50 protein-coding genes, 1 tRNA gene and 1 other RNA gene (2 of these 52 running past the window's edge) are annotated in these 57,671 nt (G+C 68.9%); 31 read left to right on the top strand and 21 right to left on the bottom strand.

The genetic code is table 11. The features are described 5' to 3' along the window. Positions 1-280 carry the 5' end (the start) of a FadR/GntR family transcriptional regulator gene (locus D9V41_RS09030; RefSeq protein ID WP_121794218.1) on the bottom strand. It extends 422 nt beyond the left edge of the window, so the window shows 280 of its 702 coding nt (coding positions 1-280); it begins with the start codon at positions 278-280; the stop codon falls past the left edge of the window. Positions 281-390: 110 nt separating this feature from the next. Here D9V41_RS09030 and D9V41_RS09025 point away from each other — a divergent pair, with 110 nt between their 5' ends. Genes D9V41_RS09025 through D9V41_RS09015 form a run of 3 tightly spaced genes read left to right on the top strand, consistent with a single transcriptional unit; the run spans position 391 to position 3,554 of the window. Then, positions 391-1,602 (top strand): CaiB/BaiF CoA transferase family protein, encoded by a 1,212-nt coding sequence (locus D9V41_RS09025; protein ID WP_208006800.1) that lies wholly within the window; start codon positions 391-393, stop codon positions 1,600-1,602. Further along, entirely contained in the window at positions 1,599-3,044 is a 1,446-nt protein-coding gene (locus D9V41_RS09020; RefSeq protein ID WP_341770317.1) for a carboxyl transferase domain-containing protein, read from the top strand. Before D9V41_RS09025 ends, D9V41_RS09020 begins: the two co-directional genes overlap by 4 nt. A 54-nt stretch (positions 3,045-3,098) precedes the next feature. Further along, on the top strand, positions 3,099-3,554 hold the full coding sequence (locus tag D9V41_RS09015; protein ID WP_121794216.1) for a phosphatase domain-containing protein: 456 nt from the start codon (positions 3,099-3,101) through the stop codon (positions 3,552-3,554). Here the strand turns inward: D9V41_RS09015 and D9V41_RS09010 are convergent. Next, positions 3,542-3,847: a GNAT family N-acetyltransferase gene (locus D9V41_RS09010; RefSeq protein WP_208006799.1), complete on the bottom strand. Its 306-nt coding sequence runs from the start codon at positions 3,845-3,847 to the stop codon at positions 3,542-3,544. The two genes, D9V41_RS09015 and D9V41_RS09010, sit on opposite strands and share 13 nt — an antisense overlap. A 97-nt stretch (positions 3,848-3,944) precedes the next feature. Between D9V41_RS09010 and D9V41_RS09005 the strand changes: the two genes are divergently transcribed. Beyond that, positions 3,945-4,463 carry a DUF3145 domain-containing protein gene (locus D9V41_RS09005; RefSeq protein ID WP_121794214.1) on the top strand — a complete coding sequence of 173 codons (519 nt, stop codon included), beginning with the start codon at positions 3,945-3,947 and terminating at the stop codon, positions 4,461-4,463. A 6-nt stretch (positions 4,464-4,469) separates the two neighbouring features. On the opposite strand, the gene D9V41_RS09000 is transcribed toward D9V41_RS09005, so the two are convergent. Beyond that, positions 4,470-4,991: a hypothetical protein gene (locus D9V41_RS09000; RefSeq protein ID WP_133434150.1), complete on the bottom strand. Its 522-nt coding sequence runs from the start codon at positions 4,989-4,991 to the stop codon at positions 4,470-4,472. Between the two features lie 84 nt (positions 4,992-5,075). Here D9V41_RS09000 and D9V41_RS08995 point away from each other — a divergent pair, with 84 nt between their 5' ends. After that, the gene (locus tag D9V41_RS08995; protein WP_121794212.1) at positions 5,076-6,047 is read left to right on the top strand and encodes an alpha/beta fold hydrolase; all 972 of its coding nucleotides are present in this window, start codon (positions 5,076-5,078) and stop codon (positions 6,045-6,047) included. Here the strand turns inward: D9V41_RS08995 and D9V41_RS08990 are convergent. Then, positions 6,032-7,072, bottom strand: a complete 1,041-nt coding sequence (locus D9V41_RS08990; RefSeq protein WP_243697216.1) for a phosphatase PAP2 family protein — start codon at positions 7,070-7,072, stop codon at positions 6,032-6,034. The genes D9V41_RS08995 and D9V41_RS08990 overlap by 16 nt on opposite strands. Before the next feature lie 119 nt (positions 7,073-7,191). Further along, positions 7,192-9,939 carry a pyruvate dehydrogenase (acetyl-transferring), homodimeric type gene (gene aceE / locus D9V41_RS08985; protein WP_121794210.1) on the bottom strand — a complete coding sequence of 916 codons (2,748 nt, stop codon included), beginning with the start codon at positions 9,937-9,939 and terminating at the stop codon, positions 7,192-7,194. A gap of 133 nt (positions 9,940-10,072) precedes the next feature. Between aceE and D9V41_RS08980 the strand changes: the two genes are divergently transcribed. The 4 genes from D9V41_RS08980 to D9V41_RS08965 all read left to right on the top strand — a co-directional run bounded on the left by D9V41_RS08980 (position 10,073) and on the right by D9V41_RS08965 (position 11,912). After that, complete coding sequence (locus D9V41_RS08980; RefSeq protein WP_243697215.1) at positions 10,073-10,459, top strand: DUF3052 domain-containing protein; 387 nt, start codon at positions 10,073-10,075, stop codon at positions 10,457-10,459. A gap of 95 nt (positions 10,460-10,554) precedes the next feature. Continuing rightward, positions 10,555-11,013, top strand: coding sequence for a peroxiredoxin (locus D9V41_RS08975; protein ID WP_121794209.1), 459 nt, complete (start codon positions 10,555-10,557; stop codon positions 11,011-11,013). 140 nt (positions 11,014-11,153) lie between these two features. Continuing rightward, a tRNA-Val gene (locus tag D9V41_RS08970) sits at positions 11,154-11,227 on the top strand. Between the two features lie 160 nt (positions 11,228-11,387). After that, positions 11,388-11,912, top strand: coding sequence for a hypothetical protein (locus D9V41_RS08965; protein ID WP_121794208.1), 525 nt, complete (start codon positions 11,388-11,390; stop codon positions 11,910-11,912). 20 nt (positions 11,913-11,932) lie between these two features. Here the strand turns inward: D9V41_RS08965 and D9V41_RS08960 are convergent, their stop codons facing one another. Continuing rightward, positions 11,933-12,763, bottom strand: coding sequence for an ABC transporter permease (locus tag D9V41_RS08960; protein ID WP_208006798.1), 831 nt, complete (start codon positions 12,761-12,763; stop codon positions 11,933-11,935). Then, positions 12,760-13,743, bottom strand: a complete 984-nt coding sequence (locus D9V41_RS08955) for an ATP-binding cassette domain-containing protein (RefSeq protein ID WP_121794207.1) — start codon at positions 13,741-13,743, stop codon at positions 12,760-12,762. The genes D9V41_RS08960 and D9V41_RS08955 overlap by 4 nt, the downstream gene beginning before the upstream one ends. Positions 13,744-13,843: 100 nt before the next feature. Here D9V41_RS08955 and D9V41_RS08950 point away from each other — a divergent pair, with 100 nt between their 5' ends. From D9V41_RS08950 to lplB, 4 genes are all read left to right on the top strand, one after another. After that, positions 13,844-14,656, top strand: coding sequence for a TetR/AcrR family transcriptional regulator (locus tag D9V41_RS08950; protein ID WP_121794206.1), 813 nt, complete (start codon positions 13,844-13,846; stop codon positions 14,654-14,656). 42 nt (positions 14,657-14,698) lie between these two features. Next, on the top strand, positions 14,699-15,400 hold the full coding sequence (locus tag D9V41_RS08945; RefSeq protein ID WP_121794205.1) for a hypothetical protein: 702 nt from the start codon (positions 14,699-14,701) through the stop codon (positions 15,398-15,400). A 55-nt stretch (positions 15,401-15,455) separates the two neighbouring features. Then, complete coding sequence (locus D9V41_RS08940; RefSeq protein ID WP_133434149.1) at positions 15,456-16,202, top strand: SurA N-terminal domain-containing protein; 747 nt, start codon at positions 15,456-15,458, stop codon at positions 16,200-16,202. A gap of 86 nt (positions 16,203-16,288) precedes the next feature. Beyond that, positions 16,289-17,335, top strand: a complete 1,047-nt coding sequence (lplB, locus tag D9V41_RS08935) for a lipoate-protein ligase small subunit (protein WP_121794203.1) — start codon at positions 16,289-16,291, stop codon at positions 17,333-17,335. A gap of 15 nt (positions 17,336-17,350) precedes the next feature. On the opposite strand, the gene D9V41_RS08930 is transcribed toward lplB, so the two are convergent. Then, positions 17,351-19,411 carry a YhgE/Pip domain-containing protein gene (locus D9V41_RS08930; RefSeq protein ID WP_166375965.1) on the bottom strand — a complete coding sequence of 687 codons (2,061 nt, stop codon included), beginning with the start codon at positions 19,409-19,411 and terminating at the stop codon, positions 17,351-17,353. After that, complete coding sequence (locus tag D9V41_RS17565; protein WP_166375964.1) at positions 19,408-22,182, bottom strand: MMPL family transporter; 2,775 nt, start codon at positions 22,180-22,182, stop codon at positions 19,408-19,410. The genes D9V41_RS08930 and D9V41_RS17565 overlap by 4 nt, the downstream gene beginning before the upstream one ends. A 90-nt stretch (positions 22,183-22,272) precedes the next feature. Between D9V41_RS17565 and D9V41_RS08915 the strand changes: the two genes are divergently transcribed. The 4 genes from D9V41_RS08915 to D9V41_RS08900 are packed head-to-tail and all read left to right on the top strand — an operon-like array spanning position 22,273 to position 25,884. Next, entirely contained in the window at positions 22,273-22,896 is a 624-nt protein-coding gene (locus tag D9V41_RS08915; RefSeq protein ID WP_208006805.1) for a TetR/AcrR family transcriptional regulator, read from the top strand. A gap of 34 nt (positions 22,897-22,930) precedes the next feature. After that, the gene (locus D9V41_RS08910) at positions 22,931-24,055 is read left to right on the top strand and encodes a Nif3-like dinuclear metal center hexameric protein (RefSeq protein ID WP_121794199.1); all 1,125 of its coding nucleotides are present in this window, start codon (positions 22,931-22,933) and stop codon (positions 24,053-24,055) included. A 9-nt stretch (positions 24,056-24,064) separates the two neighbouring features. Next, positions 24,065-24,808, top strand: coding sequence for a zinc ribbon domain-containing protein (locus tag D9V41_RS08905; protein ID WP_121794198.1), 744 nt, complete (start codon positions 24,065-24,067; stop codon positions 24,806-24,808). After that, positions 24,805-25,884 carry a bifunctional RNase H/acid phosphatase gene (locus D9V41_RS08900; RefSeq protein WP_121794197.1) on the top strand — a complete coding sequence of 360 codons (1,080 nt, stop codon included), beginning with the start codon at positions 24,805-24,807 and terminating at the stop codon, positions 25,882-25,884. The genes D9V41_RS08905 and D9V41_RS08900 overlap by 4 nt, the downstream gene beginning before the upstream one ends. Before the next feature lie 3 nt (positions 25,885-25,887). Here the strand turns inward: D9V41_RS08900 and D9V41_RS08895 are convergent, their stop codons facing one another. Both D9V41_RS08895 and D9V41_RS08890 read right to left on the bottom strand, forming a co-directional pair. Further along, positions 25,888-26,646, bottom strand: a complete 759-nt coding sequence (locus D9V41_RS08895; RefSeq protein ID WP_121794196.1) for a YaaA family protein — start codon at positions 26,644-26,646, stop codon at positions 25,888-25,890. Positions 26,647-26,736: 90 nt separating this feature from the next. Continuing rightward, positions 26,737-27,318 carry a TMEM165/GDT1 family protein gene (locus D9V41_RS08890; protein WP_121794195.1) on the bottom strand — a complete coding sequence of 194 codons (582 nt, stop codon included), beginning with the start codon at positions 27,316-27,318 and terminating at the stop codon, positions 26,737-26,739. Between the two features lie 251 nt (positions 27,319-27,569). Between D9V41_RS08890 and rnpB the strand changes: the two genes are divergently transcribed. Further along, positions 27,570-27,957, top strand: an RNA gene (gene rnpB, locus D9V41_RS08885) — RNase P RNA component class A. A gap of 57 nt (positions 27,958-28,014) precedes the next feature. Here the strand turns inward: rnpB and D9V41_RS08880 are convergent. Further along, the gene (locus D9V41_RS08880; RefSeq protein WP_121794194.1) at positions 28,015-29,370 is read right to left on the bottom strand and encodes an SLC13 family permease; all 1,356 of its coding nucleotides are present in this window, start codon (positions 29,368-29,370) and stop codon (positions 28,015-28,017) included. Between the two features lie 93 nt (positions 29,371-29,463). On the opposite strand from D9V41_RS08880, the gene D9V41_RS08875 reads away from it, so the two are divergent. Together D9V41_RS08875 and D9V41_RS08870 are read left to right on the top strand one after the other, a co-directional pair. Beyond that, positions 29,464-30,075 carry a FadR/GntR family transcriptional regulator gene (locus D9V41_RS08875; protein ID WP_121794193.1) on the top strand — a complete coding sequence of 204 codons (612 nt, stop codon included), beginning with the start codon at positions 29,464-29,466 and terminating at the stop codon, positions 30,073-30,075. 84 nt (positions 30,076-30,159) lie between these two features. Then, positions 30,160-30,999 carry an aldo/keto reductase gene (locus D9V41_RS08870; RefSeq protein ID WP_121794192.1) on the top strand — a complete coding sequence of 280 codons (840 nt, stop codon included), beginning with the start codon at positions 30,160-30,162 and terminating at the stop codon, positions 30,997-30,999. Between the two features lie 51 nt (positions 31,000-31,050). On the opposite strand, the gene map is transcribed toward D9V41_RS08870, so the two are convergent. Next, entirely contained in the window at positions 31,051-31,905 is an 855-nt protein-coding gene (gene map, locus D9V41_RS08865; RefSeq protein ID WP_121794191.1) for a type I methionyl aminopeptidase, read from the bottom strand. A gap of 72 nt (positions 31,906-31,977) precedes the next feature. Here map and D9V41_RS08860 point away from each other — a divergent pair, with 72 nt between their 5' ends. Further along, a complete protein-coding gene (locus D9V41_RS08860; RefSeq protein ID WP_121794190.1) occupies positions 31,978-32,178 on the top strand; it encodes a hypothetical protein in 201 nt (66 codons plus the stop codon). 47 nt (positions 32,179-32,225) lie between these two features. On the opposite strand, the gene panB is transcribed toward D9V41_RS08860, so the two are convergent. Then, positions 32,226-33,095, bottom strand: coding sequence for a 3-methyl-2-oxobutanoate hydroxymethyltransferase (panB, locus tag D9V41_RS08855; RefSeq protein ID WP_121794189.1), 870 nt, complete (start codon positions 33,093-33,095; stop codon positions 32,226-32,228). A gap of 51 nt (positions 33,096-33,146) precedes the next feature. Continuing rightward, the gene (locus tag D9V41_RS08850) at positions 33,147-34,913 is read right to left on the bottom strand and encodes an NAD+ synthase (protein WP_121794188.1); all 1,767 of its coding nucleotides are present in this window, start codon (positions 34,911-34,913) and stop codon (positions 33,147-33,149) included. Positions 34,914-35,064: 151 nt separating this feature from the next. Here D9V41_RS08850 and D9V41_RS08845 point away from each other — a divergent pair, with 151 nt between their 5' ends. Next, positions 35,065-36,402: a glutamine synthetase family protein gene (locus D9V41_RS08845; protein ID WP_121794187.1), complete on the top strand. Its 1,338-nt coding sequence runs from the start codon at positions 35,065-35,067 to the stop codon at positions 36,400-36,402. 4 nt (positions 36,403-36,406) lie between these two features. Continuing rightward, positions 36,407-39,310, top strand: a complete 2,904-nt coding sequence (locus D9V41_RS08840) for a bifunctional [glutamine synthetase] adenylyltransferase/[glutamine synthetase]-adenylyl-L-tyrosine phosphorylase (RefSeq protein ID WP_121794186.1) — start codon at positions 36,407-36,409, stop codon at positions 39,308-39,310. 194 nt (positions 39,311-39,504) lie between these two features. Here D9V41_RS08840 and D9V41_RS08835 read toward each other — a convergent pair whose 3' ends face one another. Together D9V41_RS08835 and D9V41_RS08830 are read right to left on the bottom strand one after the other, a co-directional pair. Beyond that, positions 39,505-40,836, bottom strand: coding sequence for a fatty acid desaturase family protein (locus D9V41_RS08835; RefSeq protein ID WP_121794185.1), 1,332 nt, complete (start codon positions 40,834-40,836; stop codon positions 39,505-39,507). 11 nt (positions 40,837-40,847) lie between these two features. After that, positions 40,848-41,939: a ferredoxin reductase gene (locus tag D9V41_RS08830; RefSeq protein ID WP_208006797.1), complete on the bottom strand. Its 1,092-nt coding sequence runs from the start codon at positions 41,937-41,939 to the stop codon at positions 40,848-40,850. Between the two features lie 163 nt (positions 41,940-42,102). Between D9V41_RS08830 and D9V41_RS08825 the strand changes: the two genes are divergently transcribed. The 8 genes from D9V41_RS08825 to D9V41_RS08790 all read left to right on the top strand — a co-directional run bounded on the left by D9V41_RS08825 (position 42,103) and on the right by D9V41_RS08790 (position 52,228). Beyond that, entirely contained in the window at positions 42,103-42,732 is a 630-nt protein-coding gene (locus D9V41_RS08825; protein ID WP_121794184.1) for a TetR family transcriptional regulator, read from the top strand. Between the two features lie 40 nt (positions 42,733-42,772). After that, on the top strand, positions 42,773-43,762 hold the full coding sequence (locus tag D9V41_RS08820; protein ID WP_121794183.1) for an alpha/beta fold hydrolase: 990 nt from the start codon (positions 42,773-42,775) through the stop codon (positions 43,760-43,762). Between the two features lie 44 nt (positions 43,763-43,806). After that, a complete protein-coding gene (locus tag D9V41_RS08815) occupies positions 43,807-44,205 on the top strand; it encodes a 4a-hydroxytetrahydrobiopterin dehydratase (protein WP_121794182.1) in 399 nt (132 codons plus the stop codon). A 170-nt stretch (positions 44,206-44,375) separates the two neighbouring features. Continuing rightward, positions 44,376-45,824, top strand: a complete 1,449-nt coding sequence (locus tag D9V41_RS08810) for a DUF7927 domain-containing protein (RefSeq protein ID WP_121794181.1) — start codon at positions 44,376-44,378, stop codon at positions 45,822-45,824. A gap of 295 nt (positions 45,825-46,119) precedes the next feature. Further along, entirely contained in the window at positions 46,120-50,325 is a 4,206-nt protein-coding gene (locus D9V41_RS18325; RefSeq protein WP_208006796.1) for a hypothetical protein, read from the top strand. Positions 50,326-50,404: 79 nt separating this feature from the next. Beyond that, positions 50,405-51,058: a TetR/AcrR family transcriptional regulator gene (locus D9V41_RS08800; RefSeq protein ID WP_121794180.1), complete on the top strand. Its 654-nt coding sequence runs from the start codon at positions 50,405-50,407 to the stop codon at positions 51,056-51,058. Between the two features lie 144 nt (positions 51,059-51,202). Continuing rightward, positions 51,203-51,580: a hypothetical protein gene (locus D9V41_RS08795; protein ID WP_121794179.1), complete on the top strand. Its 378-nt coding sequence runs from the start codon at positions 51,203-51,205 to the stop codon at positions 51,578-51,580. A gap of 93 nt (positions 51,581-51,673) precedes the next feature. Further along, positions 51,674-52,228 (top strand): DUF1990 family protein, encoded by a 555-nt coding sequence (locus D9V41_RS08790; RefSeq protein WP_121794178.1) that lies wholly within the window; start codon positions 51,674-51,676, stop codon positions 52,226-52,228. Here D9V41_RS08790 and D9V41_RS08785 read toward each other — a convergent pair. The 4 genes from D9V41_RS08785 to D9V41_RS08770 form a co-directional block, all read right to left on the bottom strand. Beyond that, positions 52,225-53,538, bottom strand: coding sequence for a PucR family transcriptional regulator (locus D9V41_RS08785; RefSeq protein ID WP_208006795.1), 1,314 nt, complete (start codon positions 53,536-53,538; stop codon positions 52,225-52,227). The genes D9V41_RS08790 and D9V41_RS08785 overlap by 4 nt on opposite strands. Beyond that, positions 53,535-54,950: a phytoene desaturase family protein gene (locus tag D9V41_RS08780; RefSeq protein ID WP_121794177.1), complete on the bottom strand. Its 1,416-nt coding sequence runs from the start codon at positions 54,948-54,950 to the stop codon at positions 53,535-53,537. The genes D9V41_RS08785 and D9V41_RS08780 overlap by 4 nt, the downstream gene beginning before the upstream one ends. After that, complete coding sequence (locus D9V41_RS08775) at positions 54,947-56,797, bottom strand: DUF3556 domain-containing protein (protein WP_121794176.1); 1,851 nt, start codon at positions 56,795-56,797, stop codon at positions 54,947-54,949. The genes D9V41_RS08780 and D9V41_RS08775 overlap by 4 nt, the downstream gene beginning before the upstream one ends. Before the next feature lie 91 nt (positions 56,798-56,888). Then, positions 56,889-57,671 carry the 3' portion of a class I adenylate-forming enzyme family protein gene (locus D9V41_RS08770; protein WP_121794175.1) on the bottom strand. 693 nt of this gene lie beyond the right edge of the window, so 783 of the gene's 1,476 nt are visible here — the last part of the coding sequence; the start codon falls outside the window, past its right edge; its stop codon occupies positions 56,889-56,891.

Here is a 57,671-nt window from a genome sequence, read left to right as displayed (position 1 = left end):
GGTCGCGGATCGCTTCGACGACCCGCGACGTGCCGGCCACGCCGCTCAGAATCGCGCCGTCGCCGTGGCGCACCACCACGACGCCCACCACCTCGAGGGCCACGAGGGCCTGACTGACGGTCGCGCGGCTCACCCCGAGCTGAGCGGCGAGCTCGCGCTCGGGCGGCAAGCGGTCGCCGGAGCCGAGGCCGTTCGCGTCGATCCACTCGGAGATCTGCTGGGCCACCTGCTCGTAGAGCCGGGGCCGTTGCACCGGACGCAGGGTATGTCGTGGGGCCATGCCTCGGAGTGTATTGACAACTCCTTCAGTTGCCTATTGGATAGGCCACTGAACCTTTGCGTGACGTCAGTCACGGGAGGGAAGGATCAACCGCGATGGGGAGTGTGACCATGACCAGCACCGGACCACTGTCGGACCTGCTCGTCGTCGACCTGTCTCGAGCCCTCGCCGGCCCGCACGCGACGATGATGCTCGGCGACCTCGGGGCCCGGATCGTCAAGGTCGAGGCACCCGGCCGCGGTGACGACACCCGCGGTTGGGGACCACCGTTCCGCTGGCCCAGCGAGGACGGCCACACCCACGAGCCGACCGACGGTGAGCGCGAGTCGACGTACTTCCTCTCCGCCAACCGCAACAAGCAGTCGATCGCCCTCGACCTCAAGGACGACGCCGACCGGGACGTCCTGCTCGAACTCGTCGACCGCGCGGACGTCCTCGTCGAGAACTTCCGCACGGGCGTTCTGGACCGTCTCGGCCTCGGGTTCGCCACCCTTCAGGAACGCAACCCGCGGCTCGTGATCCTGTCCATCACCGGTTTCGGTCACGACGGTCCCGAAGGCGGCCGGGCGGGCTACGACCAGATCGCGCAGGGCGAAGCCGGACTGATGTCGCTCACCGGCTCCGGTCCCGACGACCCGCAGAAGGTCGGCACGCCGATCTCGGACCTCTTGTCGGGCATGTACGGCGCCTACGGCGTCCTCGCTGCGCTGCACGAACGCGAGCGCACAGGCCAGGGCCAGGTCGTCCGCACCTCACTGCTCGCGGCGACGGTGGGCGTCCACGCCTTCCAGGGCACCCGCTGGACCGTCGCGGGCGAAGTGGGCCGGGCGCAGGGCAACCACCACGCCTCGATCGCCCCCTACGGCCTCTTCCGTTGCGCCGATGGTGCGGTGCAGATCGCCCTCGGCAGTGAGAGCCTCTGGCAACGGTTCTGCGCGGCGTTCGACCTCGACCCCGAGCTCCCGGGCTTCGCGACCAACCCCGAACGGGTCGCCCGCCGCGAGGAGACCATTGCGTTGGTCGAGGAGGCCTTCGCCTCATGGAACGCGGCCGATCTGCTGGCTCGGCTCGCCGAGGTCGGCATCCCGGCCGGCAAGGTCCGCACGCTGGACGAGGTGTACGCATGGGACCAGACCGCCAGCCAGGGCCTGCTGGTGGACGTCGACCACGCGACCCTCGGACGGCTCACGCTGCCGGGCCCGCCGCTGCGGTTCTTCGGGCCCGACGGCACCGAGGTCACCCGCCGTGAGCACGCCGCGCCCCCGACCCTCGACGAACACGGTGCGTCCATCCGCGCCTGGGTGAAGGAGGACGACCAGTGACCACGACCGCGCGAGAGCGGATGTCTGCCCGTCAGCTGATCGAGCTCGTGCTCGACGCCGGCTCGTTCGAGAGCTGGGACGAGCCGATCGACATCAGCGGCTACTCCGAGACGTACCAGCAGGAGCTGATGCGAGCCCGCGAACGTACCGGCGTCGACGAGTCGGTGCTGACCGGCCGAGGCACCGTGCACGGCCGTCCGGTGGCCTTCGTCGTCAACGAGTTCGGATTCCTCGCCGGGTCGATCGGCCGCGACGCGGCCGACCGCATCGTGACGGCGATCCGTCGAGCCACCGCGGAAGGGCTGCCGTTGCTCGCCTCCACCGCCTCCGGCGGCACGCGCATGCAGGAGGGTACGCCCGCCTTCGTGCGGATGGTCGACATCTCCCGCGCGATCATGGACCACCGTGCGGCAGGGCTTCCGTACCTCGTGCATCTGCGCCACCCGACGACGGGCGGCGTGTTCGCCTCGTGGGGTTCGCTCGGGCACGTGACCGTCGCCGAGCCGGGTGCGCTCGTCGGCTTCCTCGGCCCGAAGGTCTACCAGACGCTCTACGGCGACCCGTTCCCGTCCGGCGTCCAAGTGAGCGAGAACCTCGCCGAGCACGGCATCATCGACGCCGTCGTCGACTCGGCGGACCTCCCGGCGCTGGTCGAGCGCGCACTCGGCATCCTGCTCGACCCCGTCGAGTCCTCAAGCCGCGAGCGTCGGGTCCTGCCCGACGGCGTCAACGGCGCGGTGTGGGATTCGGTCACGCGCACCCGTCGCGCCGGGCGCGCCGGCGTCCGCGACGTCCTGCGTCGCGGAAGCGACGCCACGCTGCGGTTGAAGGGCACGGACGAGGGCGAGCGGGACTCGACGATGCTCGTGGCGCTCGCCCGACTCGACGGCGTTCCGTGCGTCGTCGTCGGCCAGGACCGGACGCAGCAGACTCCCGCCTCGCCGATGGGGCCGGGCGCTCTCCGCGAGGCCCGGCGCGGGATGCGGCTGGCCGAGGAGCTCGGCCTCCCGCTGGTCTCGATCATCGACACCCCCGGCGCCGAACTGTCGAAGGAGGCCGAGGAGGGTGCCATCGCCGGCGAGATCGCCCGGTGCATCGCGACGATGTCGACGCTGACCGTTCCGACGGTCTCGGTGCTCCTCGGCCAGGGGACGGGGGGCGGGGCGTTGGCACTGCTGCCCGCGGACGTCGTGGTGGCGGCCCAGCACAGTTGGCTCTCGCCGCTGCCTCCCGAAGGCGCGAGCGCGATCGTCTACGGCGACATCGACCACGCCGAGGAGCTGGCGCGCCGCCAGCAGATCGGCGCGGCGGACCTTCATGCGAACGGTGTCGTCCGTCAGCTCGTCGCCGAGCCCGATGACGACACGCCGGAGCAGCTCGCGGACGCGGTGGCCGCGGAGATCGGTCATTGGCTGCGTGAGCTCAGGGGCACGACGCCGTAGTCCGAGGCGCGCTGACTCGTCGAGGCTGGGGGAGCGGTCGGGTACCGTGCTCCCATGCCGCGACCCGCAGTGCTGATCGATCTCGACGGCACGCTGTGCGATACGCGTGCGATCGAGTACCTCATCGAGGGCGCCGAACCGGACTATCACGCCTTTCACGCTGCGTCGGCCGGCTGCCCGGCTCGACCTGCCATGGTCGAGGTCGTCCAGCGCGCGCATGCTGTCGGGCACGCCGTCCTGATCGTCACGTCGCGCGAGTTCATCTGGCGCGACCTCACCCTCGACTGGCTCGTCGCCCACGGCATCGAGCACGACGGTCTCTACATGCGCTACGCGAGCGACTTCCGGCCGGCAGTCGTCGTGAAGGCCGAGCTCCTGGAGCAGCTCCGCGACGACGGGTTCGAGCCCGTCGAGGCGTGGGAGGACAGCGACGACATCCTCCGGCTGTGGCGCGACTCGGGCATCCCGGTCGTGCACGACACCCGCCAGGAGCTGGTTCAGAAGCCGTAACGGGCGCGGCGATCCTCGGGCACCAGGTCGATGAACTCCGGGTGGTCGGCGATGACCCGCGGCACGAACGGGCACGTCGGAAGAACCTGACCCCCTTGCTCGGCGATGCTCGTGAGGGTGGCGACGACGAGTTCGTGACCGAGCCCGCGGCCACCGAAGTGGTCGAAGACGCGCGTGTAGGGGATCTCCCACACGTCACCGCGCCGCTCGTAGTCGGCGAAGCCCGCGAGCTCGTCGTCGACGTGGATCTCGAACCGCGAGGCGGCCTCGTTCTGCTGGATGTTGGTGCTCACCGGCATCCTCTCTTGTCGCTTACGGGCCGTTAGGTCACAATGAAGGTGGTACTGGTCCCGAGGACGCTGGGGAAGGCGACCCTAGGGAGGTACCGCGATGAGGACGATATCGAGTGACGCCCCGACGACCCGGGGTGTTCTTTTCGTGCATTCTGCGCCGTCGGCGCTGTGTCCGCACGTCGAGTGGGCAGCAGCCAACGTGCTCGGCGACGCCGTCGATCTCACCTGGTCCACGCAGCCGGCCGAGCCGGGCACCTATCGCGCCGAACTCTCCTGGCAGGCCGGCGTCGGCACCGGAGCCGCGCTCGCCTCCGCGCTGCGCGGCTGGGAGCGTCTGCGCTTCGAGGTGACCGAGGAGCCCACCGCCAGCAGTGAAGGCGCCCGCTACTCCTACACGCCCGAGCTGGGCATCTTCCACGCCGTCGTGGGAGTGCACGGCGACATCATGATCCCCGAGGACCGCATCAAGGCGTTCCGCCTCAAGGCGGCGTTGGGGGAGGTCGCCATCGACGACGCCCTCGACGGACTGCTCGGAGCGGCGTGGGACGCCGCGCTCGAGCCGTTCCGGCACGCCGGAGACGGCGCGCCGGTGCGCTGGCTGCACCAGGTGATCTGAGCGATCTCAGCCGATCGTGACCCGGACTTCGGGGGTCGCGTCGCCCGAGCCGGGGTCGATGATGCGGAACCCGCGCTCACCCGTCCGTGAGGTGTAGACGATCGTCTCGAACTTGCCCTCGGCGTCGGCCTGCGTCGTGACCGGGAAGTCGTCCCACGGGCCGTCGCCGTCGCGTACCTGCACCTGCAGCGTCGTGCCGTCCCCGGCCGACGGCAGGATGCCGCTCAACCGGAAGCGCTGGCCCGGCGGCACGCGGTCGCTCTCGGCGAACAGTTGCGGTTCGGGCTCTCCGGCCTCAGTCGTCTCGGTGGGCGTGGGGGTCGGGGTGGGGGTCGGGGTGGCCGAGGGACTGGGCGTCGCGTTCAGCGGCGGCAGATCGGCGCCGGTGATACCCGTCGCGGTGAACACCGTGGCGCCGAGGAGACCCGCGGCGATCCCCAGCGCAGCACCGACGATCGCCATCCACGAGACGGCGCGCAAAGCCGGCTGCTTGGCCTGTTCCAGATCGAGGTCGTCGTCGGAGTCCACGGACACGAGTGTACGGCGCCGATCGCGTGACCTGGCGCACGGCCGTTCCCCTCGCGGCGGCGCGCGAGGCCCTAGGATGGGTCAATGAGTTCGCGCCGTCGGTCCGTTTCGGGCCAGGACGATCTGGAGTACGTCGTCGTCCACGGGCACCGGCGCGCTTACCGCAAGCGCGGGTCCGGTCCGGCGCTGCTGCTCCTGCACGGCCTCGGCTGCGACTCGACCACGTGGCTGCCGGTTCTGGACCGCCTGGCCGAGCACTTCACCGTCATCGCTCCCGACCTCCTCGGCCATGGCGCCTCCGACAAGCCCGACGCGGACTACTCGCTCGGCGGCTACGCCAACGGGATGCGTGACCTGCTCACCATCCTCGACGTCGACACGGTGACCGTGGTCGGGCACAGCCTCGGCGGGGGAGTGGCGATGCAGTTCGCCTACCAGTTCCCCGAACGCACCGAGCGCGTCGTGCTGGTCGCCACCGGCGGACTCGGCCGCGACGTCACCCCGCTCATCCGCCTGCTGACGCTGCCCGGTGCCGGAACGGTCATGAGTGTCGCCACGATGCGTCCCTGGCGCCCGCTCGTCGCCGGCACCTTGCGCAGCCTCGCCAGGCTGCCGCACATCGCCGTTCGCGACCTGGGGGAGGTTGCCGACGCCTATCTCAAGCTGGCCGACCCGGCGCAACGCCGCGCCTTCCGCCGGGTGACGAGCACGGTGATGGACTGGCGCGGGCAGTTCGTCACCATGACCGATCGGGCCTATCTCGCCCGGCTCATGCCGGTCCTGCTCATCTGGGGCACCGAGGACATGGTGATCCCGGTCGATCACGCCCATCATGGTCCTGCCTTCGCCAACTCCGAAACGCACCTGTTCGAGCACACGGGGCACTTCCCGCACCGCGACCAGCCCGAGCGGTTCACCGAGCTCGTCGTGGAATTCTGCGGCACCAAGCCGGCCGCCGAGTACCATCGTGGGCGGTGGCGGTCGCTGCTGCGCCGTGGCGACCCGGGCGAGATGGAGCCGGTCGCCGCCGAGCTGCGGGACTACGCGGTCAGCTGAACCTTGTGGTGGCGTTGTCGCCAGAAGCCGTTACCGGTGACCCACCCGCCGAGCGCGACCGCGAACCAGCCGATGAAGACGCCGGCGACGTCGTCGGCGATGTAGTGCCAGCCGAAGTACATCGTGGCGATGACGGTGAGCACGAAGTAGATCCAGCCCGCGGCCTGGATGAAGCGGTTCTGGTCGGTGCGCTGGAAGAACAGCGCCGCGGTGAAGGTGACCGAGACGTGCAGCGAGGCGAAGCCCGCGATGCCGTAGATGTAGGCCCCGGTGGGGTCTTCCTTGAAGGCTGAGCCGTTGCGGAACAGCGACTGTTGCAGTCCGGTCACTCCGGTCTCCTCCAGGTCGGAGAAGAACTGCGGCTGGTAGAACGCCGGACCGAGCGACGGCCAGATGTAGTAGCTCACCGTGCCGAGGATCCAGTTGAGAGCGAGCGCCGTCGCGTACCAGGCTCCCAGCGAGACGTCGCGGTTGAGGACGAGGAACGCCGCGAGCGTGATGGGGATCAGCATCAGATACGACAGGTAGATCGTCGACAGGAGCTGCGCGTTGAATCCGGTGCCCAGCAGCTGATGGAGCAGCTCGCCCGGCTGATGGCCGAACAGCATCCAGTAGTCCCACTCCGAGAGCATCTTGTCGTAGAGCACGCCCTCGCGCAGGACCGGCAGATAGCTCTTGAGATTGCGGTAGCTGACGTAGCAGGCATAGAAGGTGAGCAACCCGATGAGGATGTGGACCACGCGGCCCCACGTCCAGTCGTCGCGGACGACGTCGCGGATTCCCGGGACGAGGTGACGGACACCCCGGCGCTTGATCGCCATGGGGATGACGCCGGCCGCGAAGAACGCCAGGCCCATGAGCGGGAGGCGGATGTAGGCGGGGCCGAGGAACCCCTCGGGATCGCGCAGCGGGACGCCGAGGTTCTGCGACATGATGATGGTGAAGATGCCGACCACGAGCGACAAGGCGACACCGAAGGTGTACGGCCATCGACGCAAGAAATCCCACCATGGTCGCGATTGCATGGAGACAGTCTAGGGGGACGTCCCCACCGCTCTTGAGGGCCTCTCGGCGGCCCCGACACGCACCGAAAACGACGACGGGGACGCGCACGTGCGCGTCCCCCTCGTCGGCTTCTCGACGCTCAGGCGTCGGCGCCCTCCTGCGGCACCCCGGCCATCGAGGTCGGGTCGTCGACCTGGAACTTCTCGAAGGCCTCGCGGGCGACGTTGCCGTCGATCCGGCCGAGGGCGGCGAGTTCGGCGAGGACGCCGACCACGATCGACTCGGCATCGATCTGGAAGTACCTGCGGGCGGCCGCACGCGTGTCGGCGAAACCGAAGCCGTCAGCACCCAGGGACTGCCACGGACCGGGCACCCACCGGGCGATCTGGTCCTGCACGGCACGCATGTAGTCGCTCACGCCGAGCGACGGGATCTGCGGATCGTCGTCGGTGAACGCCTGCGTGACGTACGGGACCTTACGATCCTCGCCGAGGTGGTTGTAGTTCCACTGCTCGGTCTCGGTGGCCTCGCGAGCCAGCTCGTTCCAGGAGGTGACGGACCAGACGTCGGCGGCGACGTCGTACTGGTCGGCCAGGATCTCCTGCGCCTTCAGAGCCCACGGCACGGCGACGCCGGATGCCAGGATGCGTGCTCGGTGCGAACCGGACGGTGCCTTGCGGTAGCGGTAGGCGCCCTTGAGCAGCCCCTCGGTGTCGAGGTCCTCCGGCTCGGCCGGCTGGTTGATCGGCTCGTTGTAGACCGTCAGGTAGTAGATCACGTTTTCCGCGTCGGGGCCGTACATGCGGCGCATGCCGTCCTCGACGATGTGGCTGATCTCGAAGGCGTACGCCGGGTCGTAGTGCACGACCGCGGGGTTGGTGCGGGCGAGCAGCGGTGAGTGGCCGTCGGCGTGTTGCAGGCCTTCGCCGGTCAGGGTTGTCCGGCCGGCGGTGGCGCCGACGAGGAACCCGCGCGACATCTGGTCGGCCATCGCCCAGATCGAGTCGCCCGTGCGCTGGAACCCGAACATCGAGTAGAAGAGGTAGACCGGGATCATCGGCTCGCCCTGCGTGGCGTACGAGCTTCCGGCGGCGATCGCCGACGCCATCGCGCCGGCCTCACTGATGCCCTCGTGCAGCAGCTGGCCCTTCTCGGACTCCTTGTAGGCCAGCAGCAGCTTGCGGTCGACCGACTCGTAGGTCTGCCCGTGGGGGCTGTAGATCTTGCTGGACGGGAACATCGAGTCCATGCCGAACGTGCGGTACTCGTCCGGGGCGATCGGCACGATGCGCGGACCGACGTTCTTGTCCTTCATCAGGTCACGCAGGAGGCGGACGAAAGCCATCGTCGTGGCGATCTGCTGCTTGCCCGACCCCTTCTTGAGCTCGCCGTAGAGGTCGGCCTTGGGCAGTTCGACCTCGACCGGCTGGACCACGCGCTTGGGCAGCGATCCGCCGAGCTCGCGTCGGCGCTCCAGCATGTACTGGATCTCGTCGCTGTCCTTGCCGGGATGGTAGAACGGCGCGATGTCGCTGGCGTCGATCTGCTCGTCGGTGACCGGGATGCGCAGCCGGTCGCGGAAGCCCTTCAGGTCCTCCTTCGTGAGCTTCTTCATCTGGTGCGTGGCGTTGCGGGCCTGGAAGGCCTCCAGCAGCCAGCCCTTGATGGTGTGCGCGAGGATCACGGTCGGCTGCCCGGTGTGCTTGCGGGCCGCGTCGAACGCCGCGTACACCTTGCGGTAGTCGTGACCGCCGCGCGGCAGCTTCTCGATGTCCTCGTCCGAGAGGTCTTCGACCATCTTGAGCAGACGCGGATCGGCTCCGAAGAAGTGCTCGCGGTTGTAGGCACCGGACTCGACCGAGAGGGTCTGGAACTCGCCGTCGGGTGTGCGGTTCATCTGGTTGACGAGGACGCCGTCGGTGTCCTTGGCGAGGAGGTCGTCCCACTGGCGGCCCCACACGACCTTGATGACGTTCCAGCCGGCACCGAGGAAGAACGACTCCAGTTCCTGGATGATCTTGCCGTTGCCGCGGACCGGTCCGTCGAGCTGCTGCAGGTTGCAGTTGATGACGAACGTGAGGTTGTCCAGCTGTTCGCGGGCGGCCAGGCCGATGGCACCGAGCGATTCGGGCTCGCCCATCTCGCCGTCGCCGAGGAAGGTCCACACGTGCTGCTGGCTGGTGTCCTTGATGCCGCGGTTCTGCAGGTAGCGGTTGAAGCGCGCCTGGTAGATCGAGTTGATCGCCGCGAGGCCCATCGACACGGTGGGGAATTCCCAGTAGTCCGGCATGAGGCGCGGGTGCGGGTACGACGAGAGGCCGTTGCCGAATCCGTGCGAGTGCTCCTGGCGGAAGCGATCGAGCTGTTCCTCGCTGAAACGGCCCTCGAGGAACGACCGTGCGTAGATGCCCGGCGCGGCGTGTCCCTGGTAGTAGATCTGGTCGCCGCCACCGGGATGGTCCTTGCCGCGGAAGAAGTGGTTGAAACCGACTTCGTAGAGGCTCGCGGCGGACTGGTACGTGGCGATGTGACCGCCGACGCCGAGGCCGGGTCGGTTGGCCCGCGACACCATGACGGCGGCGTTCCAGCGGATGTACGAACGGATGCGCCGCTCGATGTCCTCGTCGCCGGGGAAGTCAGGCTCGCGCTCGGGTGGAATGGTGTTGATGTAGTCGGTGCTGCGCAACGCCGGCACACCGACGTTCTTCTCGCGAGCGCGCTCCAACAGGCGCAGCATCACGTAGCGGGCACGCTCGCGTCCGCGCCCATCGACCATCGAGTCGAGGGAGTCGACCCACTCTCGGGTCTCCTCGGGATCGACGTCCGGCAGCTGGGTCGGCATGCCTTCATGGATGATGGGCGGACGTTCCTGGCCGGATTGCGGCATTGAAAGCTCCCTTGGGTGTCGGGTGGACTTCTCCATCATTCCACTTCAAGTTCGCTAGTGTGAGAGCGGCAGGTGCCCGGAGGGAACCTACTTTTCAGTAGGTTCGGGCCCATTCAACGACAAGGAGGAGCGGGTGGACGCCGGCAAGATGGGATTCGTCCCCGACACCATCATCCAGGAACTGGGCTGGGATGAGGACGTCGACGACGAACTGCGCACGGCGATCGAGGGTCATACCGGCCACGAGATGGTCGACGGCGACGTCGGCGAGGTCGTGGACGGCGTGATTCTCTGGTGGCGCGACGGCGATGGTGATCTTGCCGAGGGGCTGATGGATGCGCTGCAGGACGTCGCCGAGGGCGGCTTCGTGTGGTTGCTGACCCCGAAAGTAGGGCGCGACGGTTACGTCTCGGGTGCTGATATCGGCGAGGCGGCCCCGATCGCCGGCCTGTCGGTCACCACGACCTTCCCCGCAGGGGAGGACTGGTCGGCCACCAAGCTCTCCACCCACCGCCGCTGACCTTCTGACGTCATACGTTTCGAGGCCTGGAGGCCTGGAGGCCTCAGGACGTATGACGTCCGGACGTCGGGTACGGGCACGCTACGCTCGGGCGCATGACGATCGAGATCGGCACCGCCGCACCGGACTTCACCCTCAAGAACCAGCACGGCGAGGACGTCTCGCTGTCCACGCTGCGCGGGCGGCCCGTCGCCCTCGTCTTCTACCCGTTCGCGTTCAGCGGCATCTGCACGGGCGAACTGTGCGAGCTGCGCGACAACATCGAGGACTTCGCCGGCAGCGGTGTCGAGCTCCTCGCCATCTCATGCGACCCGATGTTCGCGTTGCGCGCCTTCGCCGACCAGGACGGTTACCAGTTCTCGCTGCTGAGCGACTTCTGGCCGCACGGCGAGGTGGCCCGCGCTTACGGCGTCTTCAACGATCAACTCGGCTGCGCGCTGCGCGGAACGTTCCTCCTCGACGCCGACGGCATCGTGCGGTGGAAGGTCGAGAACCAGATGGGTGAGGCACGCGACCTCGCGGCCTACCGCGCGGCGCTCGCCGACCTCGCCTGAGTCATCCCGGGAGACGAATTTCGCGAATCGGCCTCCGGCGCGCCGCTGTTCTGCTTTGATGGCAGCGTGCCGCCAGGGACCCGAGACCCTGGCGGCACGCCTGTCGTGCGCTATTGTTGCGAGCCGATCCATATCGTCGAGGGCGAATAGCTCAGCTGGTCAGAGCATCCGGTTTACACCCGGAAGGTCGGGGGTTCGAACCCCTCTTCGCCCACCGTCTGTCAACGGGGCGGCGGAGCCGTTCCGTTGACAGACGGTGAGTGCTGCGTGAGAACCCCCTTGGGTGGGGGTGCCCCCTGCACGAGCGGAGCGGAGTGCTTGGGGGAGTCGAACCCCTCTTCGCCCACCAGTGCAGCGCTTGAGGGAGCCGAATCGTGAATCAGCAGTCCTGGTCGGCGGTGCCACCGCGTGGGCCCGACGGAAACGGCGGGTCGTGGGCTCCCCTGCGGGAGTGGGACGCCGAGTTGCAACGTTCGGGCCGCGTCGTGATCCGGGCGGCGAGCCGATCGCGGCATATCGCGATCGGGTTGGCCGCGTTCAGCACCGCGCTCTGCCTCTGTGCCGCGCTGGGATTTCCCCTCGCTTTCGGTGTGAGCGCCCTCGTCTTCGTCACGCCGCCGTTCCTCGTCTGTGCAGCGCTCTCCGTCGTGGTGCTGGTTCAACAGATCGGCTACCTGCGGCGTCATCTCGTCGTCACGGTTCATGGCATCGAGGTCACCGGACTCGCGACGGTGCCATGGCAGAACGTCCTGGCAGCGAGGGTCGTCGTGGATGCGGTCCAGATCACCGTGGTGGGAAGACGCGGCCCCCGGGTCCTGCAGGTCGGCACCCTCCAGGCGCCGGCCGCGCAGGTCGTCGCGTGGCTCGAGACCGTTCAGCACCACATGCTCGACCGCTGACGCGGGTCTGAGCGCTTGCGTCACCGCCGCTGGCGAGCGAAGGCCCACGATGCGGCGACGAGCCCGAGGACGGTGAAGACGGCGCACCATCCCACGGCGATCGCTGCGGTGCCGCCGAGGTCCGTCACCGGTGCCGCGTCGGACCCCAGCCCGACGAGCAGTCCGCGAATCGTCTCGATGACGGGCGTGACGGGCTGTTGCTCGGCGAAGCCTCGCAGCCACGAGGGCATGGTCTCCGGGGGCACGAAGGCGCTCGACACGTACGGTGCGAACAGCATGAAGAAGCCGAATCCGCCCGCCGCCGCAGGACCGCGGACGATGACTCCGACGAAGGCCGCCAGGCAGGTGATGGCCAGGATGTAGCCGGCGATCATGGCGATCGCGCCGAGCCATTCGAGCGCGTTCGCGTCGGGCCGGAACCCGATGAGCGCCGCCACGCCGAGGACCATGGCGGTGGTGACGAGGTTCTTCACCACACTGGCCACGATGTGACCGACGAGCACCGCCGCGCTGGCGATCGGCATGGACCGGAAGCGGTCCATCGTCCCGGTGGTCATGTCCTGATTCACGGCGATCGCCGTGTTGGAGGCGCCGTAGCCCGCGCAGAGCAGGATCACGCCCGGTGTCGCGTAGGTGACGTAGTCGGTGCCGGACTGGATCGCGCCGCCGAACACGTACACGAAGAGCAGCATGATGGTGATCGGCAGCACCAGCGAGATCAGCAGTTCGTCCGGGTCGCGCCGCACCAGGCGGAGAGATCGTCCCGACATCGTCGTCAGCTCAGAAGCCGCATAGCGGATGCGGCGCCCGACCGTCTCAGCGTGAGTGTCGGGCGAGTGAATGGCGCTCATGCTGCGGCCTCCTGGTCGCTCGGGTCGGTGTCGCGCGCTCGGGCGGCGCGTCCGGTCAGGGTCAAGAAGACGTCGTCGAGCGTGGGTGCTCGCACCTCCCAGTGCTCCGGCGTGACCCCCGCCTTCTCGATCGCCGTCAGCAGGCTGCGCACGTGGGCGAGCGAACCGTCCGTGGGGAGCCGCACGACGTCGCCTTCATGAGTCGCGCCGTGCTCGGCGAGCGCGGCAGCGCTGGTCGCGGCCAGCGCCGCCGTGGCGAAGGTCAGCTCGACTCCGGCGTCCCCGACGCGCCGCTTGAGCTCCTCGGGCGTTCCTTCCGCGACGACGCGCCCACCGTCGATCAGCGCGATGCGATGGGCGAGTTGGTCGGCTTCCTCGAGGTACTGCGTGGTGAGGAACAGGCTGGTTCCCTCGGCGATGACGTCGCGGATGACCTCCCACATCGTCTGCCGGCTGCGCGGGTCCAGTCCCGTCGTGGGTTCGTCGAGGAACAGCACCTGCGGGCGGCGCAGCAGTCCGGCGGCAAGGTCCAAGCGGCGGCGCATGCCGCCGGAGTACGTGCTGATCCGTCGATCCGCCGCGTCGCCGAGGTCGAAGGCGTCGAGGAGCTCGTCGACGCGGCGGCGGGCGGTGCGCCGGGGAAGATGCGCGAGCCGACCCATCACCGCGAGGTTCTCACGGCCCGACAGCTTCTCGTCCACGGCGGCGTACTGGCCGGTGAGACTGATGACCTCGCGGACGCGAGCGGGTGCGGTGAGGAGGTCGTGTCCGGCCACCGTGGCGGTGCCGGCATCGGGTCGCAGCAGGGTGCTGAGGATGCGCACGGTGGTGGTCTTGCCGGCGCCGTTGGGGCCGAGCAGAGCGAGGACTTCGCCGCGATGCAGGGTCAGGTCGACGCCGTCGAGCACCGTGACGGGGCGACGCGCCGTCCCGTAGGACTTGCGAAGCCCGCGGGCGACGACGAGGGGATCGGGCGGCATGGCACTCCTGAGGTTTATGAAAGAAACTGTTTATGGCAGCAACAGTGTGCATTAGGCGCGCCCGCCGTGTCCAGCGCGGGTCGCACGAGACAATGGGCGCATGACGGACCAGGAATCCGACGATCGGCTGTCGCCCACGCTCCGGCGGCTGTGGGGGCGAGAATCGGAGGGCCGACGCGGTCCGAAGGCGGCGCTGTCGGTCGACCGGATCGTGCGGACAGCCGTCGAGATCGCCGACGCTGAGGGGTTGGCCGCGGTCTCCATGGCCCGCGTCGGTCAGGAACTCGGCTACTCGTCGATGGCCCTGTATCGCCACATCGCGAGCAAGGACGAGCTCCTGACGCTCATGGGGGACCGCTTCGCGGGCGAACCGCCGACGCTCGTGCCCGGCGAGGGGTGGCGCGCGGGGCTTTCTCGGTGGACGCGCGTGCAGGTCGAGCAGACCGTGGCCCGTCCCTGGGTGCTGGACCTGCCGCTCGCGGCGATGTACCCCGGCCCGACCCGGCTGAGGTGGATCGACGCCGGCATGGGGTGTCTCCGTGACGTGGCGCTTCCGGGGGAGGACAAGCTCGCCATCTTGGGTCTGCTCGCTCAGTACGTGCTCGGTGAGGTTCGCGTGCAGGTCGAATCCGGCCGCGCGGCGATCCAGAGCGTACGCGAGGCGACCGGCGTCGGCGCCGAGGTGCCCGATGGCGACCTCGATCCGGCGGCGATCGCCGCGGCGAACATCTACGCCGACTTCGAGTCGCAATTGCGCGAGCTCGCCGATCCCAAGGACTTCCCGCATCTGTTCGACGCCCTGGCCGACGTCGCCCCGGAGCCGTCGGCGGATGTTCAGGACTCGGTCGAATTCGGCCTGCGCATCGTGCTCGATGGCATCGCCAGGTACATCGAGGAGCACGCCAGCGGCTGACGTGCGGGTTTCGAGAGTGAGCGCGACGGGCACCGACGAGGCATGAGCCGCGTGATGAAAGTCGTCGAGTCCGCCTTCGATCTGCTCGCGCGTGCCCGGTCCGCCCGCGGCTTCCACCCCGTCGGCGACATCTTCGAAGCAAGCGCGCGATGGGATGACCCCGCCTCGCCGACCGTCCGAGCCCTCGGCGGACCCGGGTCGGCCGACGCGTTGATCCGCCTGTCCAAGGGCATCGGCACGCCCGGCGGCCTGCCGGATTTTCTCGGCATCGCGCTTCGCATTCGCCCGGATCGCGCCCCGATCGATCTTCTGCTGACGACCGTGGGTTGTCGGGGATGGAGGAGAAACGTCCTGAGCCCGACGCGGGGATGGAGCCGCACGTCGTACAGCACCTTGTTGCCGTACCACGCCTCCGGAGACCGTGTCATCCTCGCGCTCCGGCCCGACATCGGCGCGGCGACTCCGGCTTCCATGACGGCGATCAACGCCGCCCTCGCGACGGGCACCCTCGGGTTCGCGATCGAGGAGCGGCGGGATGGTTCCTGGAAGGTCATCGGCCGGGTCGAGGTCACCGGTCGCCGGCTCGTCGGCGACGTGTCGTTCGATCCTTACCTCGTGAACCTGCCAAACCTCGCCCCCGTCGGGTTCCTCGCCGAACTCCGTGAGCGGGCGTACGTCGGCTCGCGGCGCGGGCGTGGTGCGGAGCCCGTGGAGGCGGAAGCCAACGGCTCAGCGCGACGGTGATTCAGGCTCCCGTTGCTAGCGTCGGTCCCGCTCGACCGACGACGAGGGAGTTCACGTGTCAACTCGATCAAGGATGCTGGCGGCCGTCGTCGCCGCGGCGCTCGTGCTGGGGGTCCTGCTGATGGCCGTGGTGCCCGGCACGACGACGGTCGACGAGGAAGCCGACGATCAGACAGTCGCCGAGACCACCGAGGCGGATCTCTCCGGAATCCCCGACGTCATCGCGGTGGTGAACGGCGAGGAGATCGGGCGTGACGACTTCGTCGCGGTGTACGAGCCGCAGTTCCAGCAGTCCGTCGCTGCGGGACAGCCGGTGGATCAGGATGATCTGAAGAAGCAGACGCTCGATCTCATGGTCGACAACGCCTTGCTCCTCCAGGAGGCCGAGGCCCGCGGCTTCAGCGCGTCCGAGAAGGAGATCGAGGAGTCGCTCCACGCGTTCGCCATCGACAGTGGAATGGCGTCGGCGGACGAGTACCTCGCCGCCCTTCAGGAGCAGCAAGGTTTCACCAAGGACGAGGTGCGTGCCCAGGTAGCCGACGGGATCGTCATCGAAGCCCTCGTCGATGCCGAGGTGGGCGATGAGCCCATCGCGGAGTCCGAGCTTCGTACGCTCTACGACCAGGCGGTCGCTCAGCAGGAACAACTGGGTCAAGCGCACGGGGGTGCCGCGGAGGTGCCGTCGTTCGAGCAGGTGCGCCCCCAGCTTGAGGAGGCGGCTCAGTCGCAGCGTGAGCGGGAGACCCTGATGCGTGTCGTCGACGAGGCTCGCGAGGATGCCGAGGTCGAGATCCGTCTCTGAGCTCGGCCCCGAGGGGCCGGAACGGCGCGGACCGCGACCGTGCGGCGAGCTGGAAGCAAACGGCACCGCCCGGCGTTGATACCGACGTGCATGGTGAGTTCAAGGTCCCGAACGGCAAACTCGTCGTCGCCGATGTCGAGGTTCAGGACGGTCTCCTGACCGATCTGCGCCTCTCGGGCGACTTCTTCCTCGAACCCGAGGAGGCGCTGGGCGAGATGTCCGACGCCCTCGAAGGGCTTCGGGCCGACGCCCCCGCCACGGTGTACGAACAGGCGGTCGAGCGTGCCCGCGGCGACGCGGTGATGGTCGGCTTCGACCCTCGAGCGATCGCGATCGCCGTCTTGCGCGCGTTGGGCCGCTCGACGAGCTGGGCCGACCACAGCTTCGAGCTCGTCGACACCGGCGAGCAGCACCCGGCGATGCAGATGGCGCTGGACGAGGTCATCACGCGCCAGGTGGGCGACGGCGAACGGCCGCCGACGCTGCGCGTGTGGGAGTGGGCGTCCAATGCGGTGATCATCGGTTCGTTCCAGTCCTTGTCCAACGAGGTCGACCTCGAGGCCGCCGCCCGCCACGACACGACCGTCGTACGCCGAATCTCCGGCGGCGGTGCGATGTTCGTCGAGCCCGGAAACACCATCACGTACTCGCTCTACGTACCGGCGACGCTCGTCGAGGCGATGAGCTTCGTCGAGTCGTACGCCTTCCTCGACGCTTGGGTGGTGCGGGCGCTGCGCGAGCTGGGCGTGGAAGCCTCCTACGTGCCGATCAACGACATCGTGTCCCCGGCCGGCAAGATCGGTGGCGCGGCGCAGAAGCGGATGGCCAACGGAGCGGTGCTTCACCACGTGACGATGTCGTACGACATGGACGCGGCGAAGATGCTCGACATCTTGCGCATCGGACGGGAGAAGCTCTCCGACAAGGGGCACGTCAGCGCGGCGAAACGCGTCGACCCGATCCGCTCGCAGACGGGCCTCTCGCGCCGGGACGTCGTGGGCGCGATGCTGCAGTCCTTCGAGAACAGCTACGGGCTGCGGCGGGTCGATCTCGACGACGCCACGCTCAAGGAAGCCGAGCAGCTCGCCCGCGAGAAGTACGACGACCCCGCCTGGCTCGCCCGCGTCCCCTGATCGGTGCCCCCGCGCTCAGCGCGCGGCCAGCAGCCAGCGCAGGTCGGAGCGGGCGCGCTGCGCCGCCAGCATCGTGAGGCCGGCCCCCAATGCCGCCCAGAGCGCGAGCGCGACGAGTGGTGTGGCGGTGGACACCCCCGCCTGAGCCGCCTCCAGCCCATGCAGCACGGGGGAGAGCGGCGACACCGAGTGCAGGAGACCGATGAGCGGTGAGTGTGTCCCCGTCGCGGCGGCTCCGAGCGTCACCAGCGCCGCGACGACAGCCACCGCAGCAGCGGCCGGACGACCGAAGACGGCGATTACGCCTTGCCCGAGCACGGTGAGCGACACGACCGAGAGCACGGCGAGCAGCGCGAACTCGACCGGCCGCGCGATCGAGTCGACGTCGGTGAACAGGGCTGCTCCGGCCAGGAGCACCGCGACTTGGGCGGCCACGATGCCGAGGGTCTTCACGAGCGGTGCGAACAGCTGGTGGAGCAGCCCCTGTGAGGCGACGAGGCGCGACCGGGACAACGCTGGCCGCACGGCCCACGCGGCGGCGGCCGCCGTGAGGAGCGCGAGCGTTACAGCGGCGGGAATCGCCAGGGCGTCGACGGGCACGGCGTGGTGACGTTCCGCCGACGTCCGCAGCGGAGCGGCGGCGACCTCGCTGATCCGTTCGCGCTCGGCAGGTGAGTAGAGCGGGATCTGCTCGACTCCGTCGTTCAGCCCGTCGGCGAGCTCGCCGCTGCCGTCGACGAGATCCGCGCCGCCGTCCGCGAGTCGACCTGCACCGTCGGCGGCCTGCGCCGTGCCGTCGCGCAACTGGCGGCTGCCGCTGCGCAGTTCCTGCGCCCCGGACGCGAGTTGCGACGTGCCGTCGGCCACGGCGACAGCGCCCGCGCGTGCCTGAGCGGACCCATCGGCGAGCTGCGCGACGCCGCCGGTCAGCGCGGGTGCTTGCGAGGCGAGCTGGGCGGTCGCCTCACTGAGCTGCGCGAGTCCGGCGGCGAGGCGCCCGGTTCCGTCGGTCAACAGCGCCCCTTGGGCGCCGAGCGTCTGGACCTCGGCGTTGACGCGCTCCGCCTCCGCGGCGGCCTCGGCAACCCAGACGCACGCTCCGGGCGGGAGCACGTCCGCGCACTGCGCGGCCCACGCTCGCACCGTGTCGGTCAGCTGCTGGGCCATCTGAAGGAACGGCTCGACGGTGGCGATCAGTTCACGCGCCCCGCTGTCCAACTGCTGAGCGCCGTCGCGCAACTCGCGGGCGCCCTGATCGAGCTGCGCCGCGTCGTCGGGCAACGTCGCCGTCTGGCGCCGGAGTTCCTGCAAACCGTCGTCGAGTCGAGCGACGCCGCCGGACAGCTCGCCGGCGCCTCTCGCCACCTGCCCGGCGCCGTCCGCCAAGCGTGCCGATCCCGCGGACAGCTCGGCGGCGCCGTCGTCGAGGCGACTAGTCCCGTCGGCGAGTTCCGCCGCACCGCCGGCGAGGGTGACCGTGCCGTCGTGCAGCCGCTCGGCTCCGTCCGCGGCCTCGGCGAGGGCATCACGGATCGTGGTCGTCGAGACGAAGATGCTGTCGATGAAGGTCTGAGCGACTTGTGCGTTCAGGGCGGCGACGGCGGCCTCGGTCACGTTGCCCGCCAGCTGGCCGGCGAGCCGATCGGTCGCGTCGTCGGTGATGAGCCGGAGTCGCGCCGTCGTGACGGCTTCGGGATCGTCGCCGGCCGGGGACACCGCAGCGGCGGAGACGTCACGCGGAATGACGAGCACCGCGCCGTAGTCGCCTGCCCGCAAGCCCGCCATGGCGTCCTGGCGGTGCGTGATGACCCAGTCGAAGTTGTCGGCGTCGTCGTCGCCGGTCAGTTCGGCGGTCAGGAGCCGACCGACGGCTACCGGTTGCTTCTCACCTTCGGGAGTCGTGAGGGTCACGATCTCGTCCTCGTTGACCACGGCTGCCCGCACATCGGCCGCCCGAGGGCTGCGTGCGCCGTCGGCTGCGGCGTGGACCCCCATGACCGCGACCGGGACGACCAGGGCGAGCGCGAGCAGAAGGCGGCGAGGTCCGCGCGCCGTCGCCATCGAGGAGACGGTCATGCCGAGATCAGCTCCCATCGTGCGGTGAGGTCGAGGACGTGTGCGTCCAGCGGAGGTTGACCCGGGGCGACGCCCAGGACGACGATGCGGTCGCCCGTGAGCCAATGCAGAGCGGCGACCACCCGCTCGACGGCACCGTCGGAGAGTTCGGCGAGATCGATGGCGACCACCCGGGCGGGCGCCGCGGCGACCGTGAGCACCACCCGGGTCGCCGGGTCGATCAGCTCGAGGGACGTATCGGCGTCCACGACTCCGAGGGGGGAGCCCGAGGCTCCACAGGCCGCTCTCGCCGCACCGATCGCTGCTTCCGGATCGGCCGCCCCGAGCCGACGCAGCTCGCCGGCCACCGTGCCTGCGGTCGTCCGCCAGGGCGGGTCGACCAGCATCGCCACGCGCCGCAGGCGCGCCGCGTCGAACGGCAGCACGTACTCGCCGACCCGTACGGGCGACCGCGTGCCGGGGGACCGGCCGGTCAGGAGGGCGAGTACTTCGGCCCGGTCCTGGCTGCTGCCCTCCACCACCAGCAGCGGTTCGGGGACTCGGAGGCGTTCGACGCGCAGCCCGCTGCGCAGTGCGAGGTCGTCGGCCGCAAGGTGGACGGGCTCCTCGGGCCAGCGGTCCCGGGCGACGCGCTCGTGCAGGGCGTCGCCTTCCACGTCGAGCTCCGGCAGCAGGCGATCGAGCGAGGATGGTATCCACCAGGCCCGGCGGCGCAGTACCGCCATGACGGCGGGGACGAGCACCATGCGGACGACGAAGGCGTCGACGAACACGCCCACGGCGAGGGCGAAGGCGATCGGTTTGACCATCGCGTCGCTCTCGGGGACGAAGGCGACGAACACCGCGAGCATGACGACAGCCGCCGCGGTCACGACGCGGCCACTGGCGACGAAGCCTGCCCGGATCGCCCGGTCGGGGTCCCCGTCGCGGGTGAACTCCTCCTTCATGCGCGACACGAGGAACAGCTCGTAGTCCATCGCCAGTCCGAACAGCACGCCCATGAGCAGGATCGGTAGGAAGCTGATGACCGGACCAATGTGTTCCACCCCCAGGAGCTCGGCGGCCCATCCCCATTGGAAGACCATGACGACCGCGCCGAACGAGACGCCGACGCTCAGCAGGTAGCCGGCAGCCGCCTTGATCGGCACGACCACCGAGCGGAACACCGTGGTGAGGAAGAGGAGCGTCAGCACGACCACGAAGGCGCCGAAGGGCAGCATCGTGGCGGACAACTGGTCCGAGACGTCGATCTCCATCGCGGTCTGCCCGGTGACCGCCGTGCGCACGTCGTACTCGTCGGCGAGGCGCGGAGCCGCGTCGCGGAGCCGTTCGACCAGGGCTGCGGTGGCCGGGTCCTCCGCCGACGTGGTGGGGAAGAACTGCACGACGCCGGTGTCGGCGGTCGGGTTGGGAGTGGCGAGCGCGACCGTGTCGACGCCCTCGAAGCCGGCAACCTCCTTCCCGAGCGCGTCCATGAGCCCGACCGGATCGGTCGAGTGGACGATGTCGGCTTGGAGGAGGATCGGATTGTTGAATCCCGGACCGAAGTGGTCCTCGATGAGGTCGTAGGCGGCGCGCTCGGTGGTCCCGTGTTCGGCCGTGCCGTTGCCCGGGAGAGCGAGCTGGAGTTCGCGGCCCGGCAGCGCGAGCGCGCCGAGCGCCGCGACGACGAGGATGATCGTCACCCACGGGGCGGCGGTCGCGCCGCCGACCCAGCGTCGAGCGATCGGGTGGCCCGCCGACTGCTCGGCTCCGCGCCGGGGCGCCAGCCGCGCGCCGGCGAGCCCCATGAGGGCGGGCAACAGCGTGACGGCCACCGCCACCGCGATCGCGACGGATGCGGATGCGGTCACGCCCATCCAGGTCAGGAACGGGATGCGGGCGATCGCGAGGCCGGCGAGGGCGATGAGGGTCGTGATCCCGGCGAAGACCACGGCGGACCCGGCGGTCGCGACGGCACGCCCGCTGGCCTCGTCGGGAGCGACGCCGGCGCTCTGCTCCTCACGCTGCCGGGAGACGATGAAGAGCGCGTAGTCGATGCCGACGGCGAGCCCGATCATCAGCGCCAGGAGCGGCGTGGGGGAGGCCAGGGAGGCGACGGCGGTGAGCGCCCAGATGAGGCTCATCGTGATGCCGACGCCGATGAGAGCGGTGGCGATCGGGATGACTGCCGCGCGGATCGAGCCGAGGGTCACCCACAGGACCACGAAGGCCACGACCACCCCGGCAGCCTCCATCCAGGTGATCGTCGGGCCCGTGTTCATGAAGGCGCCGCCGCCGAACTCCACCCGCGCGCCGGCATCGCGCAGCGGTTCGGCAGTGTCTTGCAGCTCGTCCTTCACCGCCTCGGTGATGTCGCCGGGGCCGCCGGAGAACTGCACCTGGACGATGGCGGCGTCGCGGTCATCATCGATCGTGCCGTCCACGAGGTCGTCGAAGGGCGAGAGCGCCTCGTCGACGAGGGGCATGGCGCGCAGGTTGTCCAGCGTCGCCTCGATCGCCTCGCGGACGCTCGGGTCGTCCACGGACGAGCCGTCCGGGGCGAGGATCACGAGTTGAGCCGAGATCCCGGACAGCTCGGGAAACGTGCGCTCCAGCACGTCGAGCGCCTCCTGGCCTTCGGTTCCCGGCAGTGAGAAGTCGTCGTGTGTGCCCTTGCCGACGCCGAGCGCCAGCAGCAGGGCGGCGAGAAGCACCACCAGCCAGCCACCGACGACGAGTCGGCCGTGGCGGTGGCACCACCGGCCGAGGGCATGGAGGGCGGACGACATGGCCGTCACGATACGAATCTGTATCGGATACGTCAATGTATCGAGCGTCATACGTGCGGTACCCTCGGTGCGGTCGAGAGGGAGGTCGTGATGCAGGAGTCGGCGACGCGGCGGCGGGCGAGCACGCGGGAGCGTCTGCTCGATGCTGCACGCGAGGTGCTGGCCGAGACCGGCATCCAGGGTGCGACGGTCGAGCAGATCTGCGAGCGCGCCGGCTACACGCGTGGCGCGTTCTACTCCAACTACGCGAGCAAGGACGAGCTGATCCTCGACCTCTTCATGCGCGAGAAGGACCGCATGCTGAGCGCGTTGCGTTCGGCGGTGGAGGACAAGCTCGAGGGCGGCGACATCGGCAGCATCGCCCACGTCCTCGACCGCTTCGTGGCCAGTCAGCCCACCGACCGCATGTGGTTCCTCGTGCACCAGGAGTTCGTCACGCACGCCGTCCGTCAGCACCGGATCGCCGACGTCTACGCCGAACTCTGGGAGCAGACGCACGCCGAGTTCGGCGACGTCATCGATGCCGGGTGCCGGGCGTTGGGGCGCCGTCTCACCATCGACCTGCGTGATGCCACCCGACTGCTGATCGCCATCTTCGACGCCACCTTGCGCGATGCCTTCCTCGGCTCGGACGCCGACGCGGCAGACCTCAGTGCCATGCGCGAGCAGATCCCGACGTTGCTCCTGGCGTTGAGCGAACCGGCCGAGGGGTGATCCGGACGCGCGCCCCTGGGACTACAGTGGCGCCGTGACCACGCTCCGCGACGTCGTCGCCGTCCTCGACGAGCTCTACGATCCGCGTTGGGCCGACGGCTGGGATGCCGTCGGCACGGTCGCCGGCGATCCGGACGCCGGGGTGCACACGATCCTCTTCGCCGTCGATCCCGTCCAAGCCGTCGCCGACGAAGCGGTGCGGGTCGGCGCCGACCTCGTCGTCACGCATCATCCGCTCTATCTCAAGGGCACGACGTCGGTCGCCGCGACCACGCCCAAGGGGCGGGTCGTCCACACGCTGGTGTCGAACGGCATCGCCCTGCACACGTGCCACACCAACGCCGACGCTCCGCCGCTCGGCGTCTCGGAGGCCATGGCGCAGGTGCTGGGTCTGCGCGATATCCGGCCGCTCGAGGAGGACCTCGATCGCGGGCTCGACAAGTGGGCCGTCTTCGTCCCGGTGCCCGACGCCGACGCGGTGGCCGCGGCCATGCACGACGCCGGCGCCGGACGGCTCGGCGACTACGACCGAGCCCAGTTCCAGTCGCGCGGCACCGGCTCGTTCCGGCCCTTGGAGGGCGCCCATCCGACGATCGGCGACATCGGGGACGTCGAGCACGTCGACGAGGTCAAGGTCGAGATGGTCGCGCCAGTGCAGCTACGCGAACGGGTCCGCTGCGCCCTCCTCGCCGCTCATCCCTACGAGGAGGTGGCGTACGACCTCATCGAGACGGCCGCGCGCCCGAGTGGGCGCGGAAGCGGACGGATCGGCGTCCTCGAGGCGCCGATGACCCTGGGCGACTTCGCGCAGCACGTCAAGGACGTGCTGCCCGAGCATCATGGTGCGACCCGCGTCGCCGGTGATCTCGACCGTGAGGTGCGCACGGTCGCGCTGTGCGGCGGTTCGGGGGACTTCCTTCTCGGCCGCGCCGACGCGATGGGCGCCGACGTCTACGTCACCTCCGACCTGCGCCACCACCCCGTCAGCGAGCACCGGGAACGACCCGGAGCGTGCGCCGTCGTCGATGTTCCGCATTGGGCGGCCGAGTGGACCTGGCTGCCCGTCGCGGCGCGCGAGGTCACAGCGCGTCTTGGCGGTACGGTGAAGGCACACGTCTCCACCATCGTCACCGATCCGTGGACCACCACGTTGAGCTGAGGAGTCACCCTGAAAGCCGAACCGTCCGCCCAGCAGACCCTGCTCGATCTGCAGGCCAAGGACTCCACCATCGCGCAGTTGAGGCACCGCCGGAACTCGCTGCCCGAACTCGCCCAGATCGCCGCGCTCGATGCCGAGATCGCGGCGCTCGACGGCAAGCGGATCGAGGCCTCGACGCGGGTTTCCGATCTGGAACGCGAGCAGAAGAAGGCCGACCAGGAGGTCGAGCTCGTCAAGACGCGCCGCCAGCGCAACGAGGACCGGCTGAACTCCGGAGCCGTCAGCAATCCCAAGGATCTCGAGAGCCTTCAGCACGAGATCGTGGCCCTCGACCGCCGGATCGCGACGCTCGAGGACGCCGAGCTGGAGGTCATGGAGTCGCTCGAGGAGGCGCTGGCCGCTCTCGATGCGGTGGCGAACGACGTGCAGGCGCGGCATCAGTCCCGCGATCAGCTCGTGGCGACGCGTGACGAGGCGTACGCCTCGATCGACAACGAACTCGCCGACCTCGAGGCGGCGCGTGGTGCCATCGCGCGCTCGCTGCCCGAAGATCTCGTCGCGTTGTACGAGAAGGTGCGGGCGTCCCACGGCGGCCTCGGTGCCGCGGCCCTCCGGGCTCGGCGCTGCGAGGGCTGCCGACTCGAACTCAACGGCGCCGATCTGCGCGAACTCGCGCAGGCACCGGCCGACGACGTCCAGCGCTGCCCCGAGTGCAGCCGCATCCTCGTCCGCACGGGCGAATCAGGACTGTGACGCCGCGCGTCATCGTCGAGGCCGACGGTGGATCGCGTGGCAACCCCGGCCCGGCGGCCTTGGGTGCGGTGCTGCGCGATGCGACCAGTGGCGCGGTGATCGCCCAGCGTGGCGAGGTGATCGGCACGGCCACGAACAACGTCGCCGAGTACCGCGCTCTGATCGCTGGCCTGGAGTTGGCGCGCGAGCACACGCCCGACGCGCAGGTCGAGGTCCGGATGGACTCCAAGCTGGTCATCGAGCAGATGTCCGGGCGCTGGAAGATCAACCACCCGGACATGAAGCCGCTCGCGCTCGAAGCGCAGGTCATCGTCCGCGAGCTGCTGCCGATCACCTGGACCTGGGTCCCCCGGGACGACAACAAGGCCGCGGACGCGCTGGTGAACGCCGCGCTCGACGGCAAGCTCCCCGACGCGACGACCGATGTCGTGTGGGCACCCGCACGGGGCTGGAGCGCCGGGACCGGAGAGCCGACCACGCTGATCCTCGTGCGGCACGGCGTGACGCCGTTCACCGAGCGCAAGGCGTTCAGCGGCATGGGGACCTCCGACCCCGAGCTCACCGAGGTCGGTCACGAACAGGCGGCGCGAGCGGCCGCGTGGATCGACGAGCACGGGGGAGCGGACGCGGTGGTGGCCTCGCCCTTGCGTCGGACCCGCGAGACCGCCGATCACGTCTGCCGTCGCCTGGGACTCGAGGTGGCCGTGGACGAGGGCCTGGCCGAGACGTCGTTCGGTGAGTGGGACGGCTACACCTTCGCCGAGATCCAGGAGCGCTGGCCGAACGAGGTCACGGCTTGGCTCGGTTCGACGGCCGTCGCTCCACCCGGCGGCGAGGCCTTCGACGTCGTGCTGGAGCGGGTCACCGCGACGCGTGACCGGTTGCTGGAGCAGTACGCGGGCAAGACCGTCGTCGCGGTCACCCACGTCACCCCGATCAAGATGCTCGTGGGGCTCGCGCTCGGCGCACCGATCACTGCGATCTACCGGATGGAGCTCGCGCCGGCGTCGATCTCCACGGTGGCGTGGTGGCCCGACGGCAACGCGAGCCTCCGCTCCTTCAACGCCGTCCCGTAGGCGTCAGAGCTCGCTGACGATCAGGTCGAGCCGGTTCTTCTCGACCTCCACGGTCCAGCCGAGGTCGCGGAGCGCATCGGCGAGGTCGTCGGGGGTGCTCGCGTTCACCTCCTCGGCGAGGAGTTGACGCGCCACGCGCCCCTTGGTCGCCTTGTTGAAGTGGCTGACGACCGACCGCTTGCCGTCCTTCTCGTGCAGCACGCGCATCGTCGCGCCAGGAACGTCGCGCGGGGGAGCGCCGAGGTTGACGTAGGTGCCGGACCGCAGATCCACCACGAGCCGGCCGTCGGCGAGGCGCTCGATCGCCCCCGGTAGGTGCGGCTTCCAGCGGCTGGCGACGGTGCCCAGCCGCGGCAGGGTGACCGAGCCGGAGAGCCGGTAGGCCGGGATGTGATCACTCGGTCGCACCAGGCCGAACAGCGCCGACGCGATCGCCACCGTGCTGTCCGCGCGGTCGCGGACAGCCTCGTCGAAGCTGCCCGGATCGAGGTTGTCGAACAGCACGCCCGTGTAGACCGCATCGGCCCGCGCGGTCGGCTCCTCGCGCAGGCTCGCGTTACGGGGGAGCGCGTCGGCCTGGGTGGGACCCAGCCCCAGCACCTCCATCGCCCGGCGCGGACTTCCGGCGCTGACCCGGATCAGCGTCCGCAGCAGCTGCTCGCGGGTGGGGTTGAGCTCGGGGAGGCTCAGCGTCGCGAGATCGAGCGCGGGCCCCTGCTCGGGCCGGGTCTTGCCTTCGGACGGGGGAAGCAGGATGAGCACCCGTCGACCCTACCGACCCGCCCGCCCGGCCCTTCTAGCGTCATACGTTTGGTGGCCGCTGACCCACAGAACGTATGACGTCAGGAGCGATCAGACCGCTCGGACGCCCTCGACGAGGAGGAGGACGGCGAACACCGCGAACGCGGCAGCGGCGACGTAGCGGATCAGGCGCTCGGGCAGGTGGCGGCCGAGCACGGCACCGACGACGATCGCCAGAGCGTCCGCCGCGACCATGCCGATGGTGCTGCCGATCCAGGTGCCAAACCAATCCTCGCGGACGGCCAGGGTGATGGTGGCGAGCATCGTCTTGTCACCCAGCTCGGCGAGGAAGAAGGCGAAGCCGACCGCCAAGAGCGCCGCGCCCGTGCTCGCCCTGGCCTTGGCGGCCTCGTCCTCGGTGAGCTCGTCGCCGCGCAAGGTCCAGGCGGCGAAGCCCAGGAACGCGAGGCCGGCAGCGATCGCGATCCAGCCCTGGTAGTCGGCGAAGGCCTCGCCGATCCAGAAGCCGATCGCCACCGAGGCGAGGTGCACGATCGCCGTGGCGATGGTGATGCCCACGAGGACGTCTCGCGCGCGGTAGCGCGAGGCGAAGGTCATCGCCATGAGCTGGCTCTTGTCGCCCAGTTCGGCGACGAAGATGACGACGGTGCTCAGCACCAGGGCGTCCCACATGAAAAAAGCTCCTCGTCCGAGCTGGACGAAGAGCCGCGGTGACGAGTCCTCGACCGGCTCGTCGTCGTACCACGGTCCGGTCGAAAGTCTCGTCCGCCAGGTGACTGGCCCGCTGCACCGGATCGACCGAGGTCGTTCAGTATGTCGACGCAGCGATTGGGGACTACTCCCTTTCGGCTCGCCACGTTAGCAGAGCGTCCGCCCGCGGTGCACCGTGAGGTGGGTCTCACGCGTAGGATCGAGGATGCGAATGAGTCGGCCGGGCGGTCGCGGCACCGCGAGGTGTCGAGGAAAGTCCGGACTCCACAGAGCACGGTGGTGGCTAACCGCCACCCACGGCGACGTGCGGGACAGTGCCACAGAAAGCAAACCGCCAGCGGCCTTCGTCCTCGGACGAAGGTGCGGGTAAGGGTGAAACGGTGAGGTAAGAGCTCACCAGCGCGGCGGGTGACCGTCGCGGCTCGGTAAACCCCACCGGGAGCAAGACCAAGAGGGCCTTCGGGCCTGCGCTGACGGGCTGCTCGTCCGAGGTCAGCGGGTAGGTCGCACCGAGGCGTGCAGCAATGCGCGCCCCAGATGGATGGCCGCCCCTCGCGCTCGACGCGAGGACAGAATCCGGCTTACAGGCCGGCTCATTCGCCTTTCGCCCGCACCTCTGCGGCGAGCCCGGTCGTCCGGGCCCGCCGCGTCCGGGGCTCAGGCCGTCGGGACCACCAGCAGCGCCCAGGCGACGAGCGGCGCCACCACGACGATGCTCATGCCCCACTGCATGAGCCGCTTGAACACCAGCTCGCGCTGGTCGGGCTCGGCATTGGCGACGACGAGGGCGCCGTTGGTGGAGAACGGGCTGCAGTCGACGACCGAACTCGAGATCGCCAAGGCCGCGATGAGCGTGATGGCGTTGACCTGTTCGGTGAGCAGGAACGGCACGGCGAGCGGGATGAGCGCGCCGATGATGCCGGTGGTCGAGGCGAACGCCGACACGACCGAGCCGATGAGGCAGATCAGGAGCGCCGCGACCAGGGGAGCGCCCACTCCCGCGACACCGTCGCCGAGCCACTGCACGACGCCCTGGTTCTCCAGCAGCGACACGTAGGTGACGATGCCGCCGATGAGCAGGACGGTGCCCCAGCTGATCTTCTCGACGGCGCCCTTGGCCGATGCGGGGAACGCGAGAGTCAGCGCCACGGCGATGGTCAGCGCGGTGAAGCCGACATCGAGGTCGAACCCGAGCGCACCCACCATGAGCGCGAGGAGACCGAAGAGCGTGAGCCACCGTTGGGGGGTGAGCCGGGTTGCGTCATCGGCGTCCTCCGGGTCGGAGGAGCCGCGGCGGGCCTCGACGGCCGAGTGCGGCGTCTGACGCGTGGCGGCATGCGTCGCCTCGCGGGACGTGCGCTCGGCCTCCGCGCCCATCGCGCCCACGGCGGCTTCGTCGCGACCGCGGCCGATGAGCTGACGTCCGCCGAAGGCGAGGTAGGTGATGACCGCGATCAAGGTGGCCGCCGCGAACGTCGTGGCGAACAGCACGCCCTGGTTGCCGGGAAGATCGTTGCTCTCGACGACGCCGTTGGTGATCGAGCCGAAGATCCCGATGGGGGAGAAGCTGCCGGCGGTGGCGCCCTGCACCACCATCATCCCCATGAGGACCGGGTGAATCTGGTACCGGAGAGCGAAGCCCATCGCCACGGGCGCGACGATCGCGACCGCCGCAGGGCTCACCGCGCCGATGGACGTCACGGCGGCGCACACGGCGAACATCGCCCACGGCACGAGCGCGACTCGCCCGCCTACGGCCCGCACGGCGGCGTGCACGATCCAGTCGACCGTGCCGTTGTTCTTCGCGAGCGCGAACAGGTACGTGACGCCGACGAGGATGACGAACAGGTCGCTGGGAAAGCCCGCCAGCACGTCGTCGGTGGTGGCGTCATAGACCGCGAGACCGACGACGAACGAGGCCACCAAGGCCAGGGCGCCCATGTTGACGCCCCGGACGGTGGCGACGAGGAAGACAATCGCGAGCACGGCTAACGCGATCAGCTCGTGGGACATAACTCTCCTGATGTGATCGAAGTCTCAACTCGGGGAGCCTAGCTGTGGCTGAGCCACCTGTCCACTGCGGGTCGGGTTCTATAGCATGTCGCCATGCCCGACCGTGCCAAGCTGCCGCCCGTTCGCCGCGAACGCCTCTACGAGAGCCTGGCCGCCCACATCTCCGACTTCATCGAGGCTCAGGGACTCGTCGGCGGCGACCGGCTCCCGCCCGAACGACAGCTGGCCGCCGAACTCGGGGTCAGCCGGGCGACGCTGTCTCGAGCGCTCGCGGCCCTCGAGACCAAGGGCCGCATCGAGGTGCGGCACGGTGTCGGTGCGCTGGTCCGCGAGAGCGCGGAGTCCGGCCCGAGCACGCTGCTGTCGAGCGTCGACACGCGCCCTCGCGCCGAGCTGATCGCCGCCCGCGAGGCCATGCTCGCCGGGATCGCCCGGGCCGCCGCCGTCCATCCGCAGGCCTCGCTGCGCCTCGCGATGCTCGCCGACGACGGGCGGCCGCGCACCTTCGAGCACACGTGGCGATGCGTCCGGCGGCTCGCAGAGTCGCCCCTGCTCGCCGAGCTGGACGACACCCTGTCCGCCCATGCGCCGGCGCCGGCCGACACACCCGAGCTGCGGGACCGGCTCGAGCTGCTCGCCGAGGCGATCATCCGCGGCGATGCAGCGGCTGCCGCGACGGTCTGCGCCGGGCTGCTCGGCGACTGACACCGTATTCCCCCGTCGGCGCGAGAGAACCGTCACCGTCTCGCCGAGGTGCCCTCGAGGTGCGGCCGCGCTAGCGTCGCACGTATGGCTTCAGTTCCCCAGATCACGCTCAACAACGGTGTCGAGATCCCCCAGTTCGGGTTCGGAACGTGGCAGATCCCGCCGGAGGACGCCCAGGATCGCGTCGCCGAGGCGTTGGAGGTCGGCTACCGGCACATCGACACCGCGCAGATGTACGGCAACGAGGAAGGCGTCGGTGCGGCGATCGCGGCCGCCGGGCTCGCTCCCGAGGACGTGTTCGTCACCAGCAAGCTCAACAACAACAACCACGCGCCCGAGCGGGTCGCCGCTTCGCTCGACGAGTCGCTGGACCGTCTCGGGCTCGAGCGGCTCGACCTCTTCCTCATCCACTGGCCGCTGCCCACGATCGACATCGACTACGTCGAGACGTGGAAGGCGATGGAGGAGGTCTACCGGTCGGGCAAGACCCGCGCGATCGGCGTCTCGAACTTCAACGCCCATCACCTGCGCCGGCTGCTCGACGAGACCGAGGTGGTCCCCGCGGTGAACCAGATCGAGGTGCACCCGTTCTTCACGCAGGACGATCTGCGCGCGGTCAACGCCGAGCACGGCATCGCGACCGAGGCGTGGTCGCCGCTGGCTCAGGGGCAGATCCTGTCCAACCCGGCGGTCACGCAGATCGCCGAGGCGATCGGCCGGGCGCCCTCGCAGGTCGCCCTGCGCTGGCACCTGCAGCGCGGCGACATCGTCTTCCCGAAGGCGTCGTCGATCGAGCGCGTGCGGCAGAACTTCGACGTCTTCGATTTCGAGCTGTCCGAGGCGGACATGGGGTCGATCTCGGCGCTCGACGAAGGACGCCGGATCGGCCCCGACCCGGACTCGTTCGACTACATCCCCGCCTGACCACAGCGTTGAGCCCCCGCTTGTCCGAGGACGGGCGGGGGCTCGCGCGTGTCAGCTCAGGGTGAGGACCTCGGCCCCGTCCTCGGCGACCAGCAGGGTGTGCTCGAACTGGGCCGTCCGCTTGCCGTCGCGCGTCGTGGCCGTCCATCCGTCGTCCCACAGGTCCCACTCGATCGTGCCCAGCGTCAGCATCGGTTCGATCGTGAACGTCATGCCCGGCACGATGACGGTGTCGGCCTGGGGGTCGTCATAGTGCGGGATGACAAGCCCGTCGTGGAACGCGGGCCCGACACCGTGTCCGGTGAAGTCGCGCACGACGCCGTACCCGAAGCGCCGCGCGTAGGCCTCGATGACGCGACCGATGACATTGATCTGCCGACCAGGCTTGACCGCCGTGATCGCCCGGCGCAGGCATTCCTCGGTGCGCTCGACGAGCAGCCGCGACTCCTCGTCGACGTCGCCGACGAGGTAGGTCTTGTTGGTGTCGCCGTGCACGCCGTCGACGTAGGCCGTGATGTCGACGTTGACGATGTCACCGTCGAGCAGCGGACGGTCGTCCGGGATGCCGTGGCAGATGACCTCGTTGACGCTCGTGCACACGCTCTTGGGGTAGCCGCGGTAACCGAGGGTCGAGGGGTAGGCGCCATGCTCGACGAGGAACTCGTGGGCCACCCGGTCGAGCTCGTCGGTGGTGACGCCCGGGGCGATCGCGGCCTCGACGGCGTCCAGTGCTTGCGCGGCCAGCCGGCCGGCCACCCGCATCGCCTCGATCGTCGCGTCGTCGCGTACCAGCGGACCGCGGTAGGGCAGGGGAGCCGGCTGACCCACGTATTCGGGCCGGTCGATATGGGCGGGTACGAGGCGTTCGGCGGACACGACGCCAGGACGAAGCCGGGGAGCGAGCATGGCGCGATTCTAACGACGCGCAGGTCACCGGGGCGTCGAGCGGAGCGGAGCCCGCTGCGGCACGATGAGGGCATGAGCAGTGACACCGACGGACTCCAGTACTACTACTGCTTCAAGCACCAGACCGTGGAGGGGAAGGACGGCTGCCGCGGCGCGGATCGCATGGGCCCGTACGACACCCCCGAGGAAGCCGGTCGCGCCCTCGAGATCGCCGAGGCCCGCAACGAGGCCTGGGACAACGATCCGACCTGGAACGACGACGTCGACGAGTGAGAACCCGCTGAGTGTGGGCGGCACCCCACACTCAGCGGGTACCGGGCTCAGCTCTCGAAGGAGTGCTCCGGGCCGGGGAAGGCGCCGGCGGCGACATCGGCGGCATACTCCTGGGCGGCTGTGAGCATGACGCCGTGCAGGTCGGCGTACTTCTTGACGAAGCGCGGTGACCGGCCGGTGTTGAGACCCATCATGTCCTGCCACACGAGCACCTGGGCGTCGCACGAGACGCCCGCGCCGATGCCGATCGTCGGGATGTCGAGCGCCTCGGTGACCTGGGCCGCGACGGGAGCGGGCACCATCTCCATCACCACGGCGAAGGCGCCGGCCTCCTGCATCGCGAGGGCGTCGTCGAGCAGGCGCTGGGCGGCGTCGCCGCGGCCCTGCACCCGGTAGCCGCCGAGCGCGTGCTCGGACTGCGGCGTGAACCCGACGTGCGCCATGACGGGCACGGCGCCCTCGGTCAGCTTGCGCACTTGCGGCACCATCTCGACACCGCCCTCGAGCTTGACCGCCTGCACCTCGGACTCCTTGAGGAAGCGCACGGCCGTGGCGTAGGCCTGCTCCGGCGAGCCCTGGTAGGAGCCGAACGGCAGGTCGGCCACGACGAGCGCGCGGCGGGCCGAGCGGGCCACCGCGCGCGCGAGCGGGATGAGCTCGTCGACGGTCACCGGCAGCGACGTGCCGTTGGCGAAGACGTTGTTGGACGCGGAGTCCCCGACGAGGAGGACGGGGATGCCCGCCTCGTCGAAGACCGTGGCCGCTCCCTGGTCGTAGGCGGTGAGCATGGCCCACCGGTGACCCTCGGACTTCCACTTCTGCAGGTGGTGGATCCGCACCTTCTTGACGGACGGATCCGCCGTGGGACCGCCGCCGTACGGCGCCGGTTCCTCGGCATGCTGGACAGCATCGTTCATCGACTTCTCCTTCTCGCAGCCCCTCGGCGGGGGTCCACGGACAGCAGCAGCCTACAACTCCTCGCGCCACCGGTTGGTGATGGGAACGCGGCGGTCCCGGCCGAAGTTGCGCGCGCTGATCTTGGGTCCGGGGGGATACTGCCGGCGCTTGTATTCGGCCCGGTCGACGAGCGTCACGACCTGCTGCACGACGGCCGGGTCGAAGCCCTCCTCGACGACGGCCTTCGCGCCGAGGTCCCGTTCGACGTACGCGTCGAGGATCCCGTCGAGCACGTCGTACGGGGGCAGGGAGTCGGTGTCCAGCTGCCCGGGCCGAAGCTCGGCCGAGGGCGGCTTGCTGATCGTGTTCTCCGGGATCGGCGGCTGCTCGCCACGCGCCTCGGCCCACGCGTTCCGCCACCGCGCGAGCTCCCACACGATCGTCTTGGGCACGTCCTTGAGCGGCGCGTACCCGCCGACGGCGTCGCCGTAGATCGTCGAGTAGCCCGTGGCGAGCTCGGACTTGTTGCCGCACGCCAGCACGAGGTGACCGTGCTGATTGGACAGGCCCATCCAGATCACCGCGCGGATGCGGGCCTGAAGGTTCTCCTCGGCGAGGCCGTCGAGATCGAGGGCGTCCTGATACGCGCCGAAGATCGGCGCGATCGGCACGGTGTCGAGCTGCAGTCCGGTGCGCCGGGCCAGTTCGGCGGCGTCGGATCGCGAGTGCTCCGTCGACCATTCGCTCGGGTTCGACACCCCGAAGACGCGGTCGGCCCCGAGCGCGTCCACCGCGACCGCGGCGGCGAGGGTCGAGTCGATGCCCCCGGACAGGCCGAGCAGTACCGAGCGAAAGCCGTTCTTTTCGACGTAGTCGCGCAGACCGAGCACGATCGCCTGGTAACGCTCGCCCAGGTCGTCCCAGCGCTCGGCGACGGTCGTCTCGCGCGGCGCGTAGGGGGGAACCGGATCGGAGGACACCACCACGCGGTTCAGCAGCAGGCCGTGAACCCGGGTCCCGGGATCCGGCATGGGCGCCGTCGCCGCGGCCAGGTCGAGATCCGCGACCAGCAGTTCGGGGACGAACTGCGCGGCGCGGGCGACGAGCTCTCCCTCGGAATCGACCACGAGCGAGTCGCCGTCGAAGACGAGCTCGTCCTGTCCGCCGACGAGATTGACGTAGGCGAGGGCGCAGGCGCCCTCGCGGGCACGCCGGGCGCACAGCTCGAGCCGGGTGTCGTCCTTCGCCGCCTCGTACGGCGACCCGTTGAGCACGAGGAGCAGGCCCGCTTCCGCGGCCTTGGCCGCGGCCGAGGGACCGTCCTGCCAGATGTCCTCGCAGATGGCGATCGCGACGTCGACGCCGTGCACCTGGACGATCTGCACCTCCTCGCCGGGCACGAAGTTGCGGAATTCGTCGAAGACGCCGTAGTTGGGCAGGTGGTGCTTGTCGTAGCGCGCCACCACCTGGCCGGCGCTGATCACCGAGGCCGAGTTGGTGGGAGCGTTCTTCGGCACGCCGAGGCGCTCCGGCATCGCCTCGACCTCGCCAGGTCGCGCACTGTCGAGGTGACCGACGACGGCCACCAGATCGCCGAGCCCCTCCTTCGCGAGCCGATCCGGCAGGGCGGCGATCGCCTCCTGCGAACGGCGGATGAGTGTGAGCCGGCCGGCGAGATCCTCCACCGGATAGCCGGTCAGCACCATCTCGGGGAAGACCACCAGATGGGCGCCGGCGCGGGCGGCTTCGTGACAGGCGCTCACGACGAGTTCGACGTTGTGGTCGACATCGCCGACGACCGCATTGACCTGGGCAAGGGCGAGACGCAGTTGAGGCACGTCGTCAGCCTAGGGCGTCGACGGCCGGCATGAGCGGCGAGCGGACCGCGCGCGATCGGTGAACCAGCACGCACGGGCGTCGTGCAGGTGCGTGCCATCTCACCGCCCCAGGCTGGTCCGCGGCGGACCGGTGCGCCCCTAGACTGACCGCATGGGTAAGCAGGAGGAGTTCGTACTCCGGGCGCTCGAGGAGCGCGACGTCAGGTTCGTGCGCTTGTGGTTCACGGACGTGCTCGGCTCGCTCAAGTCGGTGGCGATCGCCCCGGCCGAGCTCGAGGGCGCCTTCGGTGAGGGCATCGGCTTCGACGGCTCGGCGATCGAAGGCTTCGCTCGGGTGCACGAGGCCGACATGCTCGCCAAGCCCGATCCGTCGACGTTCCAGATCCTGCCCTGGCGCGGTGAGACACCCGCGACGGCGCGGATGTTCTGCGACATCCTGATGCCGGACGGCAGTCCTTCCTACGCCGATCCCCGGCACGTGCTCAAGCGGGCGCTGGGCAAGGCGGCCGACGCGGGCTTCACGTTCTACACCCACCCCGAGATCGAGTTCTTCCTGCTCAAGGGCAAGCCCGGCCGCGGCGAGCAGCCCGTTCCGGTCGACGACAGCGGCTACTTCGACCACACGGCCCAGGGCGGCGGTCAGGACTTCCGCCGCGAGGTCATCACGATGCTCGAGTCCATGGGCATCTCGGTCGAGTTCAGTCATCACGAGGGCGGCCCCGGCCAACAGGAGATCGACCTGCGCTATGCCGACGCCCTCAGCACGGCCGACAACATCATGACCTTCCGCACCGTCGTTCGCGAGGTCGCGCTGAGCCAGGGCAAGTGGGCCTCCTTCATGCCCAAGCCGTTCACCGAGCACCCGGGATCGGGCATGCACACCCACGTGTCGCTGTTCGAGGGCGACGAGAACGCGTTCTATGAGGCCGGGGCCGAGTACCAGCTCAGCAAGACCGGCCGGCAGTTCATCGCCGGCGTCCTCGAGCACACACCCGAGATCACCGCGGTGACGAACCAGTGGGTGAACTCCTACAAACGACTCGCCTGGGGCGGCGAGGCACCGAGCTACGTCTGCTGGGGCCACAACAACCGCTCCGCCCTCGTGCGTGTGCCGATGTACAAGCCGCACAAGAGCGGTTCCGCGCGGATCGAGCATCGCGCACTCGACTCCGCGTGCAACCCCTATCTCGCCTTCGCGCTGATCCTCGCTGCCGGACTGAAGGGCATCGAGGAGGGCTACGAGCTGCCGCCGGAGGCCGAGGACGACGTGTGGTCGCTCACCGAGAACGAGCGTCGCGCCCTCGGCATCGCGCCGCTGCCGCGCAACCTCGACGAGGCGATCCGCATCATGGAGTCGAGCGAGCTGGTGGCGGAGACGCTCGGCGAGCACGTCTTCGACTTCTTCCTGCGCAACAAGCGCGCCGAATGGCAGGACTACCGGTCGCACGTCACGCAGTTCGAGATCGACCGGCTCATGCCGGTCGTCTGAGGGAATGTCCGTGGTCCTGTCCCGGCTCGGATTTCGTGATACCCAGCGGGCGGCGGCGAACCTCGCGATCTTGACCGACTGCTCCGAGGAGCTCGTCACTCAGATCGCCTCGGTCGCCGATCCCGACACCTGCCTCGCGTCGTTGGCCAGAATCGCCGAGGCCGACGGCGGATGCGAGCGCCTCGTCGGGCTGCTGGAGTCCGACGACGAGCTGCGCCTGCGGCTGCTGATCGTTCTCGGCACCAGCGAAGCGCTCGGCGACTTCCTCACCCGCCACCCCGAGTACGTCACGGACGTGGCCGCCGACGAACTCCTGCGCCGCCCGGCCACGCTCGAGGAGTACCGCGCGTGGATGCGCCAGGCGTCAGACTCGGCGAGCCTGCGCGTGCAGTACCACCGCGCCCTGCTGCGCATCGCCGCCCGCGATCTCACCGCGGTCACCACGTTCGTCGAGTCCTCGGGCGAGCTGGCCGATCTGGCGATCGCCACTCTCGACGCGGCCCTGCGCATGGTGGCCGCCGACGAGGAGAAGGCGGATGCGACCCGACTCGCCATCATGGCGATGGGCAAGACCGGCGGGCACGAGCTCAACTACGTGAGCGACGTGGACGTCATCTTCGTCTACGAACCGACCGAGAACGCCGACGACACCGAGGCGCTCAGCGCGGCGACCCGCATGGCCTCGGCGGTCATGCGCTTGTGCAGCGAGCACACCCGCGAGGGCACGATCTGGGAGGTCGACGCGAACCTGCGGCCCGAAGGCAAGAACGGCCCGCTGGTCCGCTCGCTGACCAGCCACGTCGCCTACTACGAGAAGTGGGCGAGCACCTGGGAGTTCCAGGCGCTGCTCAAGGCGCGGTACGCCGCCGGCGACGCGGACCTCGCCCAGCGCTACCTCGAGGCGCTCACGCCGATGGTCTGGTCGGCCAGCAACCGGCCCAACTTCGTCGCCGACGTGCGCGCCATGCGGAAGCGGGTCGTCGACAACATTCCGCACGGTGATCGCGACCGAGAGCTGAAGCTCGGCAGCGGTGGGCTGCGTGACGTGGAGTTCGCCATCCAGATGCTGCAGCTGGTGCACGGCCGCGGTGACACCGACCTGCGTAGCCGTACGACGCTGCTGGCCTTGCACGCGCTCACCGAGGGCGGTTACGTCGGACGGCGCGACGGAGCGGCGCTCGAGGAGGCGTATGAGTTTCTTCGCACGCTCGAGCACCGCATCCAGTTGTTCCGGCTGAAGCGCACGCACATCGTCCCGGAGGATCCTGAGGACCTGCGGCGGATCGGCCGCAGCATGGGGTATCGGCAAAGCCCTGTCGACAGCCTCGTGAAGGAGTGGCAGGCGCACCGCCGCGTGGTGAGCCGGCTGCACGAGAAGTTGTTCTATCGCCCGCTGCTCGACGCCGTCGCGAGTCTGCCGACGGAGGGGCTTCGCCTCACCCAGTCGGCGGCGGAGCAGCGGCTTGCCGCGCTCGGGTTCGCCGATCCGGTCGGGGCGATGAAGCACATCGAGGCGCTCACCAGCGGCGTCTCCCGGCGTGCGGCGATCCAGCAGTCCCTCCTGCCCGCGATGTTGGCCTGGTTCGCCGAGTCGCCCGATCCCGACGGTGGATTGCTGGCGTTCCGGCGGATCTCGGAGGAACTCGGCGAGTCGCACTGGTACCTGCGCAAGCTGCGCGACGAGGGCGTCGGGGCCGAACAGTTGGCGAGGTTGCTGTCGTCGAGCAAGTACGTCACCGGCTTGATCGTGCGGGCCCCGGACGTGGTCGCGTTGCTCGGTGACGACGCCGAACTCGTGCCGCACGATCTGGACCGGCTCTCTACCGAGATGGAGTTGGCCGCCCGGCGTCACTCAGTGCCCGACGCCGCCGTGCGGGCGATTCGGCGGGTCCGCCGCCGCGAGCTGGCACGCGTGGCGATGGCCGACGTGCTGGGTCTGCTCGACATCGCCGTTGTGGGCGAGGCGCTGACCGCGATCAACACCGCAACGCTGCAGGCGACGCTCGCGGTGGCGATGTCGGCGTACGAGCAGGAGAAGGGGCCGCTGAGCGTGCGCATGGCGATCGTGCTCATGGGCCGGTTGGGCGGTCACGAGACCGGATACGGCTCGGACGCGGACGTCATGTTCGTGCACGAGCCGCTGGACGGCGTCGCCGACGCCGGCGCCACCAAGTGCGCCCTGTGGATCGCTCAGACGCTGCGCCAGCAGCTTGCCGTGGCCGGTGACGACCCGCCGCTGCAGGTGGACGCGGATCTGCGCCCGGAGGGCAAGAACGGTCCGCTCGTCCGCTCGTTGTCCTCGTACGCGGCCTACTACGCCAAGTGGTCCGACACCTGGGAGGCCCAGGCGCTCCTGCGCGCGGATGCCGCCGTGGGCGACGCCGATCTGTGCCGTCGCTTCACCGAGCTCATCGACCCGCTGCGCTACCCCGAAGGTGGACTCAGCGAATCCGAGGTACGGGAGATCCGGCGGATCAAGGCTCGCGTCGACGCTGAGCGACTGCCGCGCGGAGCGAACCCCAACACGCACCTCAAGCTCGGCCGTGGGGGACTGGCCGATATCGAGTGGACGGCGCAGCTGCTTCAACTCGAGTACGCACACGAGCACCCCGGTTTGCGGACCACGCGCACGATCGCGGCCATCGATGCCGCAGCCGAGGCGGGACTGCTCGACCGCGGCGACGCGGACATCCTCATCGAGTCATGGCGCATGGTCAGTCGTATCCGCAATGGCGTGGTGCTGCTGCGGGCGAAGCCGGCCGAGTCGATGGTGGAGGCACCGAACGACCGTGCCGGGCTGGCTCATCTGATCGGTGATGGCGCGGACCGTTTCGAGGAGCTCATGGACCGCTACCTCAAGATCACCCGCCAAGCCCGCAAAGTCGTCGAACGCGTCTTCTGGGACTAGGCGGTCGAGTAGGAGGTCGCTCAGCGACCGACGATGGAGCCATCGCAGGAGGGGCGTAGCCGCGATGGAGCGAGACCAGGTGACGTTCGCTGGTCTCGATACGCGCTCGTTCCTCGCGCTACTCGACCACCTAGGACTGTGCCCAAGGCGACGGCGGCCGGTCCCGTTCGGGACCGGCCGCCGTCGTCGTCTCGTCAGAGGGTGGCGTGCTGCTTCTCGGCGGCTTCGCGGGCCGCTGCCTCGGCGGCGCGCTTGGCGCGGCGCAGGGCCTTGGACTCCGGCGAGTTGCCGATCTGGTACGGGTCGTCCGGCTTGTGCGAGAGCTGGTGCAGCTTGCGCGCCACGCTGGCGAGCTGCTTGGACAGCCGGCCGGTGTTGTAGCGCAGGCCGTACTTCTCCACGAGTCGCTTGACGTCCTTCGACACCTCGCGGTACCGGCGTGCCGGGATGTCCGGGAACAGATGGTGCTCGATCTGGTGGCTCAGGTTGCCGGTCATCACGTGGAAGAGCGGGGAGCCCGAGATGTTGGCCGAGCCGAGGATCTGGCGCAGGTACCACTGGCCACGGGTCTCGTTCTTAGCGTCCTCCTCCTGGAACGTCTCGACGTCAGCCGGGAAGTGGCCGCAGAAGATCACCAGGAACGTCCAGATGTTGCGGATGATGTTGGCCACCACGTTGGCACCGAGCACCGCGAGCGGGACCCACCAGGCGGTGAACGGCGCGAGCGGCAACGACAGGGCCGGGTAGAGGACGTAGTCCTTCAGCAACTGGCGGCGGATCTTGGCGTACGCGCGCTTCTTGCGTCCCTGGAAGTCTTCCTTGGAGATGCGGCCGGCGAGGTATTCGTCGAGCTCGACGCCGTGGTACATCACGCCCCACTCGAAGACGAGCATGAGGATGAACGCTAGCGGCAGATTGAAGCGATGGCTGGGGTACCACGGCTGGTCGTCGTCGATCCGGAACATGTTGTAGCCGATGTCCCGGTCCATGCCGTGGATGTTGGTGTACGTGTGGTGGATGTAGTTGTGGCCGTGCTTCCACTCCTGGGCGGGGGCGACGTTGTCCCACTCGTAACGCTTGCCGTCGACCAGCGGATCGTTCATCCAGTCGTACTGGCCGTGCATGACGTTGTGGCCGATCTCCATGTTCTCGATGATCTTGGCCAAACCGAGGAGCACGACGCCGGCGACGAGGGCGGACACCCATGCGGCGGTAGAGACCGGGAGCAGGAAGGGGAAGCCGAAGAGGACGACCCGGCCGAGGACCTCGAAGGCGCGCTGCACCTTGATGACGCGACGGATGTAGTCGGCATCCTCCTGGCCGAGGTCGTCGAGGACGCGCTGGCGAACCTCGTCGAGCTCGCGGCCGAACTCCTCGAGCTCGTCATAGGTCATGTAGTCGAGGCCGATCGTGGAAGGCCGGTTCGGATCCTCGACTGACACGAGCGGCACCGGCGCGCGATTGTGGTCGCTGGCGCTGAGCGGCTCGATGGGAGCGGGCTTGGAGCGTCGTCGGAACAGTTTCATGGCGATTCCTCTCACAGATCGACGGCGACGTCGCCGACCGGGACCTGGACACAGACCTTGATGGTCTCGTCGGTGTTGGCGCAGACCTCGCCACTGATGACGTGACGGACCGCGCCGTGCAGCTTCTTGACCGCGCACGTGTTGCAGACACCCATGCGACAGCCGTAAGCGGGGGAGAGGCCGGCTGCTTCGGCCTGCTCCAAGATCGTGGTGCCGGAGTTCTCGGCACTGGTGCCGCTCGCCTCGAAGGTGAGCGTGCCGGTGGCGTCCGCGGCGTCGAGGTCGATTGCGGGCACCTTGAAGTACTCCATGCGCAGCTGCTCGCTCGCGCCCAGGTCCTCGTAGGTGTCACGGACGGTGGCGATGAGCCCGGCGGGGCCGCAGACGTAGGTGAGGGTGCTCACCGGATCGACACCGAGGTGCTTGAGGTGATCGATGGTGAACCGGCCGGCGAGTTCGGCCCCCGGCTCCGGCTCGCGTGTGTAGACGCGCACCATGCGGACGTTGGCGGCGCCGGCGAGGCGGTCGAGCTCGGGCGTGAACATCTCGTCCTCGCGGGAGCGGGCGTAGTGCAAGAACACGACCTCGCCGGTATGGCCGCGCGCGACGAGGGTGCGCAGCATGCTCATGACGGGAGTGATGCCCGAACCGCCACTGATCAGGACGAGCCGGTCGGGCACCTCGTCGGGTAGGACGAAATCGCCCTGCGCCTGCGAGAGGTAGACGACGGTGCGCTGCGCGAGCTTGCCGCCGTGCAGGAACTGGGAGACGAAGCCGTCGGGGTGCGCCTTGACGGACACGGTGATGAGGCCGTCGGAGCGTTCGGCGGAGTCCGACAGCGAGAAGCAGCGGACGCGCCGCGTGCCGTCGACCTCGACACCGAATTCGACGTGCTGGCCGGGCTTGAACCCGTCCCAGGCGCCGTTCGGGCGCAGGACGACCGTGCTCGCCGCGCCGGTCTCGCGCTTGACCTCCATCACGCGCGCTCGCACGGCCTCGGCCGTCCACATGGGGTGGAGGTACTCGAGGTAGTGGTCGACGGTATGCGGCGACGTGAGGCGGGCGACTGGCGCGGAGGCCAGCATCCGTCGGACGACTCCCACGGCGACTCCTCGTGTATCGATGACATCGGCGGTGTCACAGTGTGTGAACACCCGTTCACTCAACTAGACCACGGATCGGGGGCATGCGCAAGAACAAGGAACGAGAAAGCGATCACAGCTGTTCACTGGAATTCGGGGTGGTCCGTACCACTATGGTGGGGCCATGAACCAGCCAGCCGCGTTGACGCGTCAGGAGCAGAAGGAGCGCACGCGCGCCGCCTTGCTCGACGCGGCGCTGGAGTTGAGCCACCAGAGCGGGTTCGCGCAGATCAGCCTGCGGCAGGTCGCCAAGCAGGCGGGGGTCGTTCCTGCCGCGTTCTATCGGCACTTCGCGTCCATGGACGAACTCGGTCTCGCGCTGGTCGAGCGGTCGTTCGCCACGCTGCGGCGGATGATCCGCGACGCGCAGCGAGACCCGGACGTCTTCACCCATATCATCGACGCCGCGGCGGACGTGCTCGTCGAGACCGTCAAGGTCAACAAGACGCACTTCGCCTTCGTCGCCCGCGAGCGCGTCGGCGGTTCGCGCGCCGTGCGCGAGGCGATCAACCACGAGCTCGACCTCTTCGTCTCCGAACTCGCCGTGGTGCTGGCGCGGCTGCCCAATATCGAGAACTGGAGCAGCGACGACGTGCACATGGTCGCGCGGCTGTTCGTGCGCAACATGGTCGCCAACGCCGAGGAGGTCGTCGAAATGCCCGACGGCCGACCGGACCTCGAAGCCCAGATCAAGGAAGGCGCGCGCCGGCAGATGCGCCTCATCGTCCTCGGCTTCGAGAAGTGGCGCAGCTGACCTCGCCCGGCAGACCGTTCTGGTCTGCCACACTGCCGGCATGACTGAGCTCGCCGGACTGGTCCACCGCACCGAACAGGTCAACGGCATCGACCTGCACTGGGTCGAGGCAGGGAAGGGGCCGCTGGTCCTGTTGGTCCACGGCTTCCCCGAGTCCTGGTACTCCTGGCGCTACCAGCTGCCCGTGCTCGCCGACGCCGGGTACCGCGCCGTGGCCATCGACGTGCGCGGCTACGGCGGATCGGGCCGGCCGCACGCGATCGAGGAATACCGGATGCTGCGTCACGTCGCCGACAACCTGGCGCTGGTGGACGTGCTCGGCGAACAGGACGCGGTCGTCGTAGGTCACGACTGGGGCGCGCCCATCGCGTGGGCCTCGGCGCATCTGCGGCCGGACGTCTTCTGGGCGGTCGCCGGTCTTTCCGTCCCGTTCACGCCCTCCGGCGCGACCCGGCCGACCGACGCCTTCGCCGCGATGGGCGGGGACGAGGAGTTCTACATCTCCTACTTCCAGGAACCGGGCCGCGCGGAGACGGAGATCGAAGCCGACGTACGCAGCTGGTTGCGCGGAATCTACGTCACCCTGAGCGGCGAGGGCGTCCGGGCCGCGAAGGCGGCCAACCTCGGGCCCTCCATGCTCATCGCGCCGGGCGGGCGGATGCGGAACCGGTTCGTGGAGCCCGAGGACCAACCGGCTTGGCTGACCGAGGACGACCTCGACTTCTACGTGGGCGAGTTCGAGCGCAGCGGGTTCACCGGTCCGCTCAACCGGTACCGCAACGTCGACCGCGACTGGGAGGACCTCAGTGTGCTCCGGGGCAGGCCGATCGAGGTGCCGGCGCTGTTCATCGGCGGCGAGCTCGACGGTCCGACCCGATGGGGTGGCCGGGCCATCGAGCGGTTCCCTCGGACGCTCCCGCGGCTCACCCGCGCGGAGATCCTGCCCGGCTGCGGCCACTGGGTGCAGCAGGAGCGGCCCGACGAGGTCAACGCCCTCCTGCTGGAGTTCCTGGACACTGTCGGGGCCTAACCGCTCGCCCTGTCGGCTCGGCGAATCCGGCGTAGCCTCGCGACATGGCCACACTTGACGGATGGGACGCCTCGGGCGAGGCGCTGACCAAGACCTACGAGTTCGACGACTTCCGCGCCGCGATCGACTTCATGTGCCGTGCGGCCGAGCGCATCGACGAGCTGAACCATCACCCGGAATGGACCAATGTCTACAACCGCGTCGAGGTCCGGCTGAGCAGCCATGACGTGGGCCGGGTGACCGATCGCGACGAGCGCCTCGCGCACGTGCTGGACGCCTGCGCCGGCGGCGGGACCGCCGAGCCAGAGCTCGACACGTTCGGTCACGATCCCGCCGACGTGCGGCGCTGGGGCGTCGAGAACGGGTTGCTCGCCAACGAGTCCGCGCCGCTGCAGCAGGAGACCTTCACGGCGTACCACGAGGCGGCGCAGGGCCCGAGATAGTCGGGCTGGCCCGACCCGACGTGTCGGGCTGGGCAGGATGGTCGCGAGGTTTCGGGGCCCGGGGCGCGTCGCCACACGGAGCTCGATGCACACCATGCTTGGCAGCAATCACTCTCCTGTGTCAGTGTCGATACGAAATTTTCGGCTCGGGGGCAGGCGAGGAGACGAGAGTGTTTCGACGAACGACGGTCGCCGTCTCGGCCGCCGCGGTGCTGAGCGGGTGGCTCACGATCGGGTCTGCGGCGTCAGCGGAGGAGCCGAGTGATTCCGTGTCGTTGCCGAGCGAGGGTCTGGAAGTCCGCAGTTCGCTCGGGGAGATCGGTGGCACCGGAGCGGAGCGCACCGTGACCGTCAACCTCGTGGTCACGAATGTCTCAGGCGAGGCGATTCCCGGGCCGCTCCGGTTGGGCCTCGAGTGGGCCGACACTGCCGGGTGGCGCGCGCTGGCTACCGACGGTCTGTCCCATTCTCACACCATCCTGTCGGGGCCGGTGCCGGGCGCTCGTATCGACATAGCGGAGTTCCCTGCCGGTGGTGAACTCACCATCGGTCTGATGGCGCGGCTGAATACCGAGACCGTGGCCGATGGTGCGCTGGTCTTGCACATGTTCACCTCCAGGGGTCATCCCACCGAGCTTCCGGCGAGCTGCGCGGCGCCTCAGGCCGAGTGGTCGGGCTGTGTGCCGCTGAGGTTCGAGCTCCCCCTCCACCAGGTGTCGCTCACGAAGTCCGCCACTGCGGTGACCGACGAGCAAGGTGTCGTGACAGCCATCGACTACACGGTTCTCGCGACGAACGACGGCATCTTCGATTTCGACGCCGCCGCTCCTCCCGTGGTGGTCGACGACCTCAGCGGCGTGCTCGACGACGGCGAACTCGACGGAGATCCCACGGCTTCAACGGGCTCCTTCGAACCCTCGAGCCCGGGCACGTTGCGTTGGTCCGGGCCACTCCCGGCGGGCGACACCGTCGAACTGACGTATCGCGTTGCGGTCGCCCCGGCAGCGACCCTGCCGCCGGCAGAAGCCGGAGACCGGTCAGCCCGCAACGTGGTCCGCGCCTTCAACGCGGCCACCGACGTCACCGACGTGATCGCATGCGGCGAACCGACGGAGGCCACCTGTGCGGAGACGACGACCCCGCTCGAGCCGGTCGTCGCGTCCGTCAAGCTGGCGGCCTCGGCGCTTGAGGTCGAGCAAGGAGACGCCATCACGTTGTCGGCGACCGGATTCTCCGCCGATGGCTCCGAGATCGGTGACGTCACCGAGGCGGTCACGTTGACCTCCGACGTCGACACCGACGTGATCGAAGGATCTACCGTGCGATTCCCGAGCGCCTCGCCGCACGTCATCACCGGCACGCTGCCCAACGGTGTGAGTGGCAGCGTGACCATCACGGTGCGGCCTGTCGCCGTGCCTTCGCCTCGGCCGCCAGAGCACATCATCCGCGAGGAGAACGCGGCGGAATCGCCCCGGGCGGTGGCGCGCGGCACCAGCGATAGTCGTCCGCTCCCCGATGTCGGTGGCCCGGAGGTCATCACGCCGGCGGTCGCGCTAGCGCTGATCGCAGTTGGACTCCTGATCGCGAAGCTCAGGCGGCGCGCACCGTCATCGCGCTGAGCAGCGAAGCGCTGGACTCACGACCAACGTCGTGAGATCGAGCGCATCGACCATGACTCGACGGAACTGCGTGATCCGCCCTCACCTGCGAGCCCCGTGATGTCCTCGTTTGCCTCCAGCGGTAAACGGACATATTGTCTGTTTAGCCTGGGTGGTGAATCGACCGCGGTCGGCGCGGGATGCTGCCCTCCGGCGCGAATGTGGAAGGTCACGTATGCCCTTGGTCGCCCGTCCGTCCGCCGTGACTCATCGCTCGTCCGCGCGGAGGTGGTTGAGCGCTCTGTTGGTTGTCGCCGTGACGACGGGTCTATTGCAGATGGTCTCCGGAACCTCGGCGGCGGCGGAGCCAGCCGAAACCGACGAGCCACTCGTCATCCCGATCAGTCCTGAACCCGACATCAGCTTGGTCGATGACGAGGGTGATGTGCCACGGGAGTTCACCAACGTCATCGTGATCGACGGCACGATCGAGTTGGATGTACCCGCGGGCGGGATATTGCCGCCGCAGGGATGCCGGTCCGTCGAGAGCCTGGTGGGCGGCAAGCTCGTGCCGGGCGGTGGTCACACCGATTACGAGCTGGGAGAGCTGGCCGGCCAGGGGATCTGCATCGGGACGTCGATCGAGCGCGATAGCCCGTTTCCGCCGCTAGAAGTCAGCTTTCCGCCGGGCATGTACCCATCGGGACTGTCTGGGGGAGTTCTGGAGAACGAGGCCGCGGCGTACCTCGCCGCCGCCCACGACGTCACCACCGGCGCGCTGATCACCGCCAACGCGGCCGCCGATGTACGGGCCTACGCCTACACGCGCATGCTCAGCATCGTGGCGAAACGGCTGTATAGCGTCCCGCTGGACGAGCAGGAGCAGAAGCTCTACCGCTGGCTCGCTGAAAGCCTCAAGACACGCGAGCTCGCCATCGCCCAGAGCATGCAGCGGCTGTATGACGAGTGGACGCACGATCCGTGTGGTTGGGAGCCGCCGAGCCCTCCGAGCGGTTCTGGGCTCGACCCCATTGCCAACCCGACCGCGTCGGCGCAGCGCTGCACCCTCCCCATCTGGGACATCATGAATCTGCCGGCCACGCCGTCGTACGAGACCTTCAAGATCTGGGCCGAGTACGACAACCCCAGCGTGCTGATGGACATCAGCACTTCCGATGCGGGACGCGCGGGCCTGGGCAACACGAATGCGGCCATCCTCGGTGGAGGTGTCGCAGCAGGAGCCGTGACGGGCGCGGCCGCTTTCGCACTGGGTGCGAGTGCGCCGACGGGACTCATCACGGCGATTTCCCACGCTTTGTACATCGGCTCCTTCGCGCTCAAGGGCGGTACGGTCGCCATCTCGACCGTCGCCACGATGGTCGGAACGATCGGCGGCTCCGTGGTCGGATCGCTCGTCTTGTTCGCGACCGTGACGGCATCGGTCATCGTCGAGCTGCTGGCGGACATGGCGGTGCCGAAGGCGATCGCCGAGAACCTGGCCAAGGCGGGCCGCGGCGATCCCATGCGGATCGAGGGTGAGAACGGCGACGGCCAGCGGTACTCCACGCTCGACTTCGGAACGCTCGAGCAGCCGGCTCAGGGAGGCAAGGCCTACGCGCTGAGCAAAGCGTTCAACGACCGCGTGTATGCGGCCGTCATGGAGCAGCTGATGGTCGACCGTAGCGGCCAGGTCGTCGATGACGCTCCGACCTACGTCGACGTGCCGCACACCGACAAGGACAAGTACTTCGTCCTCAACGGTGACGACGTCTCCACGGTGTACCTGGATGTGCCCGACGGCGCGAAGAACGCCGACGGTGAACCGATCGAGCAGCGCAAGGTGTACTTCTCGAACGGCTTCTTGATGACCTCGGAGCGGGTCGACGGCGTGTGGGGTCCGGCGCTGCCGCAGCTCTCGGTGCAGTACCTGGACGCCGAGGGCGGCCTTTCGCTCATGACCGTGGTCAAGCACAAGACAGCAGAGAAGTACACGAAGCGCAGCTTCGGGATCAGTTCAGTCAGCGAGGACTCCGACGGCGTCGCCAGCATCGACCCTGAACGCGTCGACGATTGGACGTTCCGCGATCCGTCCGGAGACGTCTTGACCGTTCAGCTGGGTCTGGGCCTACGCGTCTTGCCCGACCTGGGTGTCACACCCACAGCTCAGGGCAACATGTATCCGGGCCACAACATCACGTTCCGGCCCAACATCACGCCAAGTCAGGACTTCAAAGACACCGAGTACACCTGGACGATCACCCGTCAGGTCGACGGCGGCGACGACGAGACCATCGACCTCGGCGACCGCTCGCACGCGTACGGGTTCCAAGAGAGTTTCCACACGCCCGGGTACTACACGGCCACGTTGGAAGTCAGCGGAACCGTGGAGGGCGCGCCGCTCACCGTGGGTGGACAGGTCAGCTTCTCGATCAAGCAACCAGGCGTCGAGACGGTCGAGGAGCCCCGCCTGGTCGACCGCCGAAACGAGGATCGTGGTTCCTTCCTCGATCTGCGGTTGACCGAACCCGTGCCCGAGGACACGTTCAATGTCGAGGTGACCTGGGCGACGGACACCCAAGGCGAGCTGAAGACCACGACCTATGAAGTCGCGTGTACGAGTTCGCGGCACACGTCGCCTGACGGGGTGTGGCTGGGCGACGCCTGCGAAACTCAGCCCTATGCGGGCGCGCTCGACGTCCGCGAGGGGCAGAACTCGAACTGGGACCGACTCCCGGTGTTCAGGGCAGGCGCCGATGAGTTCGCGGCGTCGGTCGTGCAGGTGACCGCGACGAGCCGCAACTACGGTGGTACGTGGACCCAGAGCTTCGAGACCGGCGGCGACTACCGGCCGCACTTCGTCGACCGAGCCCCGGAGGTGACGGTCGCGACCGGACAGCCGGTCGACCTGCCGGGCGTGGCGGCGGTGATCCCGAGCGACATCATCGACGACTTCGACGGGCCGAACAGCTTCCCCGACGAGGCGACGGCCAGGAAGTTCACCGAACAGATGAACGCCGCGCTGCCGCCGTCGTTCACGTTGTCGCCGGTGTGGCAGGACGCCGAGGAACAGCTCGTTTTTCGGCTGCAGGGTGAGCCCCAGACCGCCGACGTCGGGACCTATCAGGTGCCGTTGCGCGCCGAACAGTCACCGCAGGGCTCGGGGCGCGAAGCGCCGCCGGCCGTTTTGACGCTCAACGTGGTGCCAACCGTCGACGAACCGCGTGCGGTGCTGACCGACGTGCCCTCTGGGGCACTGCCCAGCTACGACAGGACGTGGCCGGGCTGGAATGTCGCGCTCGCCGTCGTCGACGATGAGGACGCGCCCGATCCGCTCCCGCAGGCACATTGCTTCCTCGAGACCGGTTCCATTTCTTCGGAGATCCTGGTCGACCAGCCGTGCAATCTCGGTGAGCCGTTCCCGTGGCCGGAGGAGCTCAGCACCGGGCGCATGGACGCGGCGGTGTGGATCGGCGAGAAGGGCGACCGCGACGGGGACGCCTACGAGGTCTCCTTCTTCACCACCACGCCCTATCGCGCCTTGAGTGCGAACGCCGAGGCCGAGCTGCACGCCGAACCCGGCGACGAGTTGACGATTCCGGTGACGGTGACCAACGACGACTTCAACGATGCGTCCGGCGTCGCCCTGCAGGTTGACGTCCCCGAAGGACTCGAACTGCTCTCCTTGACGCCGCGGACGGAAGATGGCGGTGCCACCTCGGCCTGGAGCTGCGACATCGCTGCGCTGGAGTGCGTGCTGAACGAGAGATTGGGCATGCGCAGCACCACGGCATCGGTCGACGTCACGGTCCGGGTCAACGACGGCGTCACGGAGGACCAGGTCATCGAGCTGACCCCGATCCAGCGGCTCGGAGACGGCAGCGACGTCCATCGCAATGACCCGAGCCACGTCACGATCACGATCGCCTCAGATGGTGACGATCCCGGCGATGACGGGGACGGATCCGGCGGTGACGGGGACGGATCCGGTGATGACGGCGACGGTCCGGGTGGCGATGGTCCCGGCGACGGGGACGGTCCGGGTGGCGATGGTCCCGGCGACGGGGACGGTCCGGGCGGCGACGGTTCCGGTGACGGGGACGGTCCGGGCGAGGGCGACGGCGGCGGTCCGGGCGAGGCTCAGGAGCCGTGGATCCGCAGCGACGTGAGCTCGGCGGCGCCAGGCGGGCAGTTGCACCTCGCTGCAGGCGGCTTCGAACCTGGCGAACGCGTCACGGTCACGATCCACTCGACACCGCGGACGTTGGCAGTCCTGGTCGCCGACGAGCATGGGGCAGTCGAGGGCACCGTACGTGTTCCCTCGGACATCGCGGCTGGCGCGCACACCATCACACTGACGGGGCAGCGGTCCGGAGTGGAGGTGTCGACGCCCCTGATGGTGGAGCACCGAGCGGCCCTTCCCATCATCGGAAGCACTGACGGGCTGTGGGTCCACCTGCTCGCGCTCGTGCTCCTGCTGCTGGGCGCGGCGATGATCGCGTGGCGGACCAGGGTCGCGCGCTGAATGTCCTCCGTCATGGTGGTGGTAGATCGGTCCTGGGATCGGGCCCTCCGGAGGTTGCCGGTCGACGGATAATGAAGGAATGCCGCAGCCCACGCACCCCCGCCCGCGCCGACGTGACGCGATCAGGAACCGCGAACGGATTCTCGACCATGCCGAGAAAGTGTTCGAAACCGACGGGCTCGAGGTCAGTTTTCACCGCATCGCCGAGGATCTTGGGATCGGCGTGGGCACGGTCTACCGGCATTTTCCCGACCGCGACGCCCTCATCCTGGGCCTCTACGAGCGCTATCAGCAGCGGATCGACGAGCTCGGCGACGATGTTCTCGCGCAGGCGCCAGGGATGCCTCGCGTCGAGCGGTTCATCGACGCGACCGTCGCGTTCTCACTGCGGCGTCCCGTCGCCCGGCGTATCGCGGCGCACGTCGCGCGCGCCCATCCCGAGTACGTCGAGACCAGTCCGTGGGCAGAGCACGTGGCCGTCGCCGTTCGCGACGCCCAACGCGATGGTGCTCTCCGCGCCGACACCACGGTCACCGACATCGCGATCCTCGCCGGAATGCTCGCGGATCTCACCACCATCGACGAGCCGAGGCGTTCGATCATCGTTCCGCGGATGCGCGCCTACATCCTCGACGCCCTCCGACCGGCGGACGATCCCCGTCCGCCCTTGCCGACAAACTCCCCGGACATCGACGACATCGCCACGATCGCGCACCAGGACGGACGCGCATGACCGTCCCGCGTCCGGAGCCGGCGGAAGTGTCGCGGTGGGTCGGCCCGCGCCCAGCCGAACGACGAGCGACATAGCCGACGCCTATCGCCGACGTGGGGTCTCGCTCTTTGACGGCGGTCGAGGGCCCTGCCACGATGCAATGCCATGAGCGACGCTCGCCCGTCCGTGCACGCACCACCGCCCCACGACGGTGCCGTCGACCGTCCCGGAGGGCGTACTGCCGGCGGCGGATGGGCGTGGGGAGTGGTGGCGGGCCTCGGCGTGCTGGCGTTGGTCGCGGTGCCGGCCGCATACGCGGTGTTCTTCGCGGTGGTGAGCTTCACGGGCTGCTTCCTGGAGTGCAGCACGCCGTCGCCCGCGGTCGGGGTGATGTGGTCGGCCCTCGCGGTGGGGCTGCTCAGCATCCCGGTACTCGTCGGCGCGTTCGTCGCGCGGCGCAGCCTACGACGAACCTGGCCGGTGGTGATGGCTCTCGTGGTGATCGTCGCGGTCGCGGTGGGGCTGTTGCAGCGGGTGGCGTAGGCGTCCAGGCGTAGCTGTCCTCGCGGTTCGGCGCAACGCTGCCAACGGTAGGAGGATGGAAGCGTCATCGCGCCGAGGAAGGGCCCGACACAGATGCGATCGGCTAGGCACGACCTGCACAAGCTCCATGGGGAGCCGTTCAGTTACGAGCTGGTAGGAGCGACACGCGGCGCACTACCTGCCGGTTTCGCCCACGTGGACCGGTCTCGCCTCGTCGGCCATGGTGAGCGCGATTTCCACGCGGCAACCGCGGCCGTGTTGCGGTGGCAGGCGCAGCGCGGCGTGGGCGTGCGCGTCGTCGCGTCGACTGACACCGCGCGGATCGACTCCGTACTGGTGCTGCGCCTCGGACTTGGCCCCGCCGCGATCACCGCGCCGGCACGAGTGGTGTACGTCCTGGACGACGAACGCCGTCGAGGTTTCGCGTACGGCACGCTGCCGGGTCACCCGTTGTCGGGAGAGGAGTCCTTCCTCGCCCAGCTATGTGACGACGGTGCGGTCGTCTGTACGGTGCGGGCGTTCTCGCGCCCGGCCGCGCGATTCACCCGGCTCGCCGGCCCGCTGCTGCCCGTCGTCCAGAACGTCATGGCGGAGCGGTACCTGCGGGCTCTCGAGCGTGCCGTCAAGCGGTCAACGGAGGCCTCCTAGGGCAGTACCACGTCGCCGAGCAGTCTGACCACCTCGAGCGCTAGTTCGAGATCGAGTCGATCGCTGTCGAGCGGCCGTCCGCGTAAGGCGATGGCTCGTTCGACCCGGTACTTGACCGTATTGCGGTGCAGGAGCAAGCGTTCTGCCGTCGCCTGGTAGCTCCCGCCGTTGGCCAGGAATTCCAGCAGGGTCCCGCGCATGCGCTCGGCTTGCTCGGTGGCGGACGCGAGCGGACCTAAGACGTCGGCTACCCACACGCCCAGCGCGTCGATGTCCGTGAGGAGCATCGCGACGACGGCTACCGCCCGGTCGCCGTGCGCGGTCAACTGGTGGCCGGTCCGCGCAACGCTCGCGACGTCACGCGCGGCTTCGGCTTGACGGTGGCTCGTACGAAAGCCGGTGATGTCTCGTCCCAGGCGACCGAGGGCGATGCCGGCCTCAGGGTCATCGGCGAGGACCGACTGCACGCTGGTTCGGTCGAGCTCCCCGCCGTGGCTCCCGCGCCCGAACCACACCCACGCGGTGTTGCGGTCGACTGCGGTGAAGAGCGGTGTCGCGGACTTGGTCGCCCTGGAGAGTTCGCCGGCGAGCGACCTCAATCGCTCGGTGTGATCGACGCCGAGGTTCGCCTGGGCGATCCACATGACAGCGGCGACGTGCTGCTGCTCGAGTCGGTACCCGGTGCGCTCGGCGAATCCCTGATGTGCGCCCGGCACGTCGTCGAGGACGCCGCGCACCACAGATGCCGCGATCGAGGCACTGCGCTCCTCGATCTGCCGGCGCTCGTCCTCGTAGGCATCGAGCACGATGCGGGAGATCCAGTCGACGTAGCTGTGTAGCCAGCCGGCGAGATGGTGCAGGAGCCGCAAACGCGCGTTGGGATCGACGTCGATCTCCCGCACCTCCTCGAAAATCTGCGCAAGGAGGTCATCGGAACCAAAGTGATAGGCCCGGCGCAGTGAGGTGGCCGGGACCTTTCGACGTGCTAGCCGGACGGCGTACTCGGTTGCGGCGGTCGCGGGCCGAGCGTGGTCGACGGGAATGTCGTTGCGGAGCATATGAAGGATGGTGGCGATGTTGCCTTCGACGCTGGCATGCAGCATGTCCCGGAGTTCGGGGTCGTCGAGATCGGCGATCGAATGCTCGATCGCCTCGTTCATGCTGGCGTTGATCTCGTCGTGTCGTGCCTGCAGTCGCTCGGCGACGACGGCTGTGAGCCGCATGATCTCGACCGCTTCGGGCGAGCCCGGCACGACGGTCCGCCGACGAGGAATGTGCTCACTCATCGTGCTGCGTCCGTCCTGGCTCACCGTTCGCTCCGCCGCAGCGCGGACCGGGCTGCGTTGTAGCCGCACATGCCATGGGCTCCGGCGCCTGGCGGAGTCGCGGCCGAGCAGAGGTAGACGCCAGGCACACCCAAGGCATAGGGGTCGAGTGCGATGCGTGGCCGGAAAACCAGTTGCAACGCGTCGTTGGCGCCCGTCACCACGTCGCCGCCCACGTAGTTGGGATTGTGCTGCTCCATCTGCGCCGTCGATCGAACGTGCCGCGCGACGATGCGGTCGCGAAAGCCCGGAGCGAAGCGCTCGATCTGTGCCTCGATCGCTGCCGTGGCGTCGCCGGTGAATCCGGACGGAACGTGGGCATAGGCATACAGGGGGACGACGTCGCCGGTTGCGCGGGTCGGATCGGCGAGGAACTGCTGGCCGACGAGGACGAACGGACGGTCGGGCATGCTCCCTCGGTTCACCGCCGACTCGGCCGCCGCAATCTCCTCGAAGGTCCCGCCCACATGCACGGTGCCGGCTCGTCGGGATTCCTCGTGGGTCCAGGGCACACCGCCGTGAACAGCGAACTCGACCTTGAACGTTCCCGGGCCGTGACGGTAGCGGCTCAGGGCGCGAGCGATGCGCGGCGGCATCCGGTCACCCACAATCCGTGCCGCGGCCGCCGGCGCGACGTCGAGCATGACGATCTCTGCCGGGCCGATCTCGTGCAAAGACGTCACCGAGACCCCGGTGTGCACCTTGCCGCCCAGCTGCTCAAGCATCCTTGTCATCGCCTTCGCGATAGAGCCCGAGCCGCCCTCGGCGACGGGCCATCCGTAACGGTGAGCCGCCGTTCCGAGCGCGACACCGATCGCGGACGACACCGGGGACCCGAACGGGCGGAGCGCATGGGCGGCAACCCCCGCGAACAGTGCTCGGCCCTCGGTCGAGGACCACAGGCGGGCCAACAGGGCGGCAGGGGCGAGCGAGTAGGTCCCGAACCTGGCCAGCTTCACCGGATGCGCGGGCACGTGGAGCATCGGCCGGAGAAAGTCCTCGGCGATGTCGTCGAAGCGTTCGCTCAGTGAGCCGAACACCTGGTGCCATCGAGATCCGTCGTGGCCGAGGCCGGAGGCGGTGTCGTCCACGGACCGCCACGCCGCCGCGCCCTGGCCACCGTCGAGCGGATGGGCGTACTGGATGTCGGGCCACCGCCAGCGCAGCCCATGGCGAGTCAGGTCGAAGCGTCGGGAGAACGGCGTGTCGACGGCCAGCGGGTGAAATCCCGAGCACTCGTCGTGCAGCACCCCAGGCACCGTCAGCTCGCTGGTTCGCGTTCCACCGCCGATCGTCTCCGCAGCTTCGAGCACGTCGACGTCGAGGCCTTCGGCGGCGAGGGTCAGGGCGGCAGCGAGCCCATTGGGCCCGCTGCCGACCACGACTGCTTTGGTCACGCGAGTTCGCCCTTCGACGGCACCACTGCCGGCGCCTCGGCGACGACCTCCTCGGCCTGCGCCACCGGATGAACGGTGTGCGCGCCTGGTCGGTACCCGGGCCTACGCCAAGTGACGTTGAGCGCGATGGGGCCGTTCGGTAACCACGGTTGCTCGGCTACGGCATCCTCGACGCGCCACGTGCCGCGCTCGACGATCCCGAGTGCCGCGTCGATCACCTTGTACTCCTGGGTCTTCTTGTGAATCGGCTGGGATTCGACCCAGGCGACGACGCACTCGCCGGGCTCGAACTGACAGCGCCGCTGCACGGCTGCGATCGTCGCGGGGTTGTGCAGGTGGGCATCGCCGAACTGCCACCCCACCAGCGTCGTGCACACGAACTCCCCCTCGCGAATGCGGTAGTTCTCGAGCTTGTCCAGGTGATGCATCATCAGCGACATCAAACCACGGCCTTGGCTGTGCATCGTGCGCCAAGCCATCGCCTTCTGCATGAAGATCTCCGCCACCTCTTTGCCGAAGGCCGCGCTCAACTGGTCGACCTGGTTGAGGTTGTACTTCACCAGGTGCTTGTTGAGCTTGTCCTCGGCCTCGTCCCCGCGGAAGGCCCAGGTGGCCGACGCCCAGTTGCCCGCGTACTGCCGCATCGAGGGCAAGAACGACACCAGGTCCGGACGCAGGTTCCCGAGAATCGGGAAGGTCAGGAACGCGGCCAGAATCGGCAGATAGACCCATCCGGAACTGACGTCGCCCACGCCGTAGCCGTCCCAGGCCGGGAAGCCCCCGAACAACCATGCCGTGGCGAAGATGAAGAAGACGTTCCACTCCAACGGCACGGCGAGCGGGAACGTCGACGTGATGAAGATATGGAAGACGATCATGCCTGCGATGGCCAGCCAGGTGATGGTGGGGTGGGTCGAGAACAGCAGCACGAGGGGGAGGAGGAGTTCGACCACGGTGCCACCGATGTGAGCAAAGCCCCAGGCCACCCTGGAGGGCCGCAGGTCCTCGGGGTAGCGGCGGTAGAGCGATCGCTTGAACCGCAACGACGTCAGCCACGGGGTGTTGCTCATCATCGGCGGAACCACGTTGGTGAAGTGGTGGCCGAACTTGGAGACGCCGGCGCCCAACCAGATCGTGACCATCGCGACCTTGGCCGCCAGAATCATGTCGACGTGGTGGGAGAGGACTCCGAAGAAGAATATGACCGCGACGTACTGCTCTGAGCGCGCAGCCAGGAAGATCACCTTGTCCCGCAGGCCCATGACGATGATGAGGCCGACGTAGGTCAGCAGCGCCCACTGGGGGAGGAGTCCGGCGTCGCTGCCCGGCAGCGCGGAGGACTGCACACCAGGGGTGACGAGCAGGAAGCCGAGTACCGCGAGGATGGTCGCGTAGAGCGTGACGTCGAACGTGGTGCGGTGGTCGCCGCGCGTGAACGGCACCTTCCCCGGCCACGGTGGCAGCCGCAGCGTGTTGCGCCGACTCCAGTAGAGGAAGCCTCCAATGAACGGCTTGAACTTGAAGGCCAGGGGACCGGAGGAGGAGGCGAGCCCCACGATTTCGAACAGGACCGTCCAGACCATCAACTTCTGGTACACGATCGGCTCGCCCCACCAGGAGGCGACGTGGGTGAGGCCTCCGAGTCCCGGTGTGGTGAGGCCGACGATCAACGTGCCGCCGACGATGTAGAACGCCAGCTTGTACATGTAGAGCATGTGGTTGGTCTTGGGGCCGCCGAATCCGTAGTCGACCCAGTGCGTCGCCAGTATGCGCATGCGTTCCATGAACGGCATCGAGTCGTATTCCGCCGGATCTACCGGCGGCATGTCTGCAGTCTTGAATCCCACAGGTCTGCTCCTTTTGGGCAAGGGCGTCCAGCACGAGCACTCGCTCGCGCTGAACCAGGTGGATGGAGTGAGGGGCTGTGGCGTCGTCGCGTTAGACGGGTTGCGCCTGCACGAGATGCCGCAAAGTTGGTTTGTCGATCTTGCCGACGGGATTCTTCGGCAGCTGCTCGACGACGTGGATGCGTTCGGGCACTTTCACCTTGGTGAGGTGTCGCCGGCAGTGGTCGAGGAGTTGGTCCTCAGTGAGATCGGCTTCGGGGTAGGGGCTGACGTAGGCGATCGGAACCTCGCCGTACATCTCGTCCGGTCGACCGACGACGGCTGCTTCGAGAACGCCGTCGACCTGGCTGAGGACGGACTCGATCTCCTTGGGGTAGATGTTCTCTCCGCCGCGGATGATCATGTCTTTCACCCGGTCGACGATCGTGAGGTAGCCGTCCTCGTCGAGTCGGCCGACGTCGCCGGTGTGCAACCAGCCGCCCCGGAGGGTTTCGGCGGTCGCCTCAGGCCGGTTCAGGTAGCCGCGCATCACATTCGGCCCGGAGATGACGACCTCGCCGACCTCGCCAGGTGACAGGAGTGAGCCGTCCTCTCCCATGATCGCGATCTGCTGGCCAGGGAGGGCCGGACCGACGGTGCCGAGCTTGCGGGGGCCGTCGATCGGGTGACACGCCGACGCGCAGGTGCCCTCGGTCAGTCCGTAGCCCTCGAGTATCGCGAAGCCGTACCGTTCCTGGGACTTTTCGAGCAGTTCCTTCGAGACCGGCGCAGCGCCGCAGATCACGAAGCGCAGGGAGGACGTGTCCGGCTGGACATCCTCGGGAAGTGACGCCAGGACCGCGTAGATGGTGGGGACGGCGGAGAAGTACGTGGG

Source organism: Aeromicrobium phragmitis (assembly GCF_003674095.1).
In the GTDB taxonomy this organism is placed as follows: Bacteria; Actinomycetota; Actinomycetes; order Propionibacteriales; family Nocardioidaceae; genus Aeromicrobium; species Aeromicrobium phragmitis.
This window is presented reverse-complemented; position numbering and strand designations above follow the sequence as displayed.

What these genes read in the sequence shown, in the direction of transcription:
- map (WP_121794191.1), bottom strand. Translation starts at nt 31,905, where the DNA reads ATGCTCGCTCCCCGGCTTCGTCCTGGCGTCGTGTCCGCCGAACGCCTC.
- D9V41_RS08795 (WP_121794179.1), top strand. Translation starts at nt 51,203, where the DNA reads ATGAGCGACGCTCGCCCGTCCGTGCACGCACCACCGCCCCACGACGGT.
- D9V41_RS17565 (WP_166375964.1), bottom strand. Translation starts at nt 22,182, where the DNA reads ATGTCGTCCGCCCTCCATGCCCTCGGCCGGTGGTGCCACCGCCACGGC.
- D9V41_RS08870 (WP_121794192.1), top strand. Translation starts at nt 30,160, where the DNA reads ATGGCTTCAGTTCCCCAGATCACGCTCAACAACGGTGTCGAGATCCCC.
- D9V41_RS08800 (WP_121794180.1), top strand. Translation starts at nt 50,405, where the DNA reads ATGCCGCAGCCCACGCACCCCCGCCCGCGCCGACGTGACGCGATCAGG.
- aceE (WP_121794210.1), bottom strand. Translation starts at nt 9,939, where the DNA reads ATGCCGCAATCCGGCCAGGAACGTCCGCCCATCATCCATGAAGGCATG.
- D9V41_RS08845 (WP_121794187.1), top strand. Translation starts at nt 35,065, where the DNA reads ATGGGTAAGCAGGAGGAGTTCGTACTCCGGGCGCTCGAGGAGCGCGAC.
- D9V41_RS08840 (WP_121794186.1), top strand. Translation starts at nt 36,407, where the DNA reads ATGTCCGTGGTCCTGTCCCGGCTCGGATTTCGTGATACCCAGCGGGCG.
- D9V41_RS09005 (WP_121794214.1), top strand. Translation starts at nt 3,945, where the DNA reads ATGAGGACGATATCGAGTGACGCCCCGACGACCCGGGGTGTTCTTTTC.
- D9V41_RS08995 (WP_121794212.1), top strand. Translation starts at nt 5,076, where the DNA reads ATGAGTTCGCGCCGTCGGTCCGTTTCGGGCCAGGACGATCTGGAGTAC.
- D9V41_RS08880 (WP_121794194.1), bottom strand. Translation starts at nt 29,370, where the DNA reads ATGTCCCACGAGCTGATCGCGTTAGCCGTGCTCGCGATTGTCTTCCTC.
- D9V41_RS08860 (WP_121794190.1), top strand. Translation starts at nt 31,978, where the DNA reads ATGAGCAGTGACACCGACGGACTCCAGTACTACTACTGCTTCAAGCAC.
- D9V41_RS08825 (WP_121794184.1), top strand. Translation starts at nt 42,103, where the DNA reads ATGAACCAGCCAGCCGCGTTGACGCGTCAGGAGCAGAAGGAGCGCACG.
- D9V41_RS08815 (WP_121794182.1), top strand. Translation starts at nt 43,807, where the DNA reads ATGGCCACACTTGACGGATGGGACGCCTCGGGCGAGGCGCTGACCAAG.
- D9V41_RS08955 (WP_121794207.1), bottom strand. Translation starts at nt 13,743, where the DNA reads ATGCCGCCCGATCCCCTCGTCGTCGCCCGCGGGCTTCGCAAGTCCTAC.
- D9V41_RS08875 (WP_121794193.1), top strand. Translation starts at nt 29,464, where the DNA reads ATGCCCGACCGTGCCAAGCTGCCGCCCGTTCGCCGCGAACGCCTCTAC.
- panB (WP_121794189.1), bottom strand. Translation starts at nt 33,095, where the DNA reads ATGAACGATGCTGTCCAGCATGCCGAGGAACCGGCGCCGTACGGCGGC.
- D9V41_RS08790 (WP_121794178.1), top strand. Translation starts at nt 51,674, where the DNA reads ATGCGATCGGCTAGGCACGACCTGCACAAGCTCCATGGGGAGCCGTTC.
- D9V41_RS08945 (WP_121794205.1), top strand. Translation starts at nt 14,699, where the DNA reads ATGAGCCGCGTGATGAAAGTCGTCGAGTCCGCCTTCGATCTGCTCGCG.
- D9V41_RS09015 (WP_121794216.1), top strand. Translation starts at nt 3,099, where the DNA reads ATGCCGCGACCCGCAGTGCTGATCGATCTCGACGGCACGCTGTGCGAT.
- D9V41_RS08975 (WP_121794209.1), top strand. Translation starts at nt 10,555, where the DNA reads ATGACGATCGAGATCGGCACCGCCGCACCGGACTTCACCCTCAAGAAC.
- D9V41_RS08835 (WP_121794185.1), bottom strand. Translation starts at nt 40,836, where the DNA reads ATGAAACTGTTCCGACGACGCTCCAAGCCCGCTCCCATCGAGCCGCTC.
- D9V41_RS08960 (WP_208006798.1), bottom strand. Translation starts at nt 12,763, where the DNA reads ATGAGCGCCATTCACTCGCCCGACACTCACGCTGAGACGGTCGGGCGC.
- D9V41_RS09025 (WP_208006800.1), top strand. Translation starts at nt 391, where the DNA reads ATGACCAGCACCGGACCACTGTCGGACCTGCTCGTCGTCGACCTGTCT.
- D9V41_RS08890 (WP_121794195.1), bottom strand. Translation starts at nt 27,318, where the DNA reads ATGTGGGACGCCCTGGTGCTGAGCACCGTCGTCATCTTCGTCGCCGAA.
- D9V41_RS08950 (WP_121794206.1), top strand. Translation starts at nt 13,844, where the DNA reads ATGACGGACCAGGAATCCGACGATCGGCTGTCGCCCACGCTCCGGCGG.
- D9V41_RS08990 (WP_243697216.1), bottom strand. Translation starts at nt 7,072, where the DNA reads ATGCAATCGCGACCATGGTGGGATTTCTTGCGTCGATGGCCGTACACC.
- D9V41_RS08930 (WP_166375965.1), bottom strand. Translation starts at nt 19,411, where the DNA reads ATGACCGTCTCCTCGATGGCGACGGCGCGCGGACCTCGCCGCCTTCTG.
- D9V41_RS08915 (WP_208006805.1), top strand. Translation starts at nt 22,273, where the DNA reads ATGCAGGAGTCGGCGACGCGGCGGCGGGCGAGCACGCGGGAGCGTCTG.
- D9V41_RS08820 (WP_121794183.1), top strand. Translation starts at nt 42,773, where the DNA reads ATGACTGAGCTCGCCGGACTGGTCCACCGCACCGAACAGGTCAACGGC.